The following is a 57,671-nucleotide window of genomic DNA, read 5'->3' as shown; positions in this document are numbered from 1 at the left end:
CGTCATATTCGCTTTCCTTTCTTTTAGGGAAGCCAGATATCCCACCATAAAAACGGTTGGTGTGGAATACGTCCTTTCTTCCCGTGAGAATTTTATGCCCGTATGCCTGATGTCCCACGTCCCAAACCAGCTGATCGCTTGGCGTATTAAAAGCGTAGTGAAGAGCAACGGTTAGTTCTACGACCCCAAGGCTGGCTCCAAAATGCCCGCCATATACTGACACATTGTCGACAATGAATTGACGTAATTCATCTGCCAGCTGAACTAGCTGTGATGGATCAAGTTTTCTGACGTCAGAAGGGTAATTGATAGTGGAAAGAAGCTCGCCGGGCTGTATCAGCATACTATTCGCAGGTTGTGATATAAGGTAATCAACTAACCAGTTCCTTAAATGTTTATCGTAACTATTGAATCTTTATGAGTCAATCAAGGTGGCAAAGGTACATTTTTTTGACTAAAGGCTTACTATTATTTATTGAGTTGATAAATTTGATGCTACCTTACTGAAAATGGATATATCACAAACCGACTCTTCAAAGTTCGAAATCAAATTGCCATTGTTCGAAGGGCCGTTTGACCTGCTCTTGTTCTTCATTGAAAGAGACGAACTGGATATTCATGATATTCCGATCTCTAAAATTACGGCCGATTTTCTTGACTACCTGCAGCACCTCGAGTCGATGAACATCGAAGTGGCAAGCGAGTTTATTCTGGTAGCTGCTACTTTGATGAGGATAAAGGCAAAAATGCTTTTGCCAAGACCTGTGCTGGACGAGTTGGGCAATGAAATCGATCCAAGAGAAGAGCTGGTTAAACACCTGCTGGAGTACAAGAAGTACAAGTCGGTGGTGGAGGAGCTCTCGAAAATGGAGGCAGACAGATTAGACAGAGAGATGAGGGGAAACCTCGAAAAAGAGCTAAGGTCTCTGTCAGAAATAAACAATGTGGAAGCCGAGTTGCAGGATATTGACCTTTACAAACTGCTGAAAGTGTATATGCGGGTGTTGGAGAGGTTTGAGTATGAGCAGAAAAAACCGATACACAATGTGGTGCAATACCCGTTCACCATTTCCAGTCAAAGGGACTTCATCATGAATAAACTGGGTGATGCTGGCAGGGTGTCGTTTGCTAATGTAATGGAGGATATGCCAACGAAAATTGCCGTGATATTTAATTTCCTTGCCATTCTGGAGCTGCTGCAAATGAGAATGATTACCATTTTCATTGGAGAGGGGTTCAACAACTTTTGGATTGAAAAGCTTGAAGGCGAAGAAGTGGTGGTGTTGCCTGAAGAATAAAAAAAGCCATGAAATGCTTCATGGCTCTGTTGTCTACTTTGGCTGGTCTTTCTTAAACCCTCTCGAACTGAGAGAAAAAGAAGCCGGCTTCGATGGCAGCATTCTCGTCCGAGTCTGATCCATGCACGGCATTTGCCTCAATTGATTTAGCAAAAATCTTACGGATGGTTCCATCGGCAGCCTTGGTAGGGTCGGTGGCACCAATCAGTTTGCGGAACTCTTCTACTGCATTGGCTTTTTGAAGCACCAGTGCAATTATCGGTGCTGAAGACATGTAAGCGCAAAGCTCACCGTAAAAAGGACGTTCCTTGTGTACTTCGTAGAACTTGCCAGCGACCTCGGGAGTCAGCTTTGTCAGCTTCATTGCTTTAATAGTGAACCCAGCTTCCTCAATCATTTTTAGGATTGCGCCGGAGTTTCCTGCGCTGTAAGCGTCAGGCTTAATCATTGAAAAGGTAATTGATCCTGCCATTTTTTGATTATATATTAGAAAGGGTTTTCAAAACGCCCGCAAAGTTAGCAGATTAATTTGTTTTGAACGAACGCTGGCACTAAATAGGCACTCCTTTAATCATTTGCGTTCGGGAATGCGTTTTTCTAATTAAAATATTCTTCTCACTTTTGCACTTCACATTTTACCTATTCTCCTCGGAAGGTATCATTTTACATGCAGCAAATTGACCAGTTCAGGGATTTACTCCTTCAACCCAAGCGAATAATCATCACTACCCATATAAAGCCAGATGCCGATGCATTGGGTTCTTCGTTGGGTTTGGCGAATTATCTTTTGGCAAAAGGGCATCATGTGGATGTGATTACCCCCACCGATTACCCGGAGTTTTTGGCCTGGATGAAGGGAAATGATGCTGTAATTAACTTCGAAGATGGAAATGAGGTGCTCTCGGCGAAGTTGATCGACGTAGCTGATATTATTTTCTGCCTCGATTTTTCCACGCTGTCCCGGATTGAAAAAGTGGGAGAGCTGGTGGCCGCCTCCAATGCAGTGAAGGTGCTCATAGACCATCACCTTAACCCGGGTGACTTCGCCGATTATAGCCTTTGGACGATAGAAGCTGCGGCAACCGCTGAGCTCGTTTTTCAGCTTATTGAGCAGCTGGGCGACAAGTCACTTATAGACAAAGATATTGCAGAGTGCCTGTATGCCGGTATTATGACCGACACAGGCTCATTTCGGCATCCTTCAACGTCATCCAGGGTTCACCGAATAGTGGCTGACCTGATAGACAGTGGTGCGGATGTCACCAAAGTGAGCAAACTAATTTACGATAATAACTCCATTGACAGGCTGAAGTTTTTAGGTTTCGCCTTTAGTCAAAGGTTGCAGGTACTGCCTGAGTTTGGTGTTGCCTATTTTGTGATCAGCAAGGAAGACCTGAAGAAGTTCAACTCAAAGAACGGCGATACTGAGGGGCTTGTGAACTATGCCTTGTCAATAAAGGGCGTGGTAATGGCTGCTACAATCATCGAAAGAGACGGGAAGGTAAAAATGTCTTTCAGGTCGATGGGAGATTTTTCGGTCAACCAATTTGCCAGAGATCATTTTGATGGCGGGGGCCACAAAAATGCTGCAGGAGGAGCCTCTACTGATAGCCTGGAAGCTACAGTTGAAAAGTTCAAGAATTTATTGCCTTTATATAAAGAAGATTTAAACAAAAACATTTCATTCTTACATGTTTAATAAAATTAAAAACCTATCGGGGTTGCTGGGACTGGCGGCTTTGGTAATTGCCTGTGGTGGTGCTGACAAATTTACAACGAAATCGGGGGCAGAGGTGTCTTACATTCGCAACGGCGAGGGAGAGAAACCTTCCGACGGCCAGATTCTTACTATGCACATTTCTTACCTCAATGAGAATGGAAATGCGCTATTCAATAGTGTAGAAGCCGGTGGAGGACGACCATTGCCTATGCTTTACAATGATTCGGCCTGGCAAACTCAGGGAGTACTTTACGAAGTGTTCCGTGAACTGAAAAAGGGAGACAGTGTGCAATTTAAAATGACTGCTGAGGCATTATTTGAGGATACATTTGGAACTCAGCTACCGGACTCTATCAAGAGAGGTAGCCAAATCACCTTCAATTGCAGCCTGGTGGATATGATGAGCGAGGAACAATATCAGGAGGAGCAGATGGCGTTGCAGCAAGCTGAAATGGAAAAAATGCAGATGGAGGCCGAAGGTCAAATTATAGTTGACGGCGAAATCATAGATAAATATTTGGCTGATAATAATATCACCGCTCAAACCACTGAGTCTGGCCTTCGCTATGTTATCACAAAGCAGGGAACCGGAGCCACTCCAACCCCTGGAAGCATGGTAAACGTGCACTACCTGGGTACTACCCTTGCAGGCGAGAAATTTGATGCTTCTTACGATAGGGGTGAGCCATTACAGTTTGTTATTGGCAGGGGGCAAGTGATTCCAGGCTGGGACGAAGGCATTGCCCTGCTTAACACAGGTGCTGAAGCCACGTTGTACGTGCCATCTTCTCTGGCATACGGACCGAGAGGCGCAGGAGCTGCAATTAAGCCAAACGAAATTTTAAAATTTGAAGTAGTGTTGGTTGGGATAGAACAAATGTAAATTATGATGAAGCGAATATCTCTTCTTTTACTCTTGGTGATTGGGCTGGTGACGTTGGGATGTAATAAGGATGATGATCCGCTTACGCTACAGGAACAGTACGACGCTATCGATAAGTACATAAAGAAGAACGACCTGAAAAACGTTCAAACTACCACAAGTGGTCTCAGGTACACAATCACCCGGGAAGGCACAGGTGCCTTCCCAAGAGTGAACGAGGTAGTTACAGTCAACTACGAAGGCAAGCTGCTGAGTGGCAAGAAATTTGATTCTTCTTATGATAGCGGTGAGCCATATAAGTTTACGCTTGGCGTTGGCAAAGTAATTAAAGGATGGGACGAGGGAGTAGCGTTGTTGCCTGTAGGCAGCGAAGCCATATTGCTGATCCCTTCAAATCTTGGCTATGGCACGAGAGGCTTTGGGGACGATATAGGGGCTAATCAGGTTTTGATTTTTAAGATTGAGGTTTTAGACAGCAAAAGATAAATAAAGTCGAGTAATGGTATTTAGAGTAAGAACAGCGGCGGTTATTTTGTTTGTTGCAACGCTGGCAGCGTCACTTGCAAGCTGCGATCTTAGCGTGAACGAGCCTGACCCTGTATTTGATGTGGAGGCGCAATACAAAAAAGACAGCATAGCCATTGATGAATATTTGGCTAAGTACGGCATTGAGGGCGTGCAGACTACGGAGAGCGGACTTAGGTACAAAGTGCTGGAAGAAGGCAGCGGGCCTGTACCCAATAAGAATGACATCGTTTCGGTGCATTTTACCATCAGTAGAATGGATAGCGCCGTAATAGAGACCACCTTAAAAGATGTAGCAATTCGCTATAATATCTATGATACCGTGTTTGCCTACGTGCCTTACAAATTCAATTTTGGTGCAGGATTTGTTTTCTCAGGCTTTCAGGTGGCAGGGCTTAAAGAAGGAAGTCAGTTAATGAAATTGAATGACAGGTTTGTGTTTTACCTGCCTTCAAAATTAGCCTTTGGACAGGTTGCCTACGGGCAAATACCAGCTAATTCACCATCCGTGTGGGAGTTGAAAATGGTTCAAATTCGTTAACGTTAGAAATGATCGAGATTTGTATTGCATCTAATAATGCACACAAGCTAAAGGAGATAAAAGAAATACTAGGGGAGAGCTATCAATTGCTCTCCCTTTCTGATATCGGCTGCACCGACGACATCCCGGAAACGCAGCCAACTATTGAAGGGAACTCGCTACAGAAGGCCCAATACATTTGGGATCATTACAAAATCAATTGCCTGGCAGATGATACGGGACTACTGGTCGACTCTCTCAACGGCGAGCCGGGCGTTATTTCTGCAAGGTATGCCGGTGACCACCGAAGCGGGGATGACAATATTGCCCTGCTGCTAAACAAACTCGATGGAAATCCGAAAAGAAATGCGCATTTCAAAACAGTAATGACCTTTATTGATGCAGGCAGCATTTATCAGTTCGAAGGAAAGGTGTTTGGAGAAATAGCTACAAAGATCACAGGTGCGGGAGGCTTTGGGTATGACCCTGTTTTTTTACCTGAGGGTAAAACACTTACTTTTGCTGAAATGGGGAGCAAGGAAAAAAATGCGATAAGTCACAGGGGCAGAGCCCTGGCAAAGTTTGCTGCCTTTTTGAAGTTTCAGCAAATGTCCGCTAGCCTAAAATGAAAGAGCCGCTCGTTGTAGGAATGACTGGAGGCAGCGCCTCTGGAAAGACTTTGTTTCTGAGTAGCCTCATGGAGATTTTTCAGGAAGATGAGATCTGCCTCGTTTCTCAGGACAATTACTATAAATCAAGAGACACGCAACCAGTTGATGAAAACGGCGTCAAAAATTTCGACACCCCTCTTTCGATAGATTTCGACGAATTTCGGCATGACCTGGAGGAGCTCAAAAGAGGCAATACGGTACACAGGCAAGAGTATACCTTTAACAACCCGAACGTCACTCCAAAGAACCTGGTCTTTAAGCCCTCTCCAATAATTATTGCAGAGGGTATTTTTGTGTTCTACGATAAAGAACTCTCCAGCCTTTTCGACCTCAAGCTTTTTATCGAAGCCAAGAACTATCTCATGCTCAAGCGCCGGATAACAAGGGATGCCGTGGAAAGGGGATATGATTTGGATGACGTGCTCTACCGCTATGAGAAACATGTTGCGCCCACGTTCGAAAAGTACATAGAGCCCCTTAAGCATGAGGCCGATATCATCATACCCAACAACCATCATTTTAAGAAAGCCCTTCAGGTGGTGGTTGCTTATCTGAAAATGGAATTGGCCGACAGAAAGGCATAAATCGACAACTTTACTGGGAAGTTTGGCGGAAAGCCTTACTTTTGCGGTTCTTTATGAAAACTCAGTTGAAAATATTAAGCAAGAAGAAAAGCATCACGCTGGCAGTGGGTCTACTGGCTGCTGTCGTAGTGGCATGCACGTCTGTTTTTCAGTTCAGCTTAACTTCTATTGATACTGATGTCGACAAAAGTGAAGTTGCTCAAACCCAGGGAGACAACGACAATTTGCAGTTTGAGGCTCCCCGTAAGGCCGACAATAGTACCGATTCGCAAAAGACGGTATACAAGATCCAGGCTGTTTCGCAGGGAATCCAACTGCATGTGACCTATAGTCCCATTGTTTGGGAGTCGTTCGACATTGATTTACCTGAATTCAAGGCGGAGATTCCGCAGCAGGTGTATAAAGCCGGTTGGGAGTATTTTAGGGTACTCTTCACAGATATTATCGCTGCCAACGCTCCTTAGAGGAGCACTTTTCCTGCAAGGCCAATTCTGGCCTGCCTATGACCTCATTAAACGTACTGCCCACGATATGACCTTAAGGGCTATGTCGCAAAATCGCAGAAGAATTTTGTGCAGCATGTTGATGAGCTATTAAAGAAACTACTGAAAAATAAACATAACACTCATGAAAAATAAAGGTGGAATAATACTACTTACCGTAGTTGTTTCCTTATTGTGTATCTACTACCTCTCCTTCACATTCGTGTCAAAAGGAGTACAGCGCAAGGCTGACCAGTATGCTACCGATGCATCGGGAACGATAGATTTTACCAAAAAACAACAATACCTGGATTCGATCTGGAACGAGCCGGTCTACAATTTTTTGGGTATTGAATTCACATACAAAGAAATAAAGGAGACTGAATTGAACCTTGGCCTTGACCTTCAGGGCGGGATGCATGTAACCCTTGAGGTGTCGCCGATTGAGATTGTAAAGGGGCTAAGCGGTGATAGCAAGGATCCGGCTTTCATCACATCGCTGAATGAAGCGAGACAAGTAACCCTGACGTCTCAGGCTAGTTTTGTTCCCGAGTTCTACGCTGCCTATCAGCGGAATGCTCCCGGCCAAAAGCTGAGCTATATTTTTGCCAATGCAGCTAACAGAGGTCGAATCAGCCTCCAGTCTACAGACGAAGAGGTGCTTGAAATCATCAATTTCGAGGTAGAAAATGCAATTGATCGTTCTTTTCAGATTCTGCGCACACGTATCGACAGGTTTGGAACGTCTCAGCCCAATATTCAGAGACTGCCAGGCACTGGCCGCATTCAGATAGAACTACCCGGAGTTGACAACCCTGAAAGGGTACGCAAGCTTTTGCAGGGTGTTGCGCAGCTTGAGTTTTGGGAAGTAAATGAAGTGAATGATATTTTCAACACACTTTCGGCTATCAATCAGCTCGTTGTTGACGATGAGGAAGCAAAGAATGCCCAAGTAACTGTTTACCCGGACTCAAGCGCCGCAGAGTCAACCACTGCATCAAATGACCTGGCTGACTTACTTTCTGACTCAACAGCTGACGATTCTACAGATTTGGCTGCACAGTTGGAGTCAGACACTTCAGACATATCATCCCTGTCGAGCGGGCAGTCACCGCTTTTCAGCTTGATGAAAGGTGGTTATGGACTGATGTATGATGTGAAGGATACTGCCAAAATCAACCGTATTTTTGAGCGCAAGGATGTGCAGGGTATGATTCCTTCGACGATGAAATTTCTTTGGGCAGTAAAACCTACGAAAATCGACGAATTTTCAACCGAGGAACTCCTGGAGCTTTACGCAGTTAAAACAAGCAGAGGCGGCAGAGCCCCGCTTACTGGCGAAGTAATCACAGACGCCCGTCAGGATCTGGACCAAAGCGCCCGCCCGGCAGTAAGCATGCAAATGAATGCTACGGGAGCTAAAGCCTGGAGAAAGCTTACAAGCGAAAACATCAATCGCCGCATTGCCATTGTGCTTGACAATTACGTTTATTCAGCACCAATGGTGCAGGGTGAAATACCAAACGGCAGCTCTTCAATTACCGGCACGTTTACGCTGGAGGAAGCCAAGGATTTGGCGAATGTACTGAAGGCCGGTACGCTTCCGGCACCAACGACTATCGTAGAAGACGTGGTAATTGGGCCGACTCTTGGTAAAGAGGCTCAGAAGCAGGGAATCATATCAATTGTGGCTGGTTTGGCCATAGTAATCATCTTTATGGTGGCGTATTATGCCAAGGGTGGCTTCATTGCCAACCTGGCACTTGCCTTCAACGTATTCTTCATACTTGGGATTTTGGCCCAGCTCAGTGCCTCGCTCACCCTGCCGGGTATTGCGGGTATAGTGCTTACCATTGGTATGGCGATTGACGCCAACGTGTTGATCTTCGAAAGGATTCGTGAGGAGCTAAGAGGTGGCGCCTCAATCAAGCAGGCAATCTCTGGAGGTTATGAAAAGGCTTACAGCTCTATCATTGACTCCAACGCTACCACTTTCCTGACAGGCCTTATCCTTTACACGCTGGGCCAGGGGCCTGTGAAAGGCTTTGCCATCACACTGATGATTGGTATCGTTTGTTCATTCTTCTCAGCTGTATTCATCACAAGAGTAATTGTGGAGTGGTGGTCTAAGAAAGGCGATGAGAGTAAGATTAGCTTTGATTCAGCCCTTTCGAAGAACTTCTTACAGGATACAAAAATAGATTTCATAGGAAAAAGGCGGTTGGCCTATATTTTTTCAGGTACGTTCATCGCTATTGGCATAGTCGCTTTCATCATCAAAGGAGGTTTAAGCATGGGTGTTGACTTCACAGGTGGGCGCTCTTACATTGTGTCGTTTGCTTCTCCGCAAACGCCATCAGAAATGAAAGTGAAGCTGTCAGACTCCTTTGATGGGCAGAGCACAGAAGTGAAGTGGTATGGTGGTGACAACGTGTTGAAAATTACTACAAGCTTTTTGATCAACAACGAATCGGATGAGGCCGACTCGCAAGTGAGAGAAGCTTTGATCAGCGGTGTGAGCAATATAACTGGTTTGCAATACACCGAGGACGACAGTAAAGTGGACGATACACACTTTACAATTTCGAGCTCTTCGAAAGTAGGTGCAACTATTGCAGATGACATAAAGGCTTCGTCTACGGAGTCTGTGGTTTTTGCGCTCATCACAATCTTCCTTTATATACTGATACGATTCAGAAAATGGCAATTTGGCCTGGGTGCCCTGGTGGCCCTGTTCCACGACGTACTCTTCGTGTTGGCAGCTTTGGCAATTGCGAACTTGTTCGGCCTTTCTTTCGAGGTTGATCAGGTGTTTATAGCAGCCATGTTGACGCTGATCGGTTATTCAATTAACGATACCGTGGTGGTGTTTGACAGGGTGAGGGAGAATATGCAACTGAGACCCTCAAGCGATAACAAGACAGTGTTTAACCTGGCATTAAACGAAACAATAAGCAGAACCACTATCACTTCTGCTACCACACTGTTTGTGGTGTTGATTCTTTTCTTGTTTGGTGGAGCAGTCCTCAAAGGGTTCTCTTTTACCCTATTGATTGGTATTTTGATTGGAACATACTCTTCGTTGTTTATTGCAACTCCAGTTGTTTTAGACTTTGAGAAGAAAAAGAAGTAAAGGTGTAAACCATCACGGAAAGAAGGAGTGCAGAAATGTGCTCCTTTTTTTATTTTCTTACATGAGAAAGATGTAAGCTGATGTTGATCGTTTAGGTCAAAGTGAGCTGGGTACCTTTGTATAGATCTTCAAGGTCTTTTGATCCAGCTACAAGAATTATATAAAAAGGGAAGCAGCTCTTAACTGACTTCCCTTTACGATTTGTCTCTACAGCCCCAGAGTCATTGGCCTGCAAAAATGACTCAACTCATTCTAGCTTGGAGCTTTAGGTTTGCTAAAGATGTCTTCAATCGCTAATCAAGAAAGAGACTATTGCTCAAGAATGGTATCGCACTTTTTGTATCAAAAGCCGCAAAATGAGTACAGGTTGCATGTTACAGTCGCTGGAGAAGGTGCGGGCGTGTCCGCCCATGAATTATAGCCACTGAAATGAAACTGCGGAGGATTTGGAGTATTCACGTTGCTGATAACAAACCATGATGCTGCCAGCGACCATTGAGGCCCATTAGTCTGGAAAGTCTGATCAAAGCATGCTCTGTCCCACCCGGATCCAAAATTATAGTCAACCATTGCATTGTATCTTGCAGTTATGGTTCGTTGGGCATCAAACCAAATACCCAAAGTCTTCTTTTGTCCCTTAGCCTCCAAATAGCTTCCAATATTATAGAATATGGGTTGGGGGAACATGTTGTTAGAGTATGAGGAGGATTGTACATAAAGCTTTAATTTGACCCTTTCTGATCCACTGGCATTAGAGTCCTCGACAAAAGTGGTTACATTAGAGCAGTACAAAGGTGAAACCGATGATGTTTTCTGGCGTAACTCTGTACTTATCGAAATTCCCTTAAGATTGGTCGCTTCTAAGTCAGACTCTGAGATACTTTTTAATTTTTTGATGTCGGAAATATGAGCGTTGACTACCTTGTTTGGGAACACCTTGTAAACCGTTTCCCCTATTTGGAAGAGCTTTTCGGTATTAATGAAATATCTATACCTTTTGTCGGAAAGCCTTCTTTCAAGCGACTTTTCACCAGCTTCATCAGAGAGGATTTCCACGAAGTCACTATTTTCTTTGGCAAAAAGCTCTATTTCTTCGATTGAATTGAAGCTGCGAGTGACGGCTCTTTCGTACACTTCGTCAGCCATTCTGCCAAATGAAATAAAGCCTTTTTGCATTTCTATTGATGCGATCTCTTCTGGAGTCTTAGACAAGTATTCATTACTTTGAGTAACAAATTCTTGGTAGTCTGCGAATGTTAGGATATCGATAGACTTTCCTGTTTTGCTATTTGGATTGATCTCCTCTTCTTGTGGAGCGCAGGCATGCATGAAAACTGAAAAAGCAAGAAGTGCGATTTGTTGTTTTCTTCTGGTTAAATGCTTTGACTTCATTGGAATTTGTTTAGTGGTTTAGTTCATGTTATTGACGCCTATATACATGTCGTTAGCGGTTGGCAATTGTCTTGTTAAATGCTTATTAAGGAAGTATTTATCTGAAAGTATAATGTAGGTGAGGCTGCTGTTTTTGCCCAAGAATCACTTGCTCCGAAATGAATAGATGGGCCGGCATTTGTTATTGGATTATTATATTGTACTACTGCCCACTGGGTTTGGGTCCATTCCCGAGACGGGCCGTATCCAATGATCGTAAACCTTAGCTGACTCCTTAGCCAAAGCGGCTCCAAATAAAGTGAGGACGATGGAAATAGGTAGTCGAGCGCAAGTTTTACATCCCCGCTTAGTGTCCTTTTGTCGTCGTACCAAATACCCAGAAACTTTCTTTGCCCTTTAATTGATACTGTTGCTCCTACGTCATAGCATTTGGGTTGAGTGTACGCATAAATGTTATATGAATTAACTTGGGTGTTCAACTCCAAGACTACCCTCTCGTTGCTGTTGGCGGTTATCTTAACGATGTTGCTGCCAATATCATAGGCTAGATCTGTAGTTCTTCCGCTTGCTCCAACCTGGGCGTCACCAATTGCCCCATTGATTACATCTAGCTCATTCATTTGTTGCAACTTTTTAAGTTGCGCAACTGGAAGACTGATCATTTTGCTAGCGAATATTTTGAAGGCGTCGTCTTTAATAATAAATATTCTGTCCTGGTTGATTAAATAGCGATAGGGATCATTCTGGAGTTTTCTTCGGAATGATTTTTCCCCATCCTCTTCGACTACTATTTCAACGAAAGTGGCGTTGTTATTGACGAAGTCGTAAAGCTCGTCGACAGAAGAAAAATTCTGTGATACTGCTTGCATGTAGATTTCATCACTTAGTCTTCCAAACGATGCAAATCCGTTTGCATCCTCTTCAGCGATGATCTCTTCTAGGCTTTTTGAACTGTATGTGTTCGAGAGTAGCCTTACATCTTCAAAGGAACTGAAACTTTGAATCTTCGACGATGGCTGTGTTGCTGTATATGGGCTAACATCTTGCTCTTCAAAAGAGCAAGATGTTAGCCAATTACCTAACAGAATGCAGATGAAAAAACTGTTGCGGGCTCTAACTGGAATGATATTTTTCATATATATACGTTAAACTTAAATTATATATTTATTTATAAGTTGCTTCTTGATTGAACTATACTGTTCGTCGAATACTCTTAAATTATTTTTTATGCCATTTAAAGCTATTTATAAATAATATTTAATATTTAAAAGTATGAACCATTTTTTTATGTAAAATGATTATGTATTGGAGATGGGGAATTTTATGCAGCTATTGTGCATGTTTGTATTGTTAGTTTCAGGCTTTTTTTGGGAAGAAAATGCAGTGATTATTAATTTGAGGATTGTATTGGGGTGCGTTAGAATGTACATTCAGTCATAGATACAGATCAAACTTGACAGACAAGCTGAAGCGAATATAGGTCACTAGCTTGGGAAGCTGCCGCCTTGTTTGACAAATGCTTTCGGCAATTTCATCATTTGAGTTATGATAATTCCAGCCAAAGATGTGTACTTGCTGATCGCCTCAATGGTGTATTTTTTTTGTAGTCCTCAATTCGACCCTGACTAAGGGCTAGGGAGAGTTTTATGATTCTTTGACACTAGGGGGTTGGGTTTGTTTTTTGGTGATGCTGGGTGTCTGCTAAAGGGTTCTTAAGGATTTGAATTAAGGTTTCCTCTTAAAACATGTCACGAAGGAGGCCTTGTCCTCGCCCTAAACATTAGGAAAGAAAAATCTTTGTATCACTTGTAGGCTATGATCGTATATCCAGCCAAAAGAGAGGCGTAAAGTGCCCCATATTATCTGCTGTTTTTCTATCAGTAATGTTGACATACTTTAGAAGGTCGATGTCATAATCTTGCATAGTATGGAAATTTGCAGCTCCTTCGATGGTTTTGTATCTGATCCAATCGAATGGGCTCAAAGCAGAGTGCCGTTAAATGGAGTTAGAAAATCCTTGATTTTGGCCTGAATGTGTTTTGCATAAAACCTTCCACATGTAATAGATTATCTCGTAGGTGATATTAATAGAAATGGAGAAGTGTTCAGTTACGATGTTTGTTTTCATAACTTACCGGCGATTTGGATGGAATTTTAAAAACACAACTAGGTGATTAAGGTTACCCATAGCTGAACCTAACCTATTGCTGGCACCTCTAGCGATTGACTTTTTGAAAACTTGTAAGATGGCATCGATGCCAAATGACGAGGTGCGCCAGGAATTCAAAGCAAATTTGGACGTACGTTCTGAAAATCAACAAAACTCGTAGGATAGCCTTTCGTCTGTACGTGGTAGTGACTATTTTTTTTAAAAGCGAACTAGTGAAGCTGTCGAGGCTTTTGACGGTTAACTCTCCAACATATTTAAAACTGTAAGAATTAACTTATCAAACCCAAGACCAGGACGACAGAAATGGCCTTATAATTTTATTATTAGGCCATTGACATTATTTAAACGACAATGCGTCTAAATTAATAAACTCAATCTCCCGGTTGTCGTTGAGCGACACTCCAATGACTGAGTCCTTTTGTACCTTGCCTGCCAGAATCTGCTTCGACAGCTCATTGAGAATCATTCTTTGCATCACTCTCTTTAAAGGCCTGGCACCAAACTGGGAATCAAAGCCCATTTCTCCAAGGTAATCCAGTACGTCTGTCGAAGCTTCGAGTTTTATACCGTTTTCTTCCAGTCTTTTCTGAATCAGCTTAAACTGGATTTCGACAATTTTCCTGATATCCTTCTTATTCAGCGGCTCAAAAAGAATGGTCTCGTCGATCCTGTTGAGGAACTCGGGTCTCACAGACTTCTTCAGCAGGTCAAACACGTTCTTTTTCACTTCCGCCAAAGTAGCTTCTCTGTTAGAGTTGTCCATCGTGTCGAATGCATCCTGAATAATGCCAGAACCAATATTGGTGGTCATGATAATGATGGTGTTCTTAAAATTGGCTACTCTTCCTTTGTTGTCGGTAAGCCTTCCATCGTCAAGCACTTGCAGCAGGATATTAAAGACATCGGGGTGTGCCTTCTCTATTTCGTCCAGAAGGATGACTGAGTAAGGTTTTCTCCTCACCGCTTCTGTCAGTTGACCGCCCTCATCGTAGCCCACATATCCTGGAGGGGCTCCAATAAGCCTGCTCACAGCATGGCGTTCCTGGTACTCACTCATGTCTATTCTTACCATGGCGTTGTCGTCGTTGAACAGGTATTCGGCCAGCGCCTTTGCCAGTTCAGTCTTACCAACACCAGTTGTACCCATGAAGATAAACGAGCCTATGGGCCGCTTAGGATCCTGTAGGCCAGCCCGGCTTCGCCTGACAGCGTCTGCCACCGCCTCAATGGCCTCCGTTTGTCCGGCCACTCTCTTTCCTAGCTCTTCTTCCAGCTTCAAAAGTTTCTCCCGGTCGCTTTGAAGCATTTTGCTCACGGGTATGCCTGTCCATTTGCCCACTATTTCAGCAATGTCCTCGGCTTCCACTTCTTCTTTCAAAAGCGAGTTTCCTCCCTGAAGTTCCTTTAGCTGCTCCTGGAATTTCTTGAGCTTTTCTTCACTCTCCACAATTTTTCCATACCGAATCTCGGCTACACGCCCATAGTCACCACTTCTTTCGGCTTGCTCTGCCTCCAGCTTGTATTTTTCGATGGCTTCCTTTTCGTGCTGAATGCCTTGAATCACAGACTTTTCATGCTGCCACCTGGCCTTCAATGCATCTCTTTGCTCGCTTAAGTCGGCAATCGTCCTTGAAAGCTCTTTTTCCTTCTCCCTGTCTTTTTCCCGCCGAATGGCCTCTCTTTCGATTTCCAGCTGCATAATGCGCCTGTTTAACTCATCCAGTTCCTCAGGAAGTGAATCAATTTCAATCCGAAGTTTCGATGCTGCCTCATCCATTAGGTCAATAGCCTTGTCGGGCAGAAACCTGTCAGAGATATACCTGCTTGAAAGCTCAACGGCGGCTATCACAGCGTCGTCTTTTATCCGAACCCCGTGGTGCAGCTCGTATTTGTCCTTAATTCCCCGAAGGATCGATATGGCATCCACTACTGAAGGCTCATCCACAACCACTGCCTGGAACCTTCTTTCAAGTGCCTTGTCTTTTTCGATGTACTTTTGATACTCTTTTAATGTAGTGGCTCCGATGGCATGGAGCTCTCCACGTGCCAGTGCAGGCTTCAGCAGGTTGGCGGCGTCCATGGCCCCCTCGCCTCCACCACCAGCGCCAACAAGGGTATGTATCTCGTCTATGAAAAGGATAATTTCCCCGTCGCTGTCGATCACTTCTTTGATCACTGCTTTTAGCCGCTCTTCAAACTCACCCTTGTATTTAGCGCCAGCCACGAGTAAGCCCATATCCAGAGAGATAAGGACTTTCTCCTTCAGGTTTTCCGGCACGTCACCGTCCACAATTCTTTGGGCCATCCCTTCAACAATAGCTGTTTTACCCACACCTGGCTCACCCAATAGTATTGGATTATTCTTAGTCCTTCTGGAAAGGATTTGCAGCACCCTTCTGATTTCTTCGTCTCGTCCGATAACCGGATCGATCTTGCCCTGGCGGGCCATTTCGTTGAGGTTTTTGGAATACCTCTCCAGCGACTTATACTTTGCCTCAGCGTTTTGATCTGTTACAGAGTTGCCACCCCTGAGTTCCTTAATGGCCAGCTTCATTTCGTTCTCTGCAAACCCGGCCGACTTCATGGCTGTGGCAATTTTGTCCTTGCTGCTCAGCAACCCAAGAATGATATGCTCAACGGCCACAAATTCGTCGCCAAACTCTTTGAGATAGCCGGTAGCCTTCTGTAGGGCCGCCGCTGACTCATTAGAGAGATAGGGTTGTGACCCTGAGACTTTTGGATAGGAATTTATCGTTTCTTCAATTTTGTCATCCAGGTTTTGTTTGTTGATGCCTAATTTCTTCAAAAGAAAAGGCATAACATTCTCATCTGTCGACATGATTGCTTTGAATATATGCGCCGGCTCTATGGCCTGTTGCTCATAACTTTGTGCGACTTCGGCTGCCTTTTGCACAGCCTCCTGCGATTTGATGGTATAGTTATTAAAGTTCATTTCCTTTTTCTTTGCTCCCTAGCAGTAGGGCAAATACCGATCCATGGCGTAATTGGATTATTTTTAGGTCAAAATGACAGAAAAACAAGATCGTTCACAGTCTTTGCAGACAATTTGGCGTATTCAAGCTTCATCAAAATGTAATACCAATTCCATTCTTTATTTCTTATTTTCAGGTCGAAATAGAAATCTTGAATGGAACCGGTAGCAGAGGATAATTTAGAGCAACCACCAAAGGCGACGAAATTTGAAAAAGTTTTGCTTTGGCTGTCTTTGTATGTGGTGGTGGAGTTATACGTGAGTTCAGTCACAGAGTATACTCCCCTGGTGGACGATATAACATATTATGTCGATTTCGGCATATGTATGATTTTCTTGTACGATTTTTTCAACGGGCTTTGGAAGGCAGAGAAAAAGTGGAAGTTTGTTGCCAATAACTGGATTGATTTCGTTGCTTCCATACCAACTGTGGGCTTCCTTCGAGCGGCAAGGATTTTTAAGATTTTCAAACTTTTGAGAGTGCTGAGGTCAGCGAAGTATGTTTTTCAGTTTTTTAACAGAAAAACTTCCTTTAGCACCTTTCGGAATGTGGTCATTCTCAATGTTGTTGTGGTATTGCTTTTCACGATCAGTTTTTATCATGCGGAACGAAATGCCAACCCTCATATTTCCACTTTCACGGACTCGTTGTGGTGGACAACAATTACCACTATGACAGTTGGATTTCTGCAGGATATTCCACCCGTGACTCCTGAAGGAAAGGTACTTTCTGTTGTGTTGATTTTTGCCGGGATGATTATTGGTGCAACCATGATTGCAACGATTACCGACTATTTTATTGAGGATGAAGACATTCAGGTGAACGTCAATCGGGTGCATGACAAGCTGATGCAAGTAGAAAAAAAACTAGATGCACTCACGGAAAAATTGGAGGAGTTGTCCAAATCCCAAAGGAATGGAAATTAACAGGCGGAAGTTTTTAGCAAAAGGGGGACTGGGTTTGGCTGGCGGAACTGTGGGATTGCTTTCTGCCTGCGGTGAGGAAAAGAAGCAAATCGAAACGCCATATATCAATTTCAACAAGTTGTTTGAGTGGAAAATGGTCACTACCTGGCCGCCAAACTTCCCGGTGGTAGGTGAGGGTTGCGTGATGATGTCGAAATGGGTGGAAACCATGAGTGGTGGGCGCCTTAAAATAAAAGTGTATGGTGGAGGGGAGCTGGTTCCGGCGTTGGAGGTGTTTGATGCCGTAAGCAGCGGCGCTGTTGAGATAGGCCATGGTGCTTCCTATTACTGGGCGGGCAAGGTACCGGCTGCGCAGTTTTTCGCAGCGGTTCCTTTTGGTATGAACGCCCAGCAGATGAATGCATGGATCATAAGCAGCGGATCTATTGCGTTGTGGGAGGAACTTTACGACCCATTTAGGCTGGTGCCCATGATTGCGGGGAATACCGGCGTGCAAATGGCGGGCTGGTTCAACCGGGAGCTTAATACCATGGATGACCTGAAAGGGCTGAAAATGAGGATTCCCGGGTTGGGTGGAAAGGTGTTGTCGGAGGCTGGTGGCACGTCGGTGCTTCAGGCGGGGGGCGAAATTTACACCAACCTGGAAAGGGGAGTGATCGATGCTGCCGAATGGATTGGCCCCTATCATGACTACCTCATGGGATTTCAACGGGTGGCTAAGCACTACTATTACCCTGGCTGGCATGAGCCAGGCTCTGTGCTGGAGCAAATGGTGAACAAAGATAAATTTGAAGCGCTTCCAACAGACCTGAAAGAGATAGTGCGGGCGGGAGCATCGAAGCTAAATGAATGGATGCTTGCTGAATTTGACGCAAAGAATAGTCTGTACCTTAAAAAGCTCCGGGAGGAAGAGGAAACGGATATCAGGAAACTTCCTGATGTGATTTTGAGGGAACTAAAGAAAATAAGTGATGTGATGCTTGGCGATATGGCTCAAGGCGATCCCGTCATAAAAAAAGTATACGACAGCTTTACTGCGTTTCGAGATCAGGTCAAGCCCTGGTCCGACATTAGCGAACGGGCTTTTTATAATGATGTGCTAGGCCAGTAGACTTTTTGTTGACTATTTTTTGAGCAGATTCGGTAGAAAGGAGATAATCTCTGGAAACAGAATTACAAGCAGAAGAAATGCCAGCTGTATCAATACAAAAGGAACAATTCCTCTATATAATTGCCGAGTGGTGATGTGTTTTGGCGCCACCCCTTTCAGGTAGAACAGTGAGAAACCAAAAGGTGGTGTGAGGAAAGAAGTTTGCAGATTGAGCGCCAACAATATCCCCACCCATACGAGGTCAACGCCCAGCTTAGCAAATATTGGTGCCACCACCGGCACTATGATGAAGATGATCTCAATAAAGTCGATGAAGAAGCCAGCGACAAATACAGCAAGCATCACTACAAACAGGAATGCATTCACCGACAAGTCGGAATTCTCGATGAGTTGAATAAGGAAGCGATCTCCTCCCAATGCTCTGAAAACCAAAGAGAAAGCTGTTGCCCCAATGAGAATTGTAAACACCATTGTGGTGAGGTGTGTCGTTTCCCTCATCACCCCCTTTAACACGTCAAGGTTGAACTTGCCAGACATAATTGTGAGCAAGGTTGCTCCAAGGGCACCAACCCCTGCCGCCTCAGTTGGCGAGGCTATGCCTGCAAAAATAGAACCCAGCACAGCTACAATAAGCAGGAGAGGAAGCACGAAAGCTTTTACAACCTGTCCGGTTATTCCCTTTTCCCTGAAAGCCCTGATCTCTTCTTCGGGCATGCCAGGTGCTTTGTTCGGTTTCACAATGGCATATCCTACAATAAAAGCCAGGTAGCAAAAAACCAGTGCCACTCCGGGTACAACTGCGGCAGTGAAGAGGTCTCCAACCGATACGTTGAGCACGCTGCCCAGCAACACCAAAACCACTGATGGCGGGATGATTTGTCCTAAGGTGCCAGCTGACGCAATGGTGCCAGTGGCCAGCTCGGGGCTAAATCCCCGCTTGAGCATAGTTGGTAAGCTAATTAGCCCCATCGTAATAACTGTGGCCCCAACAATCCCGGTGGACGCTGCCAGCATGGCCCCTACCAGGACAACCGCTACCGCCAGTCCTCCTTTGAACTTCCCAAAAATAAGTGCCATAGTCTCAAGGAGGCTCTCGGCCAGGCCGGACTTCTCCAGCATAATTCCCATAAAAACGAATAGGGGCACAGCTATCAGAACAAAGTTGTTCATGGTGCCATAAATACGAAGGGCAACCAGGTAAAAGAAGTCGGCATCAAAGAATATAAGACCGAAAATCACTGAGAGGCCTCCTAGCGTGAAGGCAACAGGAAAGCCCCAGAGAATGAAAATAAATATCAGACCAAAAAGCACTAGTGCCCAAACCTCATTCATGCTCCGTGATGTTTACAGGGTTCAAAATGGTTGCGAGTGATTTGAGGGCCAGCGAAATTCCCTGGAGGAATAACAGGGAGAATCCGATTGGGATAAAAGCTTTGATGATGTAGCGGGCAGGAAGGCCCCCCGGGTCAGGAGAATTTTCTCTGATGATCCAGGAATTGTAAACAAAAAGCAGGGAGGTCTTGATGATCACTACACATATTGGCAGAAGAAAGAGCAATACTCCGAGTAAGTTGACGTAGGCCTGTTTCTTAGGCGGCATTTCCCCATAAAACACATCGACCCTCACATGTTTATCATGCTTCAACGTGTAACCTGCGCCAATTAAAAAGATGGCTGCGAAAAAATGCCATTCCAGCTCAAACACGGAGGCAAAGCTGACATTAAAAATATACCTCATTGCTACATCGAAGCAAAAGACAACGACCATAATGCCGGCAAGCCAGGAGATAAGGCGCCCGGTATATTCATTCAGCGCATCAATCCTTTCTGAAATAAGGGTAAGTAGGTGCATATCAACTTTTGTGGAATGAAGATATGGTTTTCCTTTTTAAGAGCAAGGTCAGATTTGCACAAGAGCTCGGTAAATGATTTGCAAGGTGGGGAGTGGGTGATTTGTATCTTGGGAGAGGCCCAGCACACTGCCTAAACAATCAGTGGAAGAAATGCTTTCATTCTACTCATCCCAGTCAAGACAAAAAGAAAACCCCGGCATCTGCCGGGGTTTGAGAGTTTAAAGATCATCGTCCAGTCACTGATTCACGTTTTGCAAACGCACGCCCGAACCATATTTAATAGTCAATTCAAAAACTTCACCAGAAACGGCATAAACGCTGGTAGGTCCGGAGTATGCTCCAAAAGTACCATTGTTCAACTCTTCCAAATAGCCAGAACCTTTGTCGGTTACTGTCCAGTTAGTGCTCCACTGCACCTCTCTTGTTCCCTGAGTTGAGAAATCAAACAATTGCACGGCAGCACCTGAACCAGGAGAAGTTGCCAGAGTAGGCATGATAGTCACGCCGAATACCCCAGTATAACCCATACCGGCATCCTCGTTGAAGAGGCCTCCAATTGTTCCGTCTGAATTGATATCAACATCAGCTGAGGCCATCATGGCCATTGGCTCAACAATTTCAAGAACTGGAGCAGCATAGGAGATTCCCGTTCTCAGGTTTGTTACTGTCCTGGTCAATGCAAGGCCACCGGTTCCGTTAATTCCAAGCAGGTCGTCAAGGTTGCCCGCTAAGCCTGTTCCGGCCTCAGTGTAGGAAATTGCGTCAGTGGCAGTTGCGCTAGCATCTGGGAAGCTTCCCACAGTTGTGTTATACCAGTTTACAGCTGGTAGAATAGTGTAAGGTACGGTGATGCCAGCATTGTCAATCGCAATAGTGTATTCAAAGCCGGTAGCTACCACATCCACAACTGGCAAAGCAGCTCCTGTGCCACCTCCAGCAAAAGTTATCCCTGTGATAGGGGCAGAATACCCAACTCCTGTAGTAGTAGTTTGAATAGCATCTACTCTACAATCGCAAGTAACTGTAATTGTTGCAGCTGTGGTCGGAGCAACGGCAGGAGCTACCTCTACTACAGTAACCTGATAGCCAGTCACACCGAAAGCGTTAAGGTTATCACTGCCGTTGGTAAGGATATTTCCACCTGTTTCGTCGATGGTTGGCAGAACGCCGTTTCCAGTACCATCATCCACTGCAGTTTCGGTTACCGTAACAGTCTGAAGAACTGTAGCACCGGAAAGTACATCAATAGTAATGTCATAGTCTTCACCAATTGTATAGCCAACACCACCAGCAACAGTAAGATCAAGATCGCCGATAATTGAAGTTTGAAGCGCAATTGGCGTGGTAGGAGTAGTAGCGGTTGCTACAGCAGCTGTGGGTGAAATCTGAACAGTACCACCATCACTGATAATGTTAAATTCAACATTTCCAGAGTTAGGAGTATTGCCTGTGTTGCCGTCAATAGTGAATCCGATATTCAAATCTCTAGGTATCACTGTAAACGTCAAGTTTGCGCCATTTCCAGCGCCAGTAGGTGCAGGGAATACAGCTTTAGCACCGGCAATTGAAATTGATGGGGAGAACGAGCTGGCATTCACGGGTCCGTATCTCGCAGGCACTGTAGCAAGTTCAGGTGCAGCCAGAAGGACATCGTCTCTTGTGTCAATAACAATAGTTTGGTCGGCTGTTACGTCAGGTACCATTAGCGTGTACGATATTCCGTTTTCATTTGCAGGCAACAACATGCTGAATCTACCTGTTGCATTGTCCACAACAGCAGAGCCAATTCCCTCACCGCTAAACCTTACGTCATAAATATCTACAGATGAGTGGAAAAAATTTTGGGCACTTTCGTAATCGAAATCTGTGCCATCCAGATAGGCTACTATCGTCACGTCTTGAGGAACTTCAGAAGTAGAGTTAGTAAGATCAGTTTCGATAGTTGCTGTGCCGTTCACAGTAGCAAATGTTCCGCTTGCACCATCTGCAGAAAGCAGGACAATGCGAGAAGTTTCATGTCTTCCCAATGGATAAATATAGCTTCCAATTTGAAAGTATTCCTCGCCGCTGGAAATTGTCCCCAAATCCAGTATGTAAGAAACACCAACGAACCCAGGCATGGTAATTTGGACAGGACTTGCTCCAATAACAATATCTTGAATAATCACCTGTCCGGTTGCGTCAGTTACTGCATCCACTCGGGCTGCTGGGTTACTTCCTCCCACTGAAACGGTTGCCCCCTCAAGTGGTGCACCACCCTGATTTTCTATTGTTATTGTGTAGGAGGCTAAAAGGCCTGCCTGACGCAAAGCTTCTGTGTTTTCATCTTTCAGCATACTAGCAAGCTGTGTTGAAAATACTGCCATCAAAGAGTCATTCTCACGCATGAGCTCATATTGTAGAATAAGCTTCTCAAGGTCAAAGCTTTGCTGCGAGGCAGCCAATTCAGCCTGCTTGTTGAAGAAGTCTTCCTCTGTAAATTCATCTTCGCAGGACGTGAAGGTGAATACACCCAGCGCCATTATTACGAGTAAAAAATTGAGTTTAATTGTTTTCATGATTTTATGAAGGTTTGTTTTTTTAAATCTTTAAAAGAAATAGCCAAAATTCAGACTAATAGTTGATGGGATTAGCTCACCACCTAAACCCGGACGCCCCAAGTCGATGTTAATATTGTCGAGTCCATAGCGATAACGAATTTCCTGATAAAACGTGCTCCCATTTCCCAAGTCATACTCCAGGGCAAATCCGCCATGTACAGCAAATTGGTGGCTCTGGATGCTACTGCTAACGTTCTCAACAGTGTTTGAAACAGGAGGTGCCAATGAACCGTCAGCCATAGTAAAGTTCAAATCCCTCGTTTCAAAGGAAGCAATTGAATAGCCATAACTTGCTCCAATCAGAAATTTTGGAGATATGGAACTTCCATTGGTTGGAATGCTAATGGCTGCCATTACTGGCAATTCAACATTTTTAATCGACCTGGATCGATTCTCATAGGTGACACTCAGAATATTTCCCTCGTATGCTGACCAGTCGATAACTCTGTCGGCCAAACCACCACCAATACCCATGTAGACCAGTTCGCCTTGAATGCCGATGAGGTCAGAGATCTGGTAGCTAACAACAGCGCCACCATTTACATCAATGACCATACCTGTCTGACTGAACTGGTTTAGGTTCGCACCAACCTTTGCCCCATACCGTAAAGGGCTAAAGGCACTAAGTCCATCATCCTGTGCGGACGCATCATGGACCCACAACCCACATAATAGAAATATTAAATGGGTGCTTCGCAAACGCCTTAAGCGTGAAACAAAACTTCTCATATATTATATAGTTAAGAATGGTTTAAATACTTAGTTCTGTTTGATGACCAAAGTCTAAAAGTAACCACAACCGAATTCGATATAAATACCCATTTCTAGGTATTTTATCATTATCTAATCCAAAAGTTCAAAAAACACGGGACATGAAATAGGGAATTTTTTATTTGTTAGTCAAGTTTTAGCAAAAGTACTTTATCAATTAGTATTCGCTATTTTGTGTATGCCGCTAATTTTCCCATCAAATGCTCTTTTTTTCTTGTGGCCACAGGAAGGGTCGTGCCGTCCTTCAGAACGATCGAACCGCCATCGGCCTTGTCGAGGCGAAGAAAAAACTTAAGATTGACGAGGTGAGACTGGTGTGCACGAAAAAACTGATTTGAAGAGAACAGGCTATCAAAATCTTTCAGCGTCTTTGAAATAAGCAAGAACTTGCCATTGGCTAAATAGAACTTTGTATAGTTCCCCTCAGCCTCACACCGCACAATCTCATCCGTTTCGATCAGGTGAATGCTATCATGATCCTTTAGCAGTACCCTTTTGGGTAGCCGCTCATCTCTAGAGCTTTCCAGAAGTAACTTAAGAGAAAGCTTATCAAAATGGGCTTTTACAGATTCTCTGGCTTTGGAGATGGCAAAATTGAGTTCACCTGGATCAACTGGTTTTAGCAAGTAATCTACTGCACTGAATTTGAAAGCCCGGATGGCATACTCATTGTGCGCCGTCACAAAAATGATTTTGAAGTCGATCGTCTCAAACTTTGAGAGTAAGTCAAATCCGGTTCCTTCATTGATCTCGACATCCAAAAAAACGAGGTCAGGTTTTTTACTGCTGATCACCTGAAATCCAGTACTAACTGAGTCTGCCTCACCTGTAATTTGGATATCAGGGTGTGAAACTTTTAAAAGGGCTTTTAGTGCCTCCCTTAGTGGCGCCTCGTCGTCAACTATGATTGCTTCCAACTAGTTTTTAACAGTTAGTATGTAGTGAGCCTATTGAAAAGTAATAATAGTGAAACTTTTGTGCCCGGGCCAACTCATTGGCGTGTGAAAGGTTTCCCGGTCAATTTTCATCTTCCATTTAAAAATTTTAATGGTCAGAGCCATCGGTTGCTTGTTAACTGTGATCGTGTTCATCAACAGCAAGCGAACAGGTGGAAGGAACTTCATGAGGCCACAGGAGGTTAACCGACTGAGTTGTTTTAAACATAGGGCATTGGCTGGTCAATCCTTTCCAGTTTAAATTCTGGCGCAAAACCTTTAGGAGGCAAAAACCAAATTCCCTTGCCATTGGCGTCACTTAACAACTAATAGTCGTTAACTTTACAGCTTTAATACCCACACATAGTGCAAGATATTCGAAAAATTTCTTCATCAGAGCTCGTCGATGTTTTTAAAACATGGGGAGAACCTGCTTTCAGAGCCAAGCAGGTGAGCGAATGGCTATGGAAAAAGTCTGCTACATCCTTTGATGAAATGACCAACCTGTCGCTGAAGACAAGGGACATGCTAAAGGAGCATTTCAGTATTTTGCCGGTAACCACTGCTACCAAGCAGGTGTCGGCCGACGGAACAATTAAATCCGGCTTCCGGCTGCACGATGGCCACATGATTGAGGGCGTGCTTATTCCGGCCGATGACCGCATGACCGCTTGCGTGTCTTCACAGGTGGGTTGCTCGCTGACTTGTAAGTTTTGTGCCACCGGCTATATGGAGCGCAAAAGGAATTTGGATCCCGCAGAAATTTACGATCAAGTGGTGATGATTGACAGGCAGGCAAGGGAGGCCAACAATGTACCTCTTACTAATATAGTGTACATGGGCATGGGCGAGCCACTGCTCAACTATGCCAACGTGCTCAAGTCGGTGGAGTATATTACTTCTCCTGATGGGTTAGGCATGTCGCCCAAGCGGATCACGGTTTCTACGGCAGGCATTGCCAAAATGATCAAAAAGCTAGGCGATGATGAGGTGAAGTTTAACCTTGCTTTGTCACTCCACGCCGCCAACGATGAAAAGCGCAACCAGATCATGCCTATCAACGAATCCAATACATTGGAGGCATTGAAAGAGGCATTGCAGTACTTCTATCAAAAAACGAAAAACAAGATTACATTCGAGTATATCATGTTCTATAGTTTCAACGATACATTGAAGGATGCTGAGGAGCTTTTTCAGTTTACAAAGGCTGTGCCCAGCAAGGTGAACATTATAGAGTACAATCCGATTGCGGAAGCTACTTATAAAAATGCCGACCCCGAGGCGCTTGATAAGTTCTCAGCCTACCTGGAAGACAGGGGAGTGGTGGTCAATGTACGGCGCAGCAGAGGCAAAGATATCGACGCAGCCTGCGGGCAGCTAGCCATCAAAGACAAACCCGCCGCCTGATCTGCTCTTGACATCAACTACATTTTCTATTTCTTGCTTGCATTGAAAAGCTTCTGCTTTTCTTCTTTGCTCAGGCTCTCGTAGCCGGAGTGCGAAATCTTGTCGAGGATAGCATCAATTTCATCCTGATCAGATTTGGTATTGGACGATGAAGCTTTCTTCGTTCCGGTGAATTTCGTGCTTTTGTGCGTGACCCTGATTTTTGGTGAGGGCTTGAATAAACCTTTGAACCATTCCATCACACTTACCACTGGTGTGCCTATGTCGTTGCCTCGCTGGAGCTGTCGAATAAAGATAAAACCCATTAAAGCGCCTCCCAGGTGAGCCAGCTCGCCGCCGGCGTTGGCACCAATGGTTTGTGAAAAAGACAGCAGTATGTAGAAGATGGCAATATATTTGATTTTGACAGGCCCGAGAAAGAGCAGGAAAAAGGTATAGTTGGGCATAAACGTGGCGGCTCCTACCACAATGGCGTACACACCTGCAGAAGCTCCCAGCATCACCGATCCAGCGACTCTTTCATGAAAGTAAGGAATAAGGTTATAAATGAGTATGTAGAAGAGCCCTCCAACGATGCCACCTATCACATACATGGAAATCGCCCGCTGGTCGCCGAGGTACTCCACAATGATCTTTCCAAACCAGAAAAGAAAGAGCATATTGAAGATGATGTGGAAGAAGCCCTCGTGGGTGAAGAAATACGTAAGCAGCGTCCATGGTTTGACGATGAAGCTATCAATGGACGCAGGTAACATGAACTGGCGAAGGATCGTCTGATAGACATCAGGGTTGCCCGACAAGACCAATATCACTTTGAAAATGATCAACGCCACAAAAATAATCACGTTGATCATGATGAGCTGGATCAGCCCATTGTTAGGCCTGCTCCAGGCGTTTTTAAAATCGTCGAAAAGTCCGCCGTTTCCGTACATAGTCTTCTAATAGAATTTGCTGGAGTTTTTTTGCCAGTATTTAATCACTATAAATGCGATGAGCATACCACCCAGGTGGGCCAGGTGAGCGACATTGTCCCCCTGAGAACGGTTTAGCTCTGAATACAATTCATAAGCTCCGTAGAAAAATACCAAATATTTTGCTTTGATGGGTATGGGAGGGAACAACAAAAACAGTTGCGTATTGGGAAAGAGCATTCCAAAGGCCATCAAAATTCCAAACACCGCTCCAGAAGCTCCCACCATGGGCACGTTTTCAATCCTCCCCATAAGGTCCTGCACAAATACCCTGCTTTGACTGATGTACTCCGGGTTGTTTGGGTTTTCTACATATGCATCAATAAAGCTAATCAGGCTTTCGTAGTACTGGCTGGCATGCTGCACCACAAAAAGGTTGAAAGCTTCGGGGTCAGGGTCGGCCAGGTAGGCCATCGCATCATTTGAAACAGCCGAAGTTTCGATATAGTCAATAGTAGCGTATAAAAGGCCAGCACCTATGCCAGTGACCATATAAAAGAAAAGAAATCTCTTTGGCCCCCAAAAGCGCTCCAGCATGTTGCCGAATATGATCAGCGCAAACATGTTACCAAACAGGTGCATAAAGCCACCATGCACAAACATGTAGGTGATGAACTGGTAGGGCGCAAACGAGTCGGCCAGAATATACCGCAGCCCAAATGTGACTGCGAAATCCATTTTTAAAATACTTTCCAAAAAAAACACCACCAGATTTACTATCAGGAGGTTTTTCACCATGGGTGTCAGGTTGAACATAGGCGTTTATTCATTAAAGAAACTGGCAAGCCGATCAAGGCCCAATATGTACATGGTTGCCTGGCCTCCGGGCGTATAGTTAGGTTGGGTGCAGGCAAAAAGCTGATCGATCAATGAGACCATTTCTTCGTTGCTAAGCATCTTCCCATTTTTGAGCCCGGTGCGTTTGGCCATTGACCTCGCCAGATTCTCTTTACGATTTATAGTCAATTCAGATTTATAAACTTTAAACTGTTCTATCAGCCCCTCCAGCACTTCCTTCTCGTTGGAGCCGGAAAGTTCGGCAGGCATGCCGTTGATCACGAGGGTATTTTGGCCGAATATACTGAAAACAAATCCCAGTGCTTTCATTTCTTCCTCCATTTCCATCACTAATTGATAATCGGATGGATTAAGGTTGAGCTGCTGCGGAAAGAGGAATTGCTGCGAAGCTGCCTGCCCTTTTTCGAGGTGGTGGGTGAACCTCTCGAAAAGTATCCTTTCGTGAGCATGCTCCTGATTGATGATCAGCAAGCCTGATTTCACCTGCTTACAAATGTATTTTTTGTGAAGCTGGAACGGGGGATTGATTTCTGCTTCAAGTGTGGCCGCTTGAATCTCCTGCGTGGGCTCCTCCGGCGTTGCGTCGCTGGCAAAAGTTTTGACAATAGGTTCCGCACCGGCAGCCCCCTCTTTCTTCACATCTTCAAAAGAATATTGGGCTTCCAGGTTGGCGTCTTCGTAGAGTCTTTCCCAGTTCTTTGCGTTGTTTTTACTCAACGGAGAGCTGAAAGACGACGAACCGGCTGGCATAGGTCTTTTCGCCTGGCTTATCTCATCAAAGTTAAGCTTGGAGCGGGTGATCGCCTCAAAGTTCACATCGTAATTGAAGTCCAGAGAGGGCGCTATGTTATGTGCGCCAAGTGCCTGCCTGATGGCAGATTTTACCACGCCATATATCATTCGCTCATCTTCAAACTTCACTTCAGTTTTTGTCGGGTGCACATTGATATCGATTTTGGAAGGATCCATATCAATGAAAAGCACATAAAACGGGTGTGTATCTGCCGACAAAAGCCCTTCGAAGGCACTCGTGAGAGCGTGGTTCAAATAGTTGTTTTTGATGTAGCGGTTGTTGATGAAAAAAAACTGCTCGCCACGGGTTTTCTTGCTGAACTCCGGCTTGCCAATGTAGCCATGGATTTTTATTTGGTCGGTGCTTTCATCCACCGGCACCAATTGTTCCCTGTAATTTTTGTTGAAGAGCCCAATGATCCGGCTCGATAGCTTTCCTTCTTCGAGCTGATATACCGGGAGGTCATTTTGATGGAGGGAAAATGCGATGCCCGGATGAGCCAGCGCCACCCGCTGGAATTCATCAATAATATGGCGCATTTCCACCGGGTTGCTCTTGAGGAAATTACGCCTGGCTGGCACGTTGAAAAAAAGATTTTTTACCGACACGGTGCTGCCCTGGGGCGTCACACAAGGTTCCTGTTTTTTGATTTCCGACCCCTCAATGCAAATGAATGTGCCCAGCTCCGACTCTTTTCTTTTTGTTTTGAGCTCTACCTGAGCCACGGCGGCAATGGAAGCGAGGGCCTCGCCTCGGAATCCTTTTGTCTGAATCCGGAAGAGATCGTCGGGCGTTCTTAGCTTGGAGGTGGCGTGTCTCTCAAAACTCATGCGTGCGTCAGTTTCCGACATGCCAGCTCCGTTGTCTATCACCCGGATCAGCTGCTTGCCAGCCTCCTTCACAATCAATTGAATGGAAGTGGCACCAGCATCTACGCTGTTTTCCAGTAATTCTTTGACGGCCGATGCAGGGCGCTGTACGACTTCTCCCGCTGCTATTTGGTTGGCTAGCGACTCAGGAAGGAGACGTATGATATCACTCATTTGCTATTTTTTGAAAAAGATACCTCTGAAGCGAAAGTAAAGGTAAACAGGAACACCTAGCATTAAGAAGTAAAATACCTGATTGCCGTAAAAAAGATAGCCAACAAACCCGCCGAGCAGGATCACAGCAATGACGAGCTGAAGGAGCGACGTGGAGTAGTTGGTGCCCGTGAATGACGAGCCCGTTTTTCTTCTGAATGCTCCGGCAATGCTGGAGGTAGTGCCACTTTCGGCATCCTCATTCATCTCATTCTTTATTTTTCTGGTGCGCTCTTCGATATCTTCCTTGACAGGATCGTAGTGTCTTGGTGTATAATCAAAGTTCTTATACCTTGGCAGGCGAATAATTGAAGGAATTCTCATAATAAGCAGGTCTTCCGTTCTTCAAAATTTGGTACCGCTTTTGCTACTGTGTGCAGAAGGGCGAATAAAATCTTTACGTTTTAAAACAAAGTTAGGTTATATTTTAGGATTAACACAGATCAAAAGATCAATGTTCCAAAAACTTTACCCGGCCTCATTAACGCTACTTTCCCTGGTGCTGATGCACTTTGGAGGCAGGGCGCATGCATCGGGTGAGCGGGAAGTTTTCGGTGAAATAGTGACACAGAGGTGGATGTTAACGCTGGAGGAGGTTGATAGAAGATCGCAAAACGACTCTATTTTACAATTTCTGAATCAAAGGGAACTTGGAGGTATTTTATACCAGCCGCACCACTCCCTTGCCGAAATTGCAGCTCACATCGACTTGGTTGAAGAAGGCACGGAACATCAATTTTTGATCGGGCTCAATCTCAGTGCCGCTGATCAAAAAACCTACCGGAACCTTGGCCTCACACCACCGTCGGTGCTGGCAGCAGTGGCGGACGACGATTTGATACAAACGGCATCCTCACGTGACGCAGTGCTCTTGCGTGCTGCAGGCGTTGACTTTGTGATGATGGACCTCTTTCGGCTTTCTTTTTGGCAAGGCTATGGCGAGGAGCCCGAAGCTGTAAAACAGTCTGCCGTAGCTTATCTGAAAGGTCTTACCGAAGGGGGGATTGATGTTGTGGGTAATTTCTCATCCAGTGCGTTTGGCGAGTCAAGACTTCCTTTAACCGAAGAGCTCAGCCTGTATAAGGAGGCCGAAATTAGGGGGGTCAATATTAGTTCTCTCCAAAATCAGCCCGTGGCTTTCGAAAACGGCTACGAAACAACTAAATTCCTGGCTAAGGAGTTTAGCTACCATCCAATCACATTCGCCTCTTACCCATCAGAAAAGGCCTGGAGTCAAGACCTGAAGAACCCTGTGGCTGATTTTCTTTTCGTGTCGCCGGGGCAGGCAATTCACGAGTCGGCAAGGCTTGCAGACGCTAAGATTAAATACAAAAAACAAAAAGCGGTAACGGGGAAAATTTCGCAATGGAAGTTGCAGCGACTCCTGCTCCGAAGCCAGCCTGAGAACTTTTCGGAAGCCGCAGGCAACACAGCTGAAAGGTCATTTGCTTTTCAACTGAATTTGAAGTCTGCTACGCTTCTCGCCAATACTGAGTCCTTGATTCCGTTCAAAAAACTGGAAAATCAATCTTTTGCGACATCCTCATTTGGCAACGTGAGCAAGGATTTTCTTGAGCATATGCATAAGTATGCGTCCGTAACAGAATTTGCCTTTCCGAGGGGGCTGATGAGCTCAGAAATGCCAGCCTGGCAGATCGCTCATTTCGACAATTACATCGCCGCTATCGACCTGGCGTGGTTCGATGCCCTGAGTCACGAGGAGCAAGCCAGGCTGCTGGGTTTTTTGATCAAGCTGCAAAAAGAGCGGACGAAGGTTACGCTGGTGCTTTTGGGGTTGAGCGAAAACCTTGAGTTGTTTGCAGGCATTCAGCACATAAGCTACCACCCAGCGGGCGGTGAACAGGCGGAGCGGCTGGCACCACAGCTTCTTTTTGGGGCCTATGGCTATTCAGGCAAATGGAATGGGTCGAAAGAGCTTTTTGCTAATGCATCTTCAACAGCGTCGCTGGCCAGACTAAAGTATGGAGAGCCATGGATGAGAACCATTAAAGGTCTCAATGTGGTGGACAGCATTGCTATAAAAGCTATTGCCGACAAAGCCACTCCCGGCTGTCAGATTTTAGTAGCTAAAGGTGGCGTGGTGCTTTACGAAAAGGCCTTTGGCTACCTGAGCTACGATAGCCTGATGCCTGTTACCAACGAGACACTTTACGACCTTGCTTCGTTGACCAAGGTGAGTGCTACTTTACAGGCGTTGATGATTTTGGTGGATCAGGGAAAGATAGATATTAAATCCAACCTTGGAGCCTACATCAAAAGTACGCTAGGCACAAACAAAGAGAGGCTGATTGTGGAGGATGTGCTGCTTCACCAGGCTGGGCTCAAGCCCTACATTCCTTTTTGGCAGCGATCTTACGAAAGTAAGAGAAAGAAGATACTTGACCCTATGTTCTTCAACGCTTCCGCCGGCGAAGAATTTTCCATGGAGATTCTGCCCGGCATGTACTCAACTCCGGCTATGAAGGACTCTGTTTGGCGATGGACCTTGCAGACGGATTTGATGACCTTAGGGCCAAAAGATTCAGTCTACACTTACAAATACAGTGACCTTGGGTTCATGATCATCCAAAAACTAGTGGAGGAAGTTGCCGGAATGCCACTCGACGAGTTTGTGAGCAGAGAGGTGTACAGGCCTCTTGGTATGGATCGGCTTTGTTTTCAGCCTTTGTGTAGTTATCCCTACCAGTCGATCGCACCAACTGAGCTCGACTTCTATTTCAGAAAAAACATGGTGTGGGGAACGGTGCACGATGAAAACGCAGCGATAATGGGTGGAGTAGCCGGGCATGCCGGCCTGTTTGGAAATGCCAATTCACTGGCAATTTTGCTTCAAATGCACCTGCAAAAAGGTTATTACGGAGGCAGACAATATGTTGACAATAAGACAGTTGATTTGTTTACTCAGCGCCTGTCTAACAATGCTCCACGGGCGTTAGGCTGGGACATGAAAGACCTCTCTTTCACAAGAAATAATACTTCTTTTTGGAGTTCTGAAACTACTTATGGCCATACTGGGTTTACTGGTACGGCGGTGTGGGTGGATCCGGAAATGGAACTGATTTATATCTTCCTTTCCAATAGGGTTCATCCGGACGCTCACAATAACAAACTCGTAGAATCGAATATACGTACAAGAATCCAGGACGTAATCTATCAGTCGCTAGGTTGGCAGCTTACTTCCGGTGAATAGTTAGCAAGAGATATGAACATCGGAATAGTATGTTATCCCACCTTTGGTGGTAGCGGAGTGGTGGCCACCGAGCTTGGAAAGGCCCTGGCCAAAGAGGGGCACAGGATTCACTTCATTACATATTCACAACCCACACGACTAGATTTCTTTAACGAGAATCTTTTTTACCACGAGGTAGACGTTCAGTCATATCCCTTGTTCCAGTATCCGCCCTATGAGTTGGCTTTGGCTAGCAAAATGGTGGAAGTGGTGCAGTTCGAGAAGCTAGACCTGTTGCATGTGCACTACGCAATTCCTCATGCGTCGGCCGCTTACATGGCTAAGCAGATACTGCGGGTCAAGGGGATAGAAATACCAGTGATTACGACGCTGCATGGTACTGATATTACGCTGGTCGGTAAGGATCCGTCGTATGAGCCTGTGGTGACGTTTTCGATCAATCAGTCCGATGGTGTAACTGCTGTTTCAAGCTCGCTGCGAGATGAGACTTATGAGCATTTTGATATCACCAAAGACATTGAGGTAATTCCCAATTTTATCGACCTCGAGCGATTCAAAAAGCAGAAAAAGGATCACTTCAAGAAAGCTATATGCCCTAATGGAGAGAAACTGGTTGTGCACACTTCCAATTTCAGGAAAGTAAAACGGGTGGAGGATGTGATAAAAATCTTCATCGGTATCAGGAAGGAGATGCCGGCGAAGCTTCTTATGGTGGGTGATGGCCCCGAAAGAAGTAAGGCAGAAGCACTTTGCCGTGAAACTTGCTCGTTTGAAGACACCAGGTTCCTGGGTAAGCTTGACCACGTGGAGGAAGTACTGTCAGTGGCGGATCTGTTCCTGATGCCTTCGGAAAAGGAGAGCTTCGGTTTGGCGGCACTGGAGGCTATGGCATGCGAAGTGCCGGTGGTGTCGTCAAATACAGGTGGCCTTACAGAGCTCAATGTTGATGGCGTTTCCGGGTTTACCTGCGACATAGGTGACATTGAAAGCATGACAAAAAAGTCGCTTCACATTTTAAAGGACGAAAACCTACCGATCTTCAAAGAGGGAGCACTCAAACGGGCGAAGGAATTTGACATCTCGAATATCCTTCCGATGTATGAGTCGTTTTACAATAAAATCGTGGAATCTTTCAAAATAAGTGCGGTATAGTGGAATTTAAGGGGACAGGAATTTTGTTGTAAATCGAGCCAATTTTCGAGCGCAAAATAAATTTTTGTTGGAAATAAGAAGTAAGGAAAAATGCCTGCAAGCGTTAGAACGAAGGTAAAACCGAACAACAGTGGTACCACGCAGCTTTTTAAAAACCCTGTTCTTGAAAGACTGACAAGGGCCCACTATTCAGTAACACTTGGGACACTCTGCTCAATAGCCGCTTTTTTGTTGTACTGGTCGGCTATGGAAATAGGGTTTTCTATCACCCAAATTGCCAGCTTGTTTGCTGTTGGTTACTTCAGTTGGACACTGGCTGAGTATCTGCTGCACCGCTTTGTGTTTCATATGGCACCGACCAACAAGATCAAGAATGCCATTCAATACACTTTGCACGGCGTTCATCACGAATATCCTAAGGATAAATCAAGGGTTGTAATGCCGCCGACCGGCGCATTAATGATAGGAGGTGTGCTTTTTGTGATCTTCTGGATTCCGATGCAACAATACGCATTTGCGTTTGTTCCGGGCTTTTTACTTGGGTATGTGACCTATGCCTTTATGCACTATGCCATACATGCCTATCAACCTCCGAAAAACTTTCTGAAGGTTTTGTGGATCAACCACGGCATACACCATTATAAGGACGACGACCGTGGGTTCGGCGTTTCATCCCCATTTTGGGACTTTGTGTTTGGAACGTTGCCAAAAAAGTAGTCAATGAAGGCCGCACTAAGCGACCTTCACTTTGAAGTTAAACATTCACACAATAGTCAATGTGTACTATAGTGGTGGTGTTTGTTAGTCTCAGTACCTTTTTGATCTGAACTCGCTAAAAACTTGTAGAACAGGTCTTTAACGAGTGTAAAAAAGAATCTTCTTCTACCTTTCATAATTATAATGCTCAAATGGGATAAATAAGTTAAAGCATTACTTTAAGTATTCAAAATTATTCAAGGAGAAAAATATTGATCCAATATCTAAAGTGCAATTTTATATGTAATTAATACAAATTATTATAACCATCGATTCGAGCAGCACAAGTTATTTTGTGTTAAGGACTGAATCAATAACTTTAATTGTTGGTTAATGGTTATAACGAAAAGGAACAAATGATAGGCTACCGCTTTACTGACTATATACCCTCCAAAGACAAAGAGAAGACCGAATTTGAGAACTTGCTCAACATTTTCCATCAGCTCCTGGTGATTACATCGGGGGATGTTTCGGAAGCATTGAGTTGGTTGACCAACCTCGACAAACAATATTCCATCACAAACCCTGACTACGGCATAGGAGATTTTATAGATGACCTCAAGAACAAAGGGTTTATTACTGACAAGACGCCAGATGGTGAGTTTAAGATAACGGCGAAATCGGAGAGAGCCATTCGAAAAAATTCTCTGGAGGAAATTTTCGGAAAGCTGAAAAAATCGGGCAAGGGAAACCATGCCACGCCTATGCCGGGTCATGGAGATGAGCCAGGTACCGACAGGAGAGAATTTCAATTTGGTGACACCCTCGAGCAGATTTCACTGACCGATTCAATAAAGAATGCACAAATCAATCACGGGTTTTCGGATTTCAGGTTGACTGAAGACGACCTGGAGATCGTTGAAACAGAATACAAGACGCAGACCAGCACCGTGCTGATGATCGATATCAGCCATTCGATGATCTTATACGGAGAGGACAGGATTACACCGGCGAAAAAAGTGGCCATGGCGCTTTCTGAGCTGATCATGCACAAATACAAAAAAGACACGCTGGACATACTCGTGTTTGGCAACGATGCCTGGCAGATTGACATTAAAGACTTGCCGTATCTTAGCGTAGGGCCTTACCACACCAACACCGTTGCCGGGCTTGAGTTGGCAATGGATCTGCTGCGGAGAAGAAAGAATAAGAACAAGCAGATATTCATGATCACGGACGGGAAGCCCACCTGTATCAAGCAAGGCATAAAGTACTACAAGAATAGCTTTGGTCTTGACCCAAAGATTCTGAACAAAACATTAGATTTGGCGGCTGCCTGCCGCAAACTCAATATCCCTATTACTACCTTCATGATCGCTTCCGACCCATATTTAAAGCAATTTGTCAAGGAGTTTACCATGGTCAACAACGGCAACGCTTACTACAGCAGCCTTAAGGGACTTGGCGAGCTCATATTTGAAGATTACCGCCGGAACAAAAAGAAAAGATTTTAACCAACCAGAAAATTAGTAAGCACAAATGAAATATAGGGATCTCTCCTCTGCACAACTACGCAAAATACATACACTCGGCGAGCTCAAAGCATGTGGCTACCAGCCCGAATCCATCAAAGACGAACTCAGGCGCAATTTGATCGCCAGGCTCAAAGCCAAAAAGAGTGTTTTTGAGGGGATATGGGGCTATGAAGAAACGGTGATTCCTGATGTGGAAAGAGCCATTTTGTCGAGGCACAATATTAACTTTCTGGGACTACGGGGTCAGGCCAAGACAAGAATGGCACGCCAAATGATTGAGCTGCTGGACGAATATATTCCGGTGATTGAGGGTGCAGATTTGAATGACGATCCGTTGAACCCGATTTCAAGGTTTGCCAAAGACCTGGTGGCCGAACATGGAGATAAAACGCCCGTTAACTGGCTGCACCGGGATGAAAGATATACGGAGAAACTGGCAACGCCCGACGTGACCATTGCCGACTTGATTGGAGACGTGGATCCGATAAAAGCCGCTTCGCTGAAGCTGCCCTATTCGGACGAAAGAGTGATTCATCATGGCCTTGTGCCCAGGTCGCATCGGGGGATTTTTGTGATCAATGAGCTTCCCGATTTACAGGCCCGCATACAGGTGGCGCTCTTTAACATTCTTCAGGAGGGCGATATCCAGATTCGGGGTTTTAAACTAAGGCTACCTTTGGATATTCAGTTTGTGTTCACTGCCAACCCCGAAGACTATACCAACCGGGGAAGTATAGTGACGCCGCTGAAGGACAGGATTGACAGCCAGATTATTACGCACTATCCTAAATCTATTGAGATAGGAAGGAAGATAACTGATCAGGAAGCAAGGGTTTTGAAAGAGCAGCTGGACATTGTGAGTGCCGGAGAGCTTGCCAAAAATCTGATTGAACAGATTGCGTTTGAAGCACGCTCCAGTGAGTATGTGGATGCGAAGAGTGGCGTGTCGGCCAGATTGACCATTTCTGCCATGGAAAACATGTACAGTTCGGCTGAAAGAAGGGCCCTTATCAACGGAGAAAAATCGACCAGTGTGAGGGTAGGCGATTTTGTTGGTGTGCTTCCCTCCATCACTGGTAAAGTGGAGCTGGTTTACGAGGGTGAGCAGGAAGGCCCTGGCATTGTGGCGCAAAACCTGGTTGGCAAGGCGATCAGGAGTCAATTTTTGCTTTACTTTCCCAATCCGGAAGAAATAAGAAAGAAGAGAAACGCCCCCAACCCGTACAAAGCAATTACTGATTGGTTTGGCGAGGGCAATATGGTCGACATATTAAATGAATCGACTGGGCAGGCGCATCGCAAGTTGCTTGAGGGAGTGCCCGGGCTAAAGGAGCTGGTGAAAGAATACCATAAGCAAGCCGACGAAAAGCTGAAATACTTTTTGATGGAGTTTGCCCTCCATGGCCTGGCTGAATTCAGCCAGCTTTCCAAGCATCATCTGGCCACAGGCACGTCATTCAAAGATTTGCTGAGCAGCATGTTCAGCATGCCAGGCCCTGGTGAGGAAGATGATGAGGATGACGATTTTAATACATAATATTAAGGCTGATATTGATTCAGTTGTATCATGCCGGTGTCACTTCAGGAAATCAAAAAACTTGTTCGGAGGGGGGAGGGTCAGCAGATAGAGTTCAAGCGGAAGGTAGCCCATCCGGAAAAGATTGTGCGGGAGATTGTGGCCTTTGCCAATGCCGATGGAGGTTATTTGCTTGTCGGCATTAGCGATGAGGGGGGCATTCCCGGTCTAAAATATGCCGAAGAGCATGACTATCTGTTGAAGAAGGCGATTGACGAGCTGTGCAGGCCAGCCCTGAGCTACAAGTCGGAGATAGTGCCTATCGATGATAACCTTGGGGTGCTCTATTATTTTATTAAGCCCAGCAAAAGACGCCCGCACTATGCGCTTGCCGACGCCACACAAGCTTACGGCAAGGCCTACATCAGAGTGGGCGACAAAAGCATTCAGGCAAGTGATGAGATGCGCCAAATTTTGAAACAGAGTCGGCGAACAAAAAACATCAAGTTTACTTACGGCGAGAATGAAAAAAAGCTGATGGAGCATTTCAAATTCAACAAGGCGATTACCCTATCTGAGTTTGTATCCATAGCAAAAATTCCCGGCATCGTTGCCTCCAGAACATTGGTGCGGTTGTGTCTTGCCAATGTGTTAACAATTCAACCCCTCGAAAAAGGAGATTTGTTCACACTGAAGGAGAGCTTTTGAGCCTTCACTTAATACCTAAAGAAGAGGAATGTACATGTCTATGCCACTGACAGATAAGAGCTTCTGTGATCAATCAAGGTGGTATGGAACGTTGAGTGAAGTCAAAAAAATGACAAATTTTTTATAAAGTTAACTTAGAGATTTAGGCATTTATCATTAACCTTAGAGCAACTTGTATTGTTGGTTTTTTTGATAAAGTACACATGGCTAAAGCATCGAAGGAAGGGAAAGTTTTTGTACTCGACACATCAGTTATTCTTTATTCTCACGACTCAATCATGAACTTTGCAGAGCACGACGTGGCGATCCCCATCACCGTGCTGGAAGAGCTTGATAATTTCAAAAAGGGGAACGACACCAAGAATTTTGAGGCCCGGGAGTTCATCAGGCTGATAGATACGTTGTCGGAGAATTACATGCTGCAGGATTGGATTCCACTGAACGGCAAGACAAAGGGCAAATTCAAAGTGGTGATGCAGAGCAATCCGGACGTGGATGCGGAGAAGGTGTTTGATGAGCCGAAAGCAGACCATAAGATTTTGAATGCAGCACTCACGCTAAAGAGCGAAGAAAAAGCTAAGAAGGTGATACTTGTCAGCAAGGATATCAACCTGAGGCTGAAGGCCAAATCGCTGGGATTGCTGGCAGAAGACTATGAAACTGGCAAAATTAAGAATGTAAGCGATCTATATACAGGCAAGTCGATCATCGAAAACATAGACCCCGACCACATCAGCAAGCTGTATGAAGAGAATGTGATCGACAGAAAAGAAATCCTTAAGGGTGTTAAACCCACAGCCAACAACTACTTCATTCTAAAGAGTGACAAGAACTCGATTCTTTCCACTTACAACCCCAACTCTAAGAATGTAGAAAAGGTGGATAAAGTGCCTGTGTATGGCATCAAGCCCCGTAATGCGGAGCAGACCTTTGCCATACACGCCATTATGAACCCCGAGGTGAGGCTTGTGTCCATCACAGGGGTGGCGGGTACCGGAAAAACACTGCTGGCACTGGCAGGCGCTCTGGAGCAGAAACGAAACTACAAGCAGATTTACCTGGCCCGCCCAATCGTTCCGCTGAGCAACAAGGACATTGGCTACCTGCCGGGCGATATCAAATCGAAGCTGAACCCCTACATGGAGCCACTGTGGGACAACCTCAAATTTATTCAGAACCAGTTTAGCGAGTCAGATAAGGAATACTCCCGGATAACGGATATGGTGAATCAGGAGAAGTTGGTGATTACGCCGCTGGCCTATATCCGGGGCCGAAGCCTCTCCAACATTTTCTTTATTGTTGACGAGGCGCAGAACTTAACGCCCCATGAAGTGAAAACAATCATCACCAGGGCAGGTGAAAACACCAAGATCATTTTTACGGGGGACATTTACCAAATAGACACACCTTATCTCGACTCTCAAAGTAATGGACTATCGTATCTGATCGACAGGATCAAGGATCATCCTCTTTATGCCCACGTGACATTGGAAAAAGGGGAAAGATCTGAGCTGGCGAATATTGCGAATCAGCTATTATAGCATGTTCGCTTTGTGAGGGTATACTGATACGCCAGGCTCCAGTTGCCAAACAGGTCATTTCTGGCTCAGCGATGCCGATCAAAAGAGATTTACGAAGGTTTGTCGGTGTTCTGCAAAATTTAACCCCAGAATGCCCGAATGAGATAAAACAACGTGCCCGCTAGCATAAATACCACAGGAAATGTCAACAGCCAGGCGATGGCCATATTTTTAATCGTGCCCATTTGCAGATTCTTCAGCCCTTTGTTTGCGACCATGCTGCCTGCAATTCCCGAACTCAACACTTGTGTTGTGCTGACCGGCAGGCCGAAAAGTGTCGAAACACCTATGGTACTTGCCGCCACTATTTCTGCTGACGCTCCCTGAGCGTAGGTAAGATGTTGCTTCCCAATTTTTTCGCCTATAGTAACCACAATGCGTTTCCAGCCGACCATAGTTCCTAAGCCTAACGAGAGTGATACCATAATCAACACCCAAAACGGTACGTAGTCGGTGGCGCCCAATAGAGCTTGTTTGTGGTGCACTAGATTATCCTTTTGCTGCGTAGTTAGGTCATATTTATAAGCCTTTTCAAATCTTTCTAAGTTTTGGCGTTCGGTTATGATCATATTCCTTACCTCAAATTTTCGATCCTCAGTAATTGTGACTCCTACTCCAAGCGCATGGCTTAGTGTCTCAAATCGGGCACTGAGCAGCTTAGCTTCTGCCGAAAGAGACGATGACGATTGTGGCTGTGACATTGTTCCCAGTTCCGTTGCCAATTGTACAGAGGCGTTTCTGACCTTGTTTAGATCCATATGCGGATTTAGAGAAAATTGAACTGGTAGGAGACCAATGAGTATCAACATGATAACGCCAACCCCCTTCTGACCATCATTGGAGCCATGGAAAAAGCTGACTGATGTACAAGTGAAAACTAGAACCGCCCTGATCCAAATAGGAGGTACCTCTTTTTTTTTGTGTTCTTCAAACAGCTTTTTGCCTTTTACAAACCACCGTAAGATGAACATGAGTAGAATTGTAAGCGCAAATCCAAAAAATGGAGAAACCAGCAACGAGGTGCCAATGTCGATTGCTTTATTCCAGTTCACAGCAGTGCTGGAGGAGCCTGGAAGAAGAGAATAAGCTACGCCTACGCCAAGAATGGCCGCTACCAGCGTGTGGGAGCTGGAGCAGGGAATGCCAAGGTACCAGGTAGAGAAGTTCCAGAGGATAGCTGCCCCCAGCAAGGCAATAATCATGGCAACTGCATGGTTGACTTGCTGATCCACCAGCAATTCTACCGGTAAAAGGTAAACGATACCCATAGCCACGCCAATTCCACCAGCCAGCACTCCTGCAATATTCCATAGACCCGACCAGACAACGGCTGTCCGGGGTTTTAGTGTATTGGTGTAGATAACTGTTGCGACGGCGTTGGCTGTATCGTGAAAGCCATTGATGAATTCGAAAACAACAGCTGCAAGCAGACAGAGAAGAAGAGTGCCAGCCAGCCAGGTTTCAAGGCCAAAGATCATGCTACTTTGTGGATATGTTGTAAACGTCTTTTTTTATAGGGTCTTATGATCAACCGAATGCTTTTCGTGGAGCTGAGATATGACCATGCCCAGCTAAAAAACACTACAAACCGACTTCTGAATTCAACCAGAGACATGATATGCACCAGTCCCCAAACGAACCAAGCAAAAATTCCTTTGAAGTGAACTTTGCCGAAGTCAACAACGGCTTTGTTTTTGCCGATGGTGGCCATTGACCCTTTGTCGACATACTTAAAAGGTATGGGATTTTTCCCAAGGCTTCGTCGTTGGAAGTTACCAGCCAAAGACTTTGCTTGCTGAATGGCCACCGGCGCAACCATCGGGTGAGGGTTGGGTTGCTTCAAGGTAGAAACACCAGCGACATCCCCTATGGCAAATATCCCTTTATAGCCAATCACCTGAAGGTATTGACCCACAGTTAGTCGGTTGCCTTTGGTAATAGAGCTTTTCAAAAGTCCCGGTACTGGGTTCCCTTTGACACCGGCAGTCCAGATCATCGAACTCGATAAAATTTTTCTACCTCCCTTTAAAGTAGCGTAGCGGCCGTCGTAGTTGGTTACGGTGGTGTTTAAAAGTACTTGTACTCCCAATTTTTCCAGATACAATTTGGTTCGTTCGGACGATGTCTCAGACATAGAGGGGAGAAGTCTTGCCCCCGCCTCTACCAAATAGATATCCATTCTGCGGAAGTCTAGTTCTGTATAGTCGCTTGGATAAACATGATGCTTGAGTTCAGCCAGAGCACCTGCAGTTTCCACGCCAGTCGGCCCGCCCCCCACCACGATTAGGTCCAATAGACTTTCCTGGTCGTCTCCGGTTTCCATATTCACTGCTTCTTCCAGGTTTTGAAGAAATACACTACGCAAATCCAGAGCCTCCGGGAGGTTTTTCATTGCCAAAGAATATTTTTCAACTTCGGCGTTGTCGAAAAAGTTGGTAACAGCTCCGGTGGCAATAACCAGGTAGTCGAAAGACAAGCTTCCGATATTGGTTTCTACAAGCTTGGCTTCGGCCGAAACCGATAAGACTTCAGCCATTCGGAAGAAAAGGTTGGGGCTACTCTCAAAAAGCTCTCGGAAAGGTGAGGCAATATTTGAAGGCTCAAGTTGAGCGGTAGCTACCTGATAAAGTAGAGGCTGGAAAACGTGATAGTTATTTTTATCGAGCAAGACTACTTGATAGGGTTTTCCTTTGAGCTCTCTCGCTAACGTGAGGCCGCCAAATCCCCCTCCAATAATCACGATTCTGGGAAGAGGCGAGTTTGGGATATTGATTTTCATGAGGTTTAAGTTGAGAAGTTGATAAAGGGTGGATAGGACTTTGCCACTGGTTGCTGGTGTGAGGTTTTGTGGAGAGAACGCTGTTAAGAGCGCTCGCTGGCGTCCGCCAAGTGCTTGCGAAGAACGCTATGCTTTCGTGAATAGATGAAGTAGACTAACAGGCCGATAAATAGCCAAATCAGTAATCTTAACCAATTCTCCCATTCAAGGCTGAGCATCATTCCAAAATTGAATACTATTCCCAAAATTGCTACAAGGGGCAGCGCTCTGACCCGAAATGGCCTCGGCAGGTCAGGCTGAGTGTGCCGCAGTCTCCACACAGAAATGCAAACCAGGACGAATGCAAGCAGGGTACCAATATTGACCAGCTTTGCAATAGTGTCTATGGGTGTGAAGCCCGCTACAAGGGCGATGAGAGTGCCGATCAAGATGGAGCTTCTGCTTGGGGTTTTTAATTTTGGGTGAACGTAGCCAAATATTTTGGCTGGAAGAAGACCGTCTTTTGACATGGCCATCAAAATTCGTGTTTGCCCCATGGTCATTACTAACAGCACGGAAGTAAGACCAGCCACAGCGGCAATGGAGATGATCCATACTGCAAAGTTCAGTCCCCGGCCCATGAATGCTGCCGCCACTGGTGCCGCCTTGTCGAGCAGGGTATAGTTGACCATGCCTGTCACTACAAGGGAAATGGCGATATAGAGAACCGTACAAATGACAAGGGAGGCAATGATTGCAAATGGGAGGTCTTTGGTTGGATTTTCTGACTCAGCGGCTTGAGTAGCCACAGCATCGAAACCTATATAGGCGAAGAATATATATGCTGCCCCGGCGGCAATGCCAGCAAATCCAAAGGCCATTACCCCATCTCCATTCAGGCCTCTTGCAGGAATAAAGGGACTCCAGTTGGCAGTGTCAATGAAAAAAATGCCAGCAATAATGACAAATAGTACGACACTGACCTTGATAGCTACCAACCACAGATTGGTTCCAGCGGTTTCTTTTACCCCAATCGTGATGATGGCTGTGACGACAAGTGCAATGATAATGGCTGGGAGGTTAACAGCCAATGGCAAGCCGAAAACTTCGGGAATAGCCAGCGAGCTATAGTTCTGCTGCAGAGTCGAAATAGTGCCATTAGCAGAGGCTTCCGTCAAAAGCGCTCTTGCTGTATGTAAGTCGTTAGTCAGCCACAGGGGCAAATGGATGTGGAGAAGGCCTAATAATTTTCCAAAGTAACCTGACCACCCAACAGCCACAGTAGACGCAGCCATGGAGTACTCCAGAATCAGATCCCAGCCAATAATCCATGCAAATAGTTCTCCTATTGTGGCGTAGCTGTACGAATACGCCGATCCTTCTACAGGATAGATCGAGGCAAATTCTGCATAGCACAGTGCCGCAAAGGAGCACCCCAGACCGGCAATGACAAAGGAAATGGCCAGTGCCGGCCCTGCATATTCTCTTGCCGCCAACCCCGTCATAACAAATATGCCGGCACCTATGATTGCGCCAACGCCCATGGTAGTTAGGTTCCATCGGCTGAGGACTTTCTTGAGCGGGTTTGTTTTGATATCCCTGACCACCCACTCAGGTGGTTTTCGGGCGAATAGTTGCGTGCTCATTCGTTAATCAATATTTTTTTGACCGCAGCATATGGCATTCCCATTCTGCCTTGGAAGTGAAATCGACTTTTTAAAAAATGTGTATTCGGGTAATTCTCGGACTAGCTTCGATTTCAAATACGAAGGAAGTAGGTGGGGCGTCCGACGCCAGACAAGAGACCTTGACAAGAACGGCCTCGAACTAGCAGTCGTTTGTGACATGGCCGCTCACACCAGTTAGTTGCCTTAACTTTGGGAAGCGACTTGCTGACAGGTACGCTCGCTATGGCTAAAAAAGACTGATTGCCTGCAATTAGGACAGTGTGTAAACCGCTGAGAGGGTTGTTATTCTTCTTTTTACAGATCGGCTCAAATTGGGAATCCGCAGAGGAGTTTTGACCCGAAGCGTTTTGCCTCACTGTACCGGAAAGCCCGACAATTATGAAAAACAGTACAGTAGCAGCGGTCAAGATACCTCGCTTATTCACTAGCAGTCCACTTTGTGGGCTATTTAACGACTCTTTTTTTTGGCATTTCATTATTACACCTATTTTGAACCTCACCGGCAATAAATGGTACCTATAGAATGGTGTGTCCTGAACTGTTAAGGTGCTTTAGTGAGGGAGTCGTTCAGCAGGTGATTGAGTATAGCTCTGCTGCTGGCGTATTCGGCGGGTAAAACTAGAAGCCTTTCAAGAAATGAAATTGAGAAATGCCAAGACGATCTGTTGTTGAAAATGAATAAAGAAAAATTTTGAAGCTTAGGATTGGGAGTAACAAAAAATGAATTGTCTAGGCATTGGCCCAGCATTGTTGACTGGACAAATTTCGAAGCAGACGAATATTCTCCTGTCTCGCCACAAGAAATGGGCCGTTTGGCCACAAAAATCAGGCACAGGAGACCTAGAAGTAAAGCCGTTGTTGAACAAACAGACCTCATATGGTTCTCAATCTGCTGTAAATCTAGAATAAAAAGAAAGGGGGAGTTGGGGAAGGCGACAAAATATTTTTTTCTTTCCTGAGGAACGGCGGGAAACTATTAGGCACTGTCAAAGGATAAGTGTACCTTTTTTCAATAGGAATATAATTTCATACTATGGCATTACCGGATCTTCCGGATAGGGTATTGAACAGCTCCTTTCACAGGGATTTCTTCGCCAGGGGCTTGCAGGAAGTCGATTATCAGGATCTTCGGATATTGAAAGTCTACACCAGCAGATCGTTGTTTGCAAAGTCTTACGGCTTCAAACTTGGTGGGCAGCGGCATCACTGTCGCTATACTTTTGACGAGCTTGGCCTGGCTACTCAGTTCACTATTTTCGAAAGAGGCAGCATTGAATTTGAGCGCCGTATTGACTTCTACAGGAATAAATTTACTCCGAACGACATTCTTATCAGCCTGGCTAATGTCATCTCAGGTATTTATAAAATACCAGTCGGCGGGCTTTTTTTTAATAGCCGTGTCGATGGCTATTTGGACGGGCTACCGGCCAGGCTTTTTGATTTTCTTGCCGATGAGTGGAATATAGACCTTGGTGATAACAGGGAATTTGATGATTTTGAAGAGCTTGTTGGCACTTTGGTACTATTTCTCAAAACGCAAAGGGTAAAAGACCCTAGGATGCTGAGAAATGGCAATTGATTTTTGTCTAGTAAGGGGCTAAGTGAGCAGGTTTGTTCAGAAAGGGTAATTATAATTGGATGCTACGATTTCTACTACTAAAGCTAACCGTATTCACTTTTTTATCTTTTCATTCGTTCGGACAGCAAATTTCCGACGTAAGGATCGATAAAAAATTTGACAGCGAATTACTGACTGACGTGCTCAGTCAAATTGAAGCAAACTCATCTGTTAAGTTTTTTTATGACCCGTCCTGGCTTGAAAATGTGCGTGTTTCCGGGGAATACACTGACACGTCGTTAAGATCGGCGCTGGAGGACTGGACAGCGAATACAAGACTCAACTATCATTTTTATGATGCCTTTAATGTAGTACTCTATCTGAGGAGTGACCTGCTCTCAACCCTGAACCTGGCTGGCCTGAAAGACACCGACGTTATTATTGTTGGCGACTCTACAAATGCTGTTTCGGGCACGGCCGTTTCGGTAAGAGGTACCATACGAAATGGCCAAACCAACGAACCGCTTCTCGGAGCCAGTGTTTATGTGGATGAGTTGGCCAGTGGAACAGTGACCAATGCAGCGGGCAGGTTTAGCCTCCAGCTTCTTCCCGGTGACTACCATGTAAGAGTGAGCCACGTAACCCTGCAACAGGAAGCCAAACGGATGTTTGTCTTTGGGCCTGGGGAATTTCAGTTGGATCTTTATGAAAAGACGATACAACTCGAAGGCGTTACCATTGCGGGGCAGGCTCCGGATATTAACGTGAAGGGCATTCAGATGGGCACTGTGCAGTTGCAGGTGGAAGATGTGAAAAAGCTGCCTGCATTTTTAGGCGAGGTCGATATTATTAAATCCCTTACACTGCTGCCTGGTGTGAGTACCGTTGGTGAAGGCACCACTGGGCTCAATGTGAGGGGCGGTACTGCCGATCAAAACCTGATTTTGCTTGACAAGGCCCCTGTGTATAACACCTCTCACCTTTTTGGCTTCTTTTCCATTTTCAGCCCCGATGCGACTGATGACGTGACTATTTACAAGGCGGGTATTCCTGCCAACCTCGGCAGCCGGGCCTCATCGGTGGTGGAGGTAAAGCAAAAGTCGGGCAGCAAGGAGAAATTTGGTTCACAAGGGGGGATTGGTTTGGTGGCGAGCCGGGTAATGGCGGAAGGGCCAATCAAAGAGGGCAAGAGTAGCTTTATCGTGGCCGCCCGCAAGTCTTACGTCAACTATCTGTTCGACACCTTCATCAAAGTGGAGGAATTGGTGGGAAACAAAGCCGGCTTCTGGGATTTGTCGGGCAAACTGGACTTTTCTCTGTCAGACCGGCTTTCATTAACAGCCTCTGGCTATGTGAGCAAAGACAATTTCACCATTGCTAATGAGTCGTCGTTCGACTACCAAAATGGGCTGGGCTCTGCGGAGTTGGGTTATGTATTTTCGGAAAACTTGCTTGGTGGACTGTCGGTGGCCTACAGCGACTACCAATATCAATTAGGTGATCTTCAACTGGCTGATCCCTATAAGGTTTCGAGTGGGGTGGGTCAGCTTGATATAAAAGCCGATGTAACCAGGTACACCGAAAGGCATGCCCTGCAATTTGGGGGAGGCACTACTTTTTATGGCTTTAAACCTGGCGAACGAAGTGGCATAAATGCTGATACGCAGATTACTCCTGTAGCTTTGCCGGAGCAACAAAGCCAGGAAAGCTTTTTGTATGCAAACGACGAAATTAACGTGAATGACACTTGGTCGGTGATGGCGGGACTGCGTTACTCCATGTACCACAGCTACGGGCCAGCGGACGTTTTTGTTTATTCAGGTGAAAGACCCGGAAGAACATCAACGCTGACGGACACCCTTCAGTATTCAGGCAATGAAACCATCAAAAACTACTCGGGACTGGAGCCCCGGCTGTCGCTTAGGTACAGCCTCGATGATGAGACTTCTTTAAAAGCCAGCTATAACCGGATTTACCAGTATATCCACCTGGTGTCGAATACTACAGCCATTACGCCGTACGACATCTGGATGGGAAGCAACTATTATTTAATGCCGTTGATAGCTGACCAGTATAGCATCGGCTACTTCAAAAACTATGAAGACAATACGTGGGAGACCTCTGCTGAAGTATACTTTAAGGACATAGATAATCTGGTGGACTACAAGGATGGGGCCGATCTGGTACTCAATCCTACCTTAGAGACGGAGCTTATTCAGGGCAAAGGCATGGCGTATGGCCTTGAGCTGCTGGTGAAGAGAAGCAAAGGCAAGCTCAACGGGTGGGCAAGTTATACCTACTCAAGAACGCTCAGGAAAATGGAAGGCGCTGACAGGGAATCCACAATCAACAAGGGCAACTGGTTTCCTTCGTACTACGACAAGCCCCACGACCTGACACTCTCCGGCAGCTACAAGGTAACCAGAAGATGGACCATCAGCTCCAACTTTACCTACTCAACAGGGAGGCCCTTTTCCGTTCCTGAAAATGGGTTTCTTTTCGACGGCGTGCTGGTGGGCAACTACACGGAGAGAAATAACGGGCGAATTCCTGACTACCACCGCCTCGACCTGGCCTTCACACTTGACACCAGCTTGAAAATAAAGAAGCTTTGGGAGAGCAGCTGGACATTTGCTGTGTACAATGTGTACGGCAGAAAAAATGCGTACAGTGTTTTCTTTAAGGATACTGCCGACGCCAGGCCAACGGCCTACAAGCTGGCCATTTTGGGCGCTGCGTTTCCTTCGATAACCTACAACTTTAAGTTTTAGTCATGCAGGTTGCAAAAAAACTATCGTGGTCGGTGTGGGTGTTGTTAGTAGCGTGTATTGATCCCTACGACTATCCCTTTAAAGAGCAGAACAACTATTTGGTGGTTGAAGGAGCGGTTACCACCGAACCGGGCCCGTATGCCATAACGCTTACAACCACACGGAACATCAATAATGAAGAAAATGCATTCAAGCTACGTGAGCAGAATGCAAGGGTGATCATTGCAACATCATCGGGCAAAGTGGAGAAGCTTGTTGAGAAAGACACCTCGGGAGTTTATTATACCTCAGCAAGTTTCCGGGGGCAGATTGGTGAGAGCTACCAGCTTACTGTTACGCTGGAGAATGGGATGATTTACAAATCGGAAGAGGTTGAATTGCTACCAATGCCCCCAATTGACAGCATCGGCATCAAGTACGGTTCACAGAAATACGTTTCTCAGGCAAATGCCATAGTTGACAGAAAAGGATTTTACATAACAGCTTTCGTTAACGACCCACCTGAAACAGAAAATGCCTATTTGGTGAATTGGGACTACACATACAAAATATTTACACACCCTGAACTGGCCAATTATTACGATGCAGAAGGTTGCGAATGCTGGGTTTCAAGTCCCAAAGAATGTTGTGCAGTTTGCTGGGTTCAGGAAGAATCACCGGATTTTGCCGTTGCCAATGACAGGCTTAATAACGGCAGTTCGCTCACACAATACGATCTTTTCTTTTTGCCGGTTGTTGGTATCATGCTGTATGAGAAGATTCACCTTGAAGTGTCAATTAGCTCGTTGTCAAAGGACGCCTACTTTTTTTGGAATTCTGTTTATGATTCCCGCTATAGTCAGGGAGGATTATTCGACCCTACGCCAAATACTGTTGAAGCCAACGTCTACAACGTGGAGGATAAAGAAGAATTGGTATTGGGTTATTTTTATGCTTCTGACGTAAGAAAAATTTCGAGGTCCATACATCCGACCGATTTTCCCGAGCGTATCGACACTGACACAGGCTACCCCGACACGTGCCTGCTTTATCCTAACGCAACAGCCGAAGAGCCCGAATACTGGAATGAGTAGTCGTATGTGCATATTATCTGTTATGGCATTAGGGATACTAACCCTACAGGGTTGTGTTGATCCGTATGACTACCCATTCGTAGAGAAAACCAATTACCTGGTAGTAGAAGGTGCGATAACAACAGATGAAGGGCCTTATGTTATTACCCTCACAAGCACGAGAAATATCAAGAATGAGGAGAACGCTTTTAAGCTGCGTATGCAGAACGCCAGGGTCGCAATTACCACCTCTTCCGGGCGGGTGGAGCGGCTGGCTGAACAAGACACATCAGGGGTTTACTATACGTCGGACGATTTTAGGGGCAAAGTGGGAGAAAAGTATCAGCTGAAAATAGTTTTGGAGGATGGCCGGGAATACCTGTCAGATTCGGTCGAACTGCTGGCGATGCCTGACATAGATAGTATTGGAATAAAGTACGGAGCAGAAAAGTATGTATCAAAGCTTAATTCAGCCTTGGAAAGCACAGGCTTTTTTGTTGATGCATTTGTGAAAAGCCAGACTAATCAGAGTGGTTACTTCCGGGCAGAATGGCGCTATACCTATATGGTGAACACCAATGGTGCTGCTCCGAATACCTGCTGGGTCAATGTTGCGCCAGTCGAGTACGGAGTGTTCTCTTATGAAGCTAGTGGAAGCAATAACAGCAAACAGCATCCTCTCTTTTTCCTTCCGGTGCGAGGTGTGATGTTTGCTGAGAAGATAAAGGTTAAAGTGACTTTTTCTTCCGAGACCCTGTCCTCTTACCAGTTTTGGAGCAGTGTTTACAATACAACCTATAACCAGGGTGGGGTTTTTGACCCAACACCGGCCTTTATTCCTTCAAATGTTCGCAATGTAAATGAAGCCGACGAAATTGTACTGGGACAGTTTTCAGCCTCAGATGTAAGGAGCATCGTTAGGAATATTTATGCTCAGGATTTTCCAGAGCGGGTAGATACCAGAAGTCCCTGGGCAGATATTTGTCTTAGGTATCCCAAGGAAGATCATTCCACAATCACTGATATTGAGCCCCACGACTGGAATGAATAAAGCTAAATTTCATATCGCTATTCTATTCATTTCAGCGCTTGCTTTGAACAGGTGTGTTGAGCCCTATGACTATCCCGCTGAAGAAAAGAGCAACAACCTGGTGGTAGAAGCACTAATTTCTGGCAATCCCGGGCCGCAAGCAGTTAAGTTGACGACCACAAGAAACATTTACAATAAGGGGAATCAGTACATTCTATATGTGAGCGGTGCAGAAGTATCTGTCCTCGACAGCGACGGTCAGTCCTTTGCTTTCAGCGAGCGGGGGGCTGGGCAATATTATTCCGATTCGTCTTTTACTGCCGTGGGAGGAAAGGCGTACAGGCTCCGGATTGTTACGAAGGAAGGAAAGGTATATGAATCGAATGAAGAAACTGCCTTGCCCACTTCGGAGATGGACAAAGTAGAAATAGCGTACACTGTTAAGTCGGAAAAGAATGAACTCGGGAATTTTGTAGATGTTGATGGCTTCAGCGTTAAGGCCATCGTCAATGATTTACCCAGTCAAAAAAACTACTACCTGCTCAGGATGACCACGATATTCAAAGTGCTGACCGAGCCATCTGCTTATCAGGTCTTCGACCGGGAGCTTGGCAACTACGTTACTCAGCCTAAATCCTGCTGCAATATTTGTTGGGTTACCAAACCCCTTGATGAGTTTGTTGTCTTTAGTGACCAGCTGGTAGATGGAAGGGAGGAGGCTGAAATTCCGTTGACCTTCTATCCTGTAGATCAGAAGTACTTTTATGACAAAGTGTATTTTGAAGTGACTCAGTATTCTCTCACGGCCGAAGCTTATGTGTTTTGGAAAGGGTTGTACGACCTGAAATTCCGACAAGGCACTCTTTTTGACCCTGCACCGTCCGGATTACCCGGTAATATTTTCAACGTTGACGACCGGAGCGAACAGGTAGTAGGATATTTTACCGTGTCAGATGTTACAACAAAAGGAGAGTTTATGACTAAAGATTTTATTCCGAGAAACGTAGTCTATACTTACCGGTACACGGATGACTGTAGAACCCTGCCAAACAGCACTACAACGCAGCCAGCTTTTTGGCAGTAAAAGAAAATGAACCAAAGAAAAATGAAGAAGCTATATACACTCATTTCACTTCTTATTCTTGCCTGCTCAGTTGGTGCGGCACAGGACAAAGTTATTGACCAGTTCAAGCTTTTTGCGGCCAACAAAACGCAGGAAAGAGTGTATTTGCACATGACCCAACACTATGCCCAGCCAGGTGATAGAATATGGTTCAGCGCTTACGTATTTGACGACGCCAATCAGAGGTTGTCGGATGGAAGTAAAGTGCTTTACCTGAATGTGGTAAACAAAACGGGGGATGTGGTTGTGGATGAAAAGGTGTCGCTTGAAGCAGGTGTTGGTGAGGGGTATATTGACGTGCCAGCGGACTTTGTGAAAGGGGCGTATATAGTGAGGGCGTACACCGGTTGGATGAGGAATTTTGGGCCGGAGCACTTTTTCAGGGACTGGCTTTGGGTAAACCAGCAGCCGGGCGAACTGTCTCTCGCTGGTGGCGAACCCCCGCATGTTGATGAAATGGAAGTTGCCCTAACCACAGAGGGTAATTTGCAACCCGTTTCAGGGCTCACATCAAGGTTTACCGTAAGCGTGTTCGACGATCTTGGGCAGGGGGCGGTACTTGAGGGTGAGGTAGTGAACAAGGCGCATGAGTCCCTGGCTACTTTCTCCACCAACAAGCACGGCTACGGTGCTTTTATCTTGCGCCCTGAGGCTGGGGAAAAATATGAAGTAATTTTAAAAGATCAGCATGGTGATGCGATCACTCATTTCTTACCCGAAGTGAAAGCAGAAGGCATCTCGATGCTTGTCACAACCCAGCCCACTGTGGTCAGGGTATCGCTTCAGAGTAAATTAGCGGCTGCCGAAAGACAGAAGCTCAGGCTCATTCTCCAGTCAAAAGGCACCATTTACCTGGACCGGGGGGTTGATTTTGGTGCCCAGCCTGCTCAGGCCCTCAGCATACCGACGGCCGGCCTTAAAACAGGTATTTATCAACTGTCGTTGCTCGATGGGGATGGGATAGAAGTTGGTCAGCGTGTTTTTCAGATATATCCAGCTTCCGATGAATTAACGCTGACACTCGATCAAAGAAATTTCAAAAGAGGAGAAAAGGTGAGGACGTCTTTCGCTGCCAGCAATGTGGCTGCCTACTCAGTTAGCGTGTCCGACAAGCTGCTCGAAGGTGACTATGTCGCCCCTGCCATTAACCAGGTCTATTATATGGCTGATGCGCTTGCGCCGGATGCCGCTGAAATGATCAAGTTCTTCGATAGCAGCTTTAAGTCCCCTGAAAACTGGGATTTGTTTTTGCTCACCAAAAAGCTGCCAGCTTATTCCTGGCAGGAAATAATGTCGTATAAGGCAACCTATCCTAAATGGCCTTACGAAAAGTACATCAGTGCCTACGGACAAGTACGAACTTCTGATAGCCTGCTGCTGGGCCAGGAGCTTTTCACATTTTATAGCTTTGCCCATGAGGAAATCATCCCCGCCCGAACCGATGAGTATGGATGGTTTTTGCTTCCTGTTTTTGATTTTTCAGGGCCTACTAAAATTGTATGCCTATCCGACAATACCAATGTTTCGTTTTCAGAGATGAAAATAGACATTGAAAGCGGCCTTCCATCCACTGCTCTGGAAGTAGACATGATGAAAAAGTTAGCTCAAAGCGGAGTAGCCTTTGCTGACCAGAAGAGAGATAAGCTGGCGTTCAAAGGGTCTTACAGAAAGCTGGTGCCTGGGCTCTATCCCGAGAGGAAAGAAACAGAAGTGAGCAGAGAGTTTTCACCTCTGACAAGGAACACTGAAGACTATCAGCTTGATTTACGTCAATATCTGAGCTTTAGTAGCCTAAGAGAGGTATTCATAGAAATCGGTCGTGGTATAGTGGTGAGAGAAAGAGGCGGAAAACGAGTAATCATGATGTACGACCCGGTTAACGCTACTTTATTTAATGATCCGGCGCTGATTTTCATCAATGGCATTCCGACTATTGACTATGATCTGGTGCTCACACTAGACCCTGATGTGATAGAAACCATCCAACTGTATCGGTCTGCCACTGCCCAGGAGCGTTTTGGTGCGATGGCCCGGAACGGTATTCTATCCATTTCTACCAAGGACAAAGCCCTTGAAATTCCCAACCAGGAAAATATCAGCTTCGGTTTTGAGGGATTTCAGCCAGAAGAAGAATTCACCAATGCCAGCCTGACGCAGCAAAAAACGTACTTGCCGGATCTGCGTCACCTGCTTTACTGGCGCACTGGGACTAATCTACCGACCTATATAGAATGTACTTCGTCGGATGTGCTGTCGAACTACGACGTAAACATTGTCGCAATCACCCCGGAGGGAAATTTAAAAACAGGCACCGTGGAGTTTAGTACTCTTCCCGTAGAAATGGCAGACAACTAGGCATTCTGACTAATCGATGACATACTCTGAGATGTCCTTTGTGCCGGGCATCAAATGGAAAAAGTTGATTTGGCGCTGGATAAGGCCTTGTAATTCAGGAGTCATAAAGGCCTTCTTGTTTCTGTAGTAGCTACTGATGTACGAAAGAGCGTCTCTCGCAAGCGCCATGTGGTTGGGATTGGTTGGGTCATAGTAGTTGTTGAGATAGTAAAGCGTTTTCAGATAAAAGCTCAGAGAAATGTTTTCAATTAAAACAGGGCACAACCTGCCAGGATTCCTGGCCAACCTTCTCACAAGTTCCTGCATCTTTTGAATGGGGATGTCTACATCCAGCCAAAAATTGCGGACTGGGTCAAAGCTTTCAACCTGATAGTCAATAAAGTGATAGAGGTCAAATTCTATCATCTGATCAGACTGGTTGACCAGACGCAACATGGTTTCGTCTTCGTTGATAAATAGAACTTTAAGAAAAAAGTAGTAGTCGGAATAAGACCCTTTGTAAAACGACGGTGGTTCCAGATTCTCATTCTCAAAAGCTGATTGATAAGTGCGGGCGCTTTGCTCAAGCCTTTCAGCGAGACCCTCCACATCTGTTGATCTGAACCGGTGGCTTGCACCTTTGTACGAGTACTCATATGCCCTGCCAGAGTAGCAGCTTACCCCAGCGGCCAGGTTTGGCGGCAACTGCTGGAGGAAGGCATAATGATTGAGTTTGAGGGCATAAAATCCAGGCGTATTTGGGTAAGAAAGCCGACATAGCACTGATGGGCTCAGCGAGCCATTCATAATGTATTTGAACGTATAATATTGCAGATCGACGGCCATCCCGTTGAGCATAGTCTTGGTATTGGCAGCTATGGTTTTCGAATAAAGCAGAGAAATGATGTCCTCGTTGGCTGCTTCGAACAGTCGATCCCGGTCAAATTCCGCTAGCCTGTTATGCCAATTCAGCGAGTCTACCTGAATCGGCCGTTTCCTCTCAAACTGCTCGATGAGCATATACATGAAAAGCACCCGAACGAATGGGGCATTGGGAGCTGCGTTAACGGCATACACCAACTCGTCACTTGTGATTTCGTCGCCCACGTAGATTCTGAAAAGGTAATGAAGAATGCCGCTGACCCGTTGCTGGTCGACTGTGCTTATGTGTCCAGATCGGGTGGCTACCACTCTGTAGGCAGTCTGGTTCAACACCCTGAAGGCCTTGTCAATCCGCTCTTCTTTGTTAAGCCTTTTGGCCAAAACCAATTGCAGTTCGGCTTTTCTGGATTGCTGTAGCAAAGGCTCCAGTCTGGCGAGTAAAAGGGAGTCTTTTTGCAAGGTATCCTTCAACTGGGCTTTTGGCATGGCTTGAATCCACTTGATAGAATTCTTTTTTGCGAGTGCCACGAGCGCCTCATAGCCATCGTCAAAGCCAATCGAATCTGCTTCCACTGGGTCGCTGCTCATTTCATTCAGCATTTTGTAGAGAAATGAAGCCCGCTTTTCCTGTAGGTTGCGGTTCAGGAGGCTGTCGCCTTCCAGCGAAGAATATCCATAAAAGTCAGCCTTCAAAATGCTGAGGTCGTTATCGTTCAGGTATTTCCTGAGTGAGTCAATCGAGACGGACTCAGGTTCGTATTTGTTCTTTGGAAAGTAGATTCTCTGTCGTCTTTTGAGAATGTCCTGGTCGTGGCCGGTGTAGGGCTGGTAGGTTATTTTATCAATGCCGTAGCCTTTGAGCTTTCGCAGTTCAAAAAAGCGGTCGATGGGCACACATTCTACATTTGAAAGCGTCGGTAAGTAAGGGAGGCTAATTGTGTGTAACTCTTCCAATGTTAGCCTTGCCACCTTTCTAAAAGGTCTTTTTACCAGTACCGAGATTTCCGAAGGCGTGGCAGCGCCCTCCCACTGTGCCAGAGTAATCCACTGACTGTAGACCCATCTGCTTGGCCTTTTGCCCATCGTAAAATTGAGCAGGTCGTCGCTGTACTTTTGTTGAGTTTTCCCGGTGGTCTGTTCATCCATCGACAACGTTGTTGCCATGGGCAGTGTGGCTTGCTGGCTTAAGATGGTTTGTACAACCTGCTTTTTACTGACCTTTTGTTTGACGCCATTTTTATCAAGAATAAATGCAAAGCGCAGGTTTTTGATATTTGACACTGGGTGTGCCTTTAGTTCCGTTTTGCCATCGGGTGTTGTTGTTAACTGAAGGCGGTGTCGGAGAAGCCGTTTCTCCCATTTGCCCTGTTTTTTGGCTAAGAGCTCGACTTGGGTGGTGTATGCGTTGTCGCTGATTTGTCCTTTTGAAGGTGCGCAAAGTGCAAGGAATAGAAGACACAGCCAGACGATTTGGATTTTCATTGGTAGTAATTTCCAGAATTACCGCCGCTTAAAAAAGAAAAGAATGCTTAATTGGTGTCCGGAGGAAGAATTTTCCGAAAAAGATGAAAAGTGGTCCCGGCAGGAATCGAACCTGCACCTCAAGCTCCGGAGGCTTGCATAATATCCATTTTACTACGGGACCTTTTGCTATTGTGTTATTTGCGACTTCAAATATCTACGACCGCTCGCAGTTTTAAAAAATTTTTCTCTCTTAATTGCCTCATCCCTGGTTTCAAAAGTCTCGAAGTAGACCACTTCCCAGGGCGCATACCTGGCAGTTGATGTTGTTCGCCCCTGATTATGTTCTTTAAGCCTTCTGTCCAGGTCTTCACAATGTCCTTTGTAGAAATTCTTTTTATCAAGGCTCCTAAGAACATATGCATAGTACATCGCACCAATATTATTTAATCTTGCATCTCAAGCTCCGGAGGCTTGTATAACCTGCCCGACTGCGTGGTCAGGCGGGTATCCATTTTACTACGGGACCGGTAAGAATTGAAAAGCAAATGTCTTAATGCTGCACGAAGAAGTGGTCTCGACAGGAATCGAACCTGTATCTAAAGTTTAGGAAACTTCTATTCTATCCATTGAACTACGAGACCTTGATGTCTTTTCAACAAAAAGGAGTGCAAAATTAAATTAATAATTGACGTTTTTCAAGTAATTGGGGTAAATGCTAATGTGATGCTCCAATACTTCTTTGTAAAGCGTTTCACGCAGTTTGCTGATGTCACCCTTACTCGTGGCTGAAATAAAGATCAGTTTTGTGTCGGGTTTCTCGGTGTAAAGAGCCAGGGCACGTTCTCTTGGCGTGGCCATTACCGGTTCCTGGATCTCAAATTCGTCCGTTGTTTCTTCCTGCGGCTCCTCGGGTACAAGATCTATTTTATTGAAAACAGTGATAACAGGCTTAGCATCAGCGCCGATTTCTTTCAGTGTTGCCTCCACCACCTTTG

General features: G+C 45.5%; 45 protein-coding genes and 2 tRNA genes (2 of these 47 cut by a window edge). 25 read left to right on the top strand and 22 right to left on the bottom strand.

Going from position 1 to position 57,671, the window contains the following annotated elements:
* A protein-coding gene (gene dxs / locus ACMVP2_RS08775; protein ID WP_416867433.1) for a 1-deoxy-D-xylulose-5-phosphate synthase crosses the window boundary here: on the bottom strand, window positions 1–343 show its beginning. It extends 1,577 nt beyond the left edge of the window; 343 of the gene's 1,920 nt are visible here — the first part of the coding sequence; the start codon lies at window positions 341–343; its stop codon lies off the left edge, out of view.
* 166 nt (window positions 344–509) lie between these two features.
* Here dxs and ACMVP2_RS08770 point away from each other — a divergent pair, with 166 nt between their 5' ends.
* The gene (locus ACMVP2_RS08770) at window positions 510–1,298 is read left to right on the top strand and encodes a segregation and condensation protein A (protein WP_317488550.1); all 789 of its coding nucleotides are present in this window, start codon (window positions 510–512) and stop codon (window positions 1,296–1,298) included.
* A gap of 52 nt (window positions 1,299–1,350) precedes the next feature.
* Here the strand turns inward: ACMVP2_RS08770 and ndk are convergent, their stop codons facing one another.
* Window positions 1,351–1,770, bottom strand: coding sequence for a nucleoside-diphosphate kinase (gene ndk, locus ACMVP2_RS08765; RefSeq protein ID WP_317488549.1), 420 nt, complete (start codon window positions 1,768–1,770; stop codon window positions 1,351–1,353).
* Window positions 1,771–1,965: 195 nt separating this feature from the next.
* Here ndk and ACMVP2_RS08760 point away from each other — a divergent pair, with 195 nt between their 5' ends.
* The 8 genes from ACMVP2_RS08760 (at window position 1,966) to secDF (ending at window position 9,816) form a co-directional block, all read left to right on the top strand.
* Window positions 1,966–2,997 (top strand): DHH family phosphoesterase, encoded by a 1,032-nt coding sequence (locus tag ACMVP2_RS08760; protein ID WP_416867432.1) that lies wholly within the window; start codon window positions 1,966–1,968, stop codon window positions 2,995–2,997.
* The gene (locus ACMVP2_RS08755; RefSeq protein ID WP_416867431.1) at window positions 2,990–3,901 is read left to right on the top strand and encodes an FKBP-type peptidyl-prolyl cis-trans isomerase; all 912 of its coding nucleotides are present in this window, start codon (window positions 2,990–2,992) and stop codon (window positions 3,899–3,901) included. The genes ACMVP2_RS08760 and ACMVP2_RS08755 overlap by 8 nt, the downstream gene beginning before the upstream one ends.
* A 3-nt stretch (window positions 3,902–3,904) precedes the next feature.
* Window positions 3,905–4,387, top strand: coding sequence for an FKBP-type peptidyl-prolyl cis-trans isomerase (locus ACMVP2_RS08750; protein WP_416867430.1), 483 nt, complete (start codon window positions 3,905–3,907; stop codon window positions 4,385–4,387).
* 13 nt (window positions 4,388–4,400) lie between these two features.
* Complete coding sequence (locus ACMVP2_RS08745) at window positions 4,401–4,967, top strand: FKBP-type peptidyl-prolyl cis-trans isomerase (RefSeq protein ID WP_416867429.1); 567 nt, start codon at window positions 4,401–4,403, stop codon at window positions 4,965–4,967.
* An 8-nt stretch (window positions 4,968–4,975) separates the two neighbouring features.
* Window positions 4,976–5,575, top strand: coding sequence for an RdgB/HAM1 family non-canonical purine NTP pyrophosphatase (gene rdgB / locus ACMVP2_RS08740; protein WP_416867428.1), 600 nt, complete (start codon window positions 4,976–4,978; stop codon window positions 5,573–5,575).
* A complete protein-coding gene (gene udk / locus ACMVP2_RS08735; RefSeq protein WP_416867427.1) occupies window positions 5,572–6,201 on the top strand; it encodes a uridine kinase in 630 nt (209 codons plus the stop codon). Before rdgB ends, udk begins: the two co-directional genes overlap by 4 nt.
* 53 nt (window positions 6,202–6,254) lie before the next feature.
* Window positions 6,255–6,665, top strand: coding sequence for a hypothetical protein (locus ACMVP2_RS08730; protein WP_416867426.1), 411 nt, complete (start codon window positions 6,255–6,257; stop codon window positions 6,663–6,665).
* 163 nt (window positions 6,666–6,828) lie between these two features.
* Window positions 6,829–9,816, top strand: coding sequence for a protein translocase subunit SecDF (gene secDF / locus ACMVP2_RS08725; protein ID WP_339791232.1), 2,988 nt, complete (start codon window positions 6,829–6,831; stop codon window positions 9,814–9,816).
* 342 nt (window positions 9,817–10,158) lie between these two features.
* On the opposite strand, the gene ACMVP2_RS08720 is transcribed toward secDF, so the two are convergent.
* The 3 genes from ACMVP2_RS08720 to clpB form a co-directional block, all read right to left on the bottom strand.
* The gene (locus tag ACMVP2_RS08720; protein WP_416867425.1) at window positions 10,159–11,208 is read right to left on the bottom strand and encodes a hypothetical protein; all 1,050 of its coding nucleotides are present in this window, start codon (window positions 11,206–11,208) and stop codon (window positions 10,159–10,161) included.
* A gap of 74 nt (window positions 11,209–11,282) precedes the next feature.
* A complete protein-coding gene (locus ACMVP2_RS08715) occupies window positions 11,283–12,344 on the bottom strand; it encodes a hypothetical protein (RefSeq protein ID WP_416867424.1) in 1,062 nt (353 codons plus the stop codon).
* Between the two features lie 1,371 nt (window positions 12,345–13,715).
* Entirely contained in the window at window positions 13,716–16,331 is a 2,616-nt protein-coding gene (gene clpB / locus ACMVP2_RS08710; RefSeq protein ID WP_416867423.1) for an ATP-dependent chaperone ClpB, read from the bottom strand.
* A 195-nt stretch (window positions 16,332–16,526) separates the two neighbouring features.
* Between clpB and ACMVP2_RS08705 the strand changes: the two genes are divergently transcribed.
* Together ACMVP2_RS08705 and ACMVP2_RS08700 are read left to right on the top strand one after the other, a co-directional pair.
* Complete coding sequence (locus ACMVP2_RS08705; RefSeq protein ID WP_339791235.1) at window positions 16,527–17,297, top strand: potassium channel family protein; 771 nt, start codon at window positions 16,527–16,529, stop codon at window positions 17,295–17,297.
* Window positions 17,287–18,408 (top strand): TRAP transporter substrate-binding protein, encoded by a 1,122-nt coding sequence (locus ACMVP2_RS08700; protein WP_416867422.1) that lies wholly within the window; start codon window positions 17,287–17,289, stop codon window positions 18,406–18,408. Before ACMVP2_RS08705 ends, ACMVP2_RS08700 begins: the two co-directional genes overlap by 11 nt.
* Before the next feature lie 12 nt (window positions 18,409–18,420).
* Here ACMVP2_RS08700 and ACMVP2_RS08695 read toward each other — a convergent pair whose 3' ends face one another.
* From ACMVP2_RS08695 to ACMVP2_RS08675, 5 genes are all read right to left on the bottom strand, one after another.
* The gene (locus ACMVP2_RS08695; RefSeq protein WP_416867421.1) at window positions 18,421–19,740 is read right to left on the bottom strand and encodes a TRAP transporter large permease; all 1,320 of its coding nucleotides are present in this window, start codon (window positions 19,738–19,740) and stop codon (window positions 18,421–18,423) included.
* The gene (locus ACMVP2_RS08690) at window positions 19,733–20,260 is read right to left on the bottom strand and encodes a TRAP transporter small permease subunit (protein ID WP_416867420.1); all 528 of its coding nucleotides are present in this window, start codon (window positions 20,258–20,260) and stop codon (window positions 19,733–19,735) included. The genes ACMVP2_RS08695 and ACMVP2_RS08690 overlap by 8 nt, the downstream gene beginning before the upstream one ends.
* A gap of 237 nt (window positions 20,261–20,497) precedes the next feature.
* Window positions 20,498–22,819: a hypothetical protein gene (locus ACMVP2_RS08685; RefSeq protein ID WP_416867419.1), complete on the bottom strand. Its 2,322-nt coding sequence runs from the start codon at window positions 22,817–22,819 to the stop codon at window positions 20,498–20,500.
* A gap of 30 nt (window positions 22,820–22,849) precedes the next feature.
* On the bottom strand, window positions 22,850–23,590 hold the full coding sequence (locus ACMVP2_RS08680; RefSeq protein WP_416867418.1) for an outer membrane beta-barrel protein: 741 nt from the start codon (window positions 23,588–23,590) through the stop codon (window positions 22,850–22,852).
* Between the two features lie 209 nt (window positions 23,591–23,799).
* Window positions 23,800–24,549: a LytR/AlgR family response regulator transcription factor gene (locus ACMVP2_RS08675; RefSeq protein WP_416867417.1), complete on the bottom strand. Its 750-nt coding sequence runs from the start codon at window positions 24,547–24,549 to the stop codon at window positions 23,800–23,802.
* Window positions 24,550–24,930: 381 nt separating this feature from the next.
* Between ACMVP2_RS08675 and rlmN the strand changes: the two genes are divergently transcribed.
* Window positions 24,931–25,974: a 23S rRNA (adenine(2503)-C(2))-methyltransferase RlmN gene (gene rlmN / locus ACMVP2_RS08670; RefSeq protein ID WP_317492375.1), complete on the top strand. Its 1,044-nt coding sequence runs from the start codon at window positions 24,931–24,933 to the stop codon at window positions 25,972–25,974.
* Between the two features lie 26 nt (window positions 25,975–26,000).
* On the opposite strand, the gene ACMVP2_RS08665 is transcribed toward rlmN, so the two are convergent.
* Genes ACMVP2_RS08665 through ACMVP2_RS08650 form a run of 4 tightly spaced genes read right to left on the bottom strand, consistent with a single transcriptional unit; the run spans window position 26,001 to window position 29,942 of the window.
* The gene (locus tag ACMVP2_RS08665; protein WP_339791248.1) at window positions 26,001–26,906 is read right to left on the bottom strand and encodes a rhomboid family intramembrane serine protease; all 906 of its coding nucleotides are present in this window, start codon (window positions 26,904–26,906) and stop codon (window positions 26,001–26,003) included.
* A gap of 6 nt (window positions 26,907–26,912) precedes the next feature.
* Window positions 26,913–27,701, bottom strand: coding sequence for a rhomboid family intramembrane serine protease (locus ACMVP2_RS08660; protein ID WP_416867416.1), 789 nt, complete (start codon window positions 27,699–27,701; stop codon window positions 26,913–26,915).
* A 6-nt stretch (window positions 27,702–27,707) separates the two neighbouring features.
* Window positions 27,708–29,579, bottom strand: coding sequence for a DNA mismatch repair endonuclease MutL (gene mutL / locus ACMVP2_RS08655; protein ID WP_416867415.1), 1,872 nt, complete (start codon window positions 29,577–29,579; stop codon window positions 27,708–27,710).
* Window positions 29,580–29,582: 3 nt separating this feature from the next.
* A complete protein-coding gene (locus tag ACMVP2_RS08650) occupies window positions 29,583–29,942 on the bottom strand; it encodes a hypothetical protein (protein WP_151998092.1) in 360 nt (119 codons plus the stop codon).
* A 130-nt stretch (window positions 29,943–30,072) separates the two neighbouring features.
* Here ACMVP2_RS08650 and ACMVP2_RS08645 point away from each other — a divergent pair, with 130 nt between their 5' ends.
* From ACMVP2_RS08645 to ACMVP2_RS08615, 7 genes are all read left to right on the top strand, one after another.
* Window positions 30,073–32,829 (top strand): serine hydrolase, encoded by a 2,757-nt coding sequence (locus ACMVP2_RS08645; protein ID WP_416867414.1) that lies wholly within the window; start codon window positions 30,073–30,075, stop codon window positions 32,827–32,829.
* 12 nt (window positions 32,830–32,841) lie between these two features.
* Entirely contained in the window at window positions 32,842–33,981 is a 1,140-nt protein-coding gene (gene bshA / locus ACMVP2_RS08640; RefSeq protein ID WP_339791256.1) for an N-acetyl-alpha-D-glucosaminyl L-malate synthase BshA, read from the top strand.
* 90 nt (window positions 33,982–34,071) lie between these two features.
* Entirely contained in the window at window positions 34,072–34,698 is a 627-nt protein-coding gene (locus ACMVP2_RS08635) for a sterol desaturase family protein (RefSeq protein WP_339791258.1), read from the top strand.
* A 395-nt stretch (window positions 34,699–35,093) separates the two neighbouring features.
* Window positions 35,094–36,191: a hypothetical protein gene (locus ACMVP2_RS08630; protein ID WP_339791260.1), complete on the top strand. Its 1,098-nt coding sequence runs from the start codon at window positions 35,094–35,096 to the stop codon at window positions 36,189–36,191.
* A gap of 25 nt (window positions 36,192–36,216) precedes the next feature.
* Window positions 36,217–37,749 (top strand): sigma 54-interacting transcriptional regulator, encoded by a 1,533-nt coding sequence (locus ACMVP2_RS08625; protein WP_416867413.1) that lies wholly within the window; start codon window positions 36,217–36,219, stop codon window positions 37,747–37,749.
* Between the two features lie 30 nt (window positions 37,750–37,779).
* Window positions 37,780–38,436, top strand: a complete 657-nt coding sequence (locus tag ACMVP2_RS08620; protein WP_416867412.1) for a helix-turn-helix domain-containing protein — start codon at window positions 37,780–37,782, stop codon at window positions 38,434–38,436.
* Window positions 38,437–38,639: 203 nt separating this feature from the next.
* The gene (locus ACMVP2_RS08615; protein WP_339791263.1) at window positions 38,640–39,977 is read left to right on the top strand and encodes a PhoH family protein; all 1,338 of its coding nucleotides are present in this window, start codon (window positions 38,640–38,642) and stop codon (window positions 39,975–39,977) included.
* 119 nt (window positions 39,978–40,096) lie between these two features.
* Here ACMVP2_RS08615 and ACMVP2_RS08610 read toward each other — a convergent pair whose 3' ends face one another.
* From ACMVP2_RS08610 to ACMVP2_RS08600, 3 genes are all read right to left on the bottom strand, one after another.
* Window positions 40,097–41,491 (bottom strand): inorganic phosphate transporter, encoded by a 1,395-nt coding sequence (locus tag ACMVP2_RS08610; protein ID WP_416868197.1) that lies wholly within the window; start codon window positions 41,489–41,491, stop codon window positions 40,097–40,099.
* Complete coding sequence (locus tag ACMVP2_RS08605) at window positions 41,491–42,795, bottom strand: NAD(P)/FAD-dependent oxidoreductase (RefSeq protein ID WP_416867411.1); 1,305 nt, start codon at window positions 42,793–42,795, stop codon at window positions 41,491–41,493. Before ACMVP2_RS08605 ends, ACMVP2_RS08610 begins: the two co-directional genes overlap by 1 nt.
* 83 nt (window positions 42,796–42,878) lie before the next feature.
* Window positions 42,879–44,420: an amino acid permease gene (locus ACMVP2_RS08600; RefSeq protein WP_416867410.1), complete on the bottom strand. Its 1,542-nt coding sequence runs from the start codon at window positions 44,418–44,420 to the stop codon at window positions 42,879–42,881.
* A 1,075-nt stretch (window positions 44,421–45,495) separates the two neighbouring features.
* On the opposite strand from ACMVP2_RS08600, the gene ACMVP2_RS08595 reads away from it, so the two are divergent.
* The 6 genes from ACMVP2_RS08595 to ACMVP2_RS08570 are packed head-to-tail and all read left to right on the top strand — an operon-like array spanning window position 45,496 to window position 54,351.
* The gene (locus tag ACMVP2_RS08595; protein ID WP_416867409.1) at window positions 45,496–46,041 is read left to right on the top strand and encodes a hypothetical protein; all 546 of its coding nucleotides are present in this window, start codon (window positions 45,496–45,498) and stop codon (window positions 46,039–46,041) included.
* 59 nt (window positions 46,042–46,100) lie between these two features.
* Window positions 46,101–48,791 (top strand): TonB-dependent receptor, encoded by a 2,691-nt coding sequence (locus ACMVP2_RS08590; RefSeq protein WP_416867408.1) that lies wholly within the window; start codon window positions 46,101–46,103, stop codon window positions 48,789–48,791.
* A gap of 2 nt (window positions 48,792–48,793) precedes the next feature.
* Complete coding sequence (locus tag ACMVP2_RS08585) at window positions 48,794–49,864, top strand: DUF4249 domain-containing protein (RefSeq protein WP_416867407.1); 1,071 nt, start codon at window positions 48,794–48,796, stop codon at window positions 49,862–49,864.
* Between the two features lie 22 nt (window positions 49,865–49,886).
* A complete protein-coding gene (locus ACMVP2_RS08580) occupies window positions 49,887–50,894 on the top strand; it encodes a DUF4249 domain-containing protein (protein ID WP_416867406.1) in 1,008 nt (335 codons plus the stop codon).
* Window positions 50,887–51,957: a DUF4249 domain-containing protein gene (locus ACMVP2_RS08575; RefSeq protein ID WP_416867405.1), complete on the top strand. Its 1,071-nt coding sequence runs from the start codon at window positions 50,887–50,889 to the stop codon at window positions 51,955–51,957. Before ACMVP2_RS08580 ends, ACMVP2_RS08575 begins: the two co-directional genes overlap by 8 nt.
* A 21-nt stretch (window positions 51,958–51,978) precedes the next feature.
* Window positions 51,979–54,351 (top strand): hypothetical protein, encoded by a 2,373-nt coding sequence (locus ACMVP2_RS08570; protein WP_416867404.1) that lies wholly within the window; start codon window positions 51,979–51,981, stop codon window positions 54,349–54,351.
* Between the two features lie 9 nt (window positions 54,352–54,360).
* Here ACMVP2_RS08570 and ACMVP2_RS08565 read toward each other — a convergent pair whose 3' ends face one another.
* The 5 genes from ACMVP2_RS08565 to hflX form a co-directional block, all read right to left on the bottom strand.
* Window positions 54,361–56,694, bottom strand: a complete 2,334-nt coding sequence (locus ACMVP2_RS08565) for a hypothetical protein (RefSeq protein WP_416867403.1) — start codon at window positions 56,692–56,694, stop codon at window positions 54,361–54,363.
* 91 nt (window positions 56,695–56,785) lie between these two features.
* Window positions 56,786–56,857 (bottom strand) — tRNA-Arg (locus ACMVP2_RS08560).
* Between the two features lie 5 nt (window positions 56,858–56,862).
* The gene (locus ACMVP2_RS08555) at window positions 56,863–57,105 is read right to left on the bottom strand and encodes a GIY-YIG nuclease family protein (RefSeq protein ID WP_339811623.1); all 243 of its coding nucleotides are present in this window, start codon (window positions 57,103–57,105) and stop codon (window positions 56,863–56,865) included.
* 140 nt (window positions 57,106–57,245) lie between these two features.
* Window positions 57,246–57,317, bottom strand: a tRNA-Arg gene (locus ACMVP2_RS08550).
* 37 nt (window positions 57,318–57,354) lie between these two features.
* Window positions 57,355–57,671: the final stretch of a GTPase HflX gene (hflX, locus tag ACMVP2_RS08545; RefSeq protein WP_416867402.1), read on the bottom strand. It continues 895 nt past the right edge of the window; only the last 317 of its 1,212 coding nucleotides appear in the window; its start codon lies off the right edge, out of view; the stop codon is at window positions 57,355–57,357.

The organism is Imperialibacter sp. (assembly GCF_048007035.1).
Lineage (GTDB): Bacteria > Bacteroidota > Bacteroidia > Cytophagales > Cyclobacteriaceae > Imperialibacter.
This window is presented reverse-complemented; position numbering and strand designations above follow the sequence as displayed.

What these genes read in the sequence shown, in the direction of transcription:
- ACMVP2_RS08770 (WP_317488550.1), top strand. Translation starts at nt 510, where the DNA reads ATGGATATATCACAAACCGACTCTTCAAAGTTCGAAATCAAATTGCCA.
- ndk (WP_317488549.1), bottom strand. Translation starts at nt 1,770, where the DNA reads ATGGCAGGATCAATTACCTTTTCAATGATTAAGCCTGACGCTTACAGC.
- ACMVP2_RS08760 (WP_416867432.1), top strand. Translation starts at nt 1,966, where the DNA reads ATGCAGCAAATTGACCAGTTCAGGGATTTACTCCTTCAACCCAAGCGA.
- ACMVP2_RS08755 (WP_416867431.1), top strand. Translation starts at nt 2,990, where the DNA reads ATGTTTAATAAAATTAAAAACCTATCGGGGTTGCTGGGACTGGCGGCT.
- ACMVP2_RS08750 (WP_416867430.1), top strand. Translation starts at nt 3,905, where the DNA reads ATGATGAAGCGAATATCTCTTCTTTTACTCTTGGTGATTGGGCTGGTG.
- ACMVP2_RS08745 (WP_416867429.1), top strand. Translation starts at nt 4,401, where the DNA reads ATGGTATTTAGAGTAAGAACAGCGGCGGTTATTTTGTTTGTTGCAACG.
- rdgB (WP_416867428.1), top strand. Translation starts at nt 4,976, where the DNA reads ATGATCGAGATTTGTATTGCATCTAATAATGCACACAAGCTAAAGGAG.
- udk (WP_416867427.1), top strand. Translation starts at nt 5,572, where the DNA reads ATGAAAGAGCCGCTCGTTGTAGGAATGACTGGAGGCAGCGCCTCTGGA.
- ACMVP2_RS08730 (WP_416867426.1), top strand. Translation starts at nt 6,255, where the DNA reads ATGAAAACTCAGTTGAAAATATTAAGCAAGAAGAAAAGCATCACGCTG.
- secDF (WP_339791232.1), top strand. Translation starts at nt 6,829, where the DNA reads ATGAAAAATAAAGGTGGAATAATACTACTTACCGTAGTTGTTTCCTTA.
- ACMVP2_RS08720 (WP_416867425.1), bottom strand. Translation starts at nt 11,208, where the DNA reads ATGAAGTCAAAGCATTTAACCAGAAGAAAACAACAAATCGCACTTCTT.
- ACMVP2_RS08715 (WP_416867424.1), bottom strand. Translation starts at nt 12,344, where the DNA reads ATGAAAAATATCATTCCAGTTAGAGCCCGCAACAGTTTTTTCATCTGC.
- clpB (WP_416867423.1), bottom strand. Translation starts at nt 16,331, where the DNA reads ATGAACTTTAATAACTATACCATCAAATCGCAGGAGGCTGTGCAAAAG.
- ACMVP2_RS08705 (WP_339791235.1), top strand. Translation starts at nt 16,527, where the DNA reads ATGGAACCGGTAGCAGAGGATAATTTAGAGCAACCACCAAAGGCGACG.
- ACMVP2_RS08700 (WP_416867422.1), top strand. Translation starts at nt 17,287, where the DNA reads ATGGAAATTAACAGGCGGAAGTTTTTAGCAAAAGGGGGACTGGGTTTG.
- ACMVP2_RS08695 (WP_416867421.1), bottom strand. Translation starts at nt 19,740, where the DNA reads ATGAATGAGGTTTGGGCACTAGTGCTTTTTGGTCTGATATTTATTTTC.
- ACMVP2_RS08690 (WP_416867420.1), bottom strand. Translation starts at nt 20,260, where the DNA reads ATGCACCTACTTACCCTTATTTCAGAAAGGATTGATGCGCTGAATGAA.
- ACMVP2_RS08685 (WP_416867419.1), bottom strand. Translation starts at nt 22,819, where the DNA reads ATGAAAACAATTAAACTCAATTTTTTACTCGTAATAATGGCGCTGGGT.
- ACMVP2_RS08680 (WP_416867418.1), bottom strand. Translation starts at nt 23,590, where the DNA reads ATGAGAAGTTTTGTTTCACGCTTAAGGCGTTTGCGAAGCACCCATTTA.
- ACMVP2_RS08665 (WP_339791248.1), bottom strand. Translation starts at nt 26,906, where the DNA reads ATGTACGGAAACGGCGGACTTTTCGACGATTTTAAAAACGCCTGGAGC.
- ACMVP2_RS08660 (WP_416867416.1), bottom strand. Translation starts at nt 27,701, where the DNA reads ATGTTCAACCTGACACCCATGGTGAAAAACCTCCTGATAGTAAATCTG.
- mutL (WP_416867415.1), bottom strand. Translation starts at nt 29,579, where the DNA reads ATGAGTGATATCATACGTCTCCTTCCTGAGTCGCTAGCCAACCAAATA.
- ACMVP2_RS08650 (WP_151998092.1), bottom strand. Translation starts at nt 29,942, where the DNA reads ATGAGAATTCCTTCAATTATTCGCCTGCCAAGGTATAAGAACTTTGAT.
- ACMVP2_RS08645 (WP_416867414.1), top strand. Translation starts at nt 30,073, where the DNA reads ATGTTCCAAAAACTTTACCCGGCCTCATTAACGCTACTTTCCCTGGTG.
- bshA (WP_339791256.1), top strand. Translation starts at nt 32,842, where the DNA reads ATGAACATCGGAATAGTATGTTATCCCACCTTTGGTGGTAGCGGAGTG.
- ACMVP2_RS08635 (WP_339791258.1), top strand. Translation starts at nt 34,072, where the DNA reads ATGCCTGCAAGCGTTAGAACGAAGGTAAAACCGAACAACAGTGGTACC.
- ACMVP2_RS08630 (WP_339791260.1), top strand. Translation starts at nt 35,094, where the DNA reads ATGATAGGCTACCGCTTTACTGACTATATACCCTCCAAAGACAAAGAG.
- ACMVP2_RS08625 (WP_416867413.1), top strand. Translation starts at nt 36,217, where the DNA reads ATGAAATATAGGGATCTCTCCTCTGCACAACTACGCAAAATACATACA.
- ACMVP2_RS08620 (WP_416867412.1), top strand. Translation starts at nt 37,780, where the DNA reads ATGCCGGTGTCACTTCAGGAAATCAAAAAACTTGTTCGGAGGGGGGAG.
- ACMVP2_RS08615 (WP_339791263.1), top strand. Translation starts at nt 38,640, where the DNA reads ATGGCTAAAGCATCGAAGGAAGGGAAAGTTTTTGTACTCGACACATCA.
- ACMVP2_RS08605 (WP_416867411.1), bottom strand. Translation starts at nt 42,795, where the DNA reads ATGAAAATCAATATCCCAAACTCGCCTCTTCCCAGAATCGTGATTATT.
- ACMVP2_RS08600 (WP_416867410.1), bottom strand. Translation starts at nt 44,420, where the DNA reads ATGAGCACGCAACTATTCGCCCGAAAACCACCTGAGTGGGTGGTCAGG.
- ACMVP2_RS08595 (WP_416867409.1), top strand. Translation starts at nt 45,496, where the DNA reads ATGGCATTACCGGATCTTCCGGATAGGGTATTGAACAGCTCCTTTCAC.
- ACMVP2_RS08590 (WP_416867408.1), top strand. Translation starts at nt 46,101, where the DNA reads ATGCTACGATTTCTACTACTAAAGCTAACCGTATTCACTTTTTTATCT.
- ACMVP2_RS08585 (WP_416867407.1), top strand. Translation starts at nt 48,794, where the DNA reads ATGCAGGTTGCAAAAAAACTATCGTGGTCGGTGTGGGTGTTGTTAGTA.
- ACMVP2_RS08580 (WP_416867406.1), top strand. Translation starts at nt 49,887, where the DNA reads ATGGCATTAGGGATACTAACCCTACAGGGTTGTGTTGATCCGTATGAC.
- ACMVP2_RS08575 (WP_416867405.1), top strand. Translation starts at nt 50,887, where the DNA reads ATGAATAAAGCTAAATTTCATATCGCTATTCTATTCATTTCAGCGCTT.
- ACMVP2_RS08570 (WP_416867404.1), top strand. Translation starts at nt 51,979, where the DNA reads ATGAAGAAGCTATATACACTCATTTCACTTCTTATTCTTGCCTGCTCA.
- ACMVP2_RS08565 (WP_416867403.1), bottom strand. Translation starts at nt 56,694, where the DNA reads ATGAAAATCCAAATCGTCTGGCTGTGTCTTCTATTCCTTGCACTTTGC.
- ACMVP2_RS08555 (WP_339811623.1), bottom strand. Translation starts at nt 57,105, where the DNA reads ATGTACTATGCATATGTTCTTAGGAGCCTTGATAAAAAGAATTTCTAC.